This window comes from Actinopolyspora alba, from assembly GCF_900112765.1.
GTDB classification, from domain to species: Bacteria; Actinomycetota; Actinomycetes; order Mycobacteriales; family Pseudonocardiaceae; genus Actinopolyspora; species Actinopolyspora alba.
Genome location: NZ_FOMZ01000001.1, coordinates 346,029 through 403,522 on the forward strand (window position 1 = coordinate 346,029; position 57,494 = coordinate 403,522).

51 protein-coding genes, 2 tRNA genes and 1 riboswitch (2 of these 54 cut by a window edge) are annotated in these 57,494 nt (G+C 68.2%); of the genes, 20 read left to right on the plus strand and 33 right to left on the minus strand.

Going from position 1 to position 57,494, the window contains the following annotated elements:
• A protein-coding gene (locus BM150_RS01455) for an NADPH-dependent FMN reductase (RefSeq protein WP_092922557.1) crosses the window boundary here: on the plus strand, window positions 1-398 show its 3' portion. Its footprint begins 202 nt before the window's first position; 398 of the gene's 600 nt are visible here — the last part of the coding sequence; its start codon lies beyond the left edge, outside the window; the stop codon is at window positions 396-398.
• 124 nt (window positions 399-522) lie between these two features.
• Here the strand turns inward: BM150_RS01455 and BM150_RS01460 are convergent, their stop codons facing one another.
• The 4 genes from BM150_RS01460 to BM150_RS01475 all read right to left on the minus strand — a co-directional run bounded on the left by BM150_RS01460 (window position 523) and on the right by BM150_RS01475 (window position 5,193).
• Window positions 523-1,287: an ABC transporter ATP-binding protein gene (locus BM150_RS01460; RefSeq protein ID WP_092922560.1), complete on the minus strand. Its 765-nt coding sequence runs from the start codon at window positions 1,285-1,287 to the stop codon at window positions 523-525.
• A 320-nt stretch (window positions 1,288-1,607) separates the two neighbouring features.
• Window positions 1,608-2,645, minus strand: a complete 1,038-nt coding sequence (locus BM150_RS01465) for a FecCD family ABC transporter permease (protein WP_092922563.1) — start codon at window positions 2,643-2,645, stop codon at window positions 1,608-1,610.
• Entirely contained in the window at window positions 2,642-3,670 is a 1,029-nt protein-coding gene (locus BM150_RS01470) for an ABC transporter substrate-binding protein (protein ID WP_092922566.1), read from the minus strand. Before BM150_RS01470 ends, BM150_RS01465 begins: the two co-directional genes overlap by 4 nt.
• A 62-nt stretch (window positions 3,671-3,732) precedes the next feature.
• Window positions 3,733-3,926, minus strand: a riboswitch (cobalamin riboswitch).
• Between the two features lie 505 nt (window positions 3,927-4,431).
• Complete coding sequence (locus BM150_RS01475; protein ID WP_175496628.1) at window positions 4,432-5,193, minus strand: DUF3800 domain-containing protein; 762 nt, start codon at window positions 5,191-5,193, stop codon at window positions 4,432-4,434.
• A gap of 257 nt (window positions 5,194-5,450) precedes the next feature.
• On the opposite strand from BM150_RS01475, the gene BM150_RS01480 reads away from it, so the two are divergent.
• Window positions 5,451-6,125 carry an endonuclease V gene (locus BM150_RS01480; protein ID WP_245755187.1) on the plus strand — a complete coding sequence of 225 codons (675 nt, stop codon included), beginning with the start codon at window positions 5,451-5,453 and terminating at the stop codon, window positions 6,123-6,125.
• Window positions 6,126-6,338: 213 nt separating this feature from the next.
• Here the strand turns inward: BM150_RS01480 and BM150_RS01485 are convergent.
• The 3 genes from BM150_RS01485 to BM150_RS01495 form a co-directional block, all read right to left on the minus strand.
• A tRNA-Leu gene (locus tag BM150_RS01485) sits at window positions 6,339-6,412 on the minus strand.
• Between the two features lie 329 nt (window positions 6,413-6,741).
• Window positions 6,742-8,064, minus strand: a complete 1,323-nt coding sequence (locus BM150_RS01490) for an NAD(P)/FAD-dependent oxidoreductase (protein ID WP_092922576.1) — start codon at window positions 8,062-8,064, stop codon at window positions 6,742-6,744.
• A gap of 580 nt (window positions 8,065-8,644) precedes the next feature.
• Window positions 8,645-9,415 (minus strand): uracil-DNA glycosylase, encoded by a 771-nt coding sequence (locus BM150_RS01495; RefSeq protein ID WP_092923269.1) that lies wholly within the window; start codon window positions 9,413-9,415, stop codon window positions 8,645-8,647.
• A gap of 80 nt (window positions 9,416-9,495) precedes the next feature.
• On the opposite strand from BM150_RS01495, the gene BM150_RS01500 reads away from it, so the two are divergent.
• The gene (locus tag BM150_RS01500) at window positions 9,496-10,974 is read left to right on the plus strand and encodes a S10 family peptidase (protein ID WP_092922579.1); all 1,479 of its coding nucleotides are present in this window, start codon (window positions 9,496-9,498) and stop codon (window positions 10,972-10,974) included.
• A gap of 219 nt (window positions 10,975-11,193) precedes the next feature.
• On the opposite strand, the gene BM150_RS01505 is transcribed toward BM150_RS01500, so the two are convergent.
• The 6 genes from BM150_RS01505 to BM150_RS01530 form a co-directional block, all read right to left on the minus strand.
• The gene (locus BM150_RS01505) at window positions 11,194-12,228 is read right to left on the minus strand and encodes an ABC transporter ATP-binding protein (protein ID WP_092922582.1); all 1,035 of its coding nucleotides are present in this window, start codon (window positions 12,226-12,228) and stop codon (window positions 11,194-11,196) included.
• A complete protein-coding gene (locus tag BM150_RS01510; protein ID WP_092922585.1) occupies window positions 12,221-13,240 on the minus strand; it encodes an ABC transporter ATP-binding protein in 1,020 nt (339 codons plus the stop codon). The genes BM150_RS01505 and BM150_RS01510 overlap by 8 nt, the downstream gene beginning before the upstream one ends.
• A 14-nt stretch (window positions 13,241-13,254) precedes the next feature.
• Window positions 13,255-14,271 carry an ABC transporter permease gene (locus BM150_RS01515; RefSeq protein WP_092922588.1) on the minus strand — a complete coding sequence of 339 codons (1,017 nt, stop codon included), beginning with the start codon at window positions 14,269-14,271 and terminating at the stop codon, window positions 13,255-13,257.
• Window positions 14,264-15,190, minus strand: a complete 927-nt coding sequence (locus BM150_RS01520; protein WP_092923272.1) for an ABC transporter permease — start codon at window positions 15,188-15,190, stop codon at window positions 14,264-14,266. The genes BM150_RS01515 and BM150_RS01520 overlap by 8 nt, the downstream gene beginning before the upstream one ends.
• A 276-nt stretch (window positions 15,191-15,466) precedes the next feature.
• On the minus strand, window positions 15,467-17,131 hold the full coding sequence (locus BM150_RS01525) for a peptide ABC transporter substrate-binding protein (RefSeq protein ID WP_092922591.1): 1,665 nt from the start codon (window positions 17,129-17,131) through the stop codon (window positions 15,467-15,469).
• A gap of 207 nt (window positions 17,132-17,338) precedes the next feature.
• On the minus strand, window positions 17,339-18,292 hold the full coding sequence (locus tag BM150_RS01530; protein WP_092922594.1) for a Ppx/GppA phosphatase family protein: 954 nt from the start codon (window positions 18,290-18,292) through the stop codon (window positions 17,339-17,341).
• Window positions 18,293-18,951: 659 nt separating this feature from the next.
• Here BM150_RS01530 and BM150_RS01535 point away from each other — a divergent pair.
• Window positions 18,952-19,305, plus strand: a complete 354-nt coding sequence (locus tag BM150_RS01535) for a DUF4199 family protein (RefSeq protein WP_092922597.1) — start codon at window positions 18,952-18,954, stop codon at window positions 19,303-19,305.
• A gap of 47 nt (window positions 19,306-19,352) precedes the next feature.
• Here the strand turns inward: BM150_RS01535 and BM150_RS01540 are convergent, their stop codons facing one another.
• Complete coding sequence (locus BM150_RS01540) at window positions 19,353-20,444, minus strand: lytic murein transglycosylase (RefSeq protein ID WP_092922600.1); 1,092 nt, start codon at window positions 20,442-20,444, stop codon at window positions 19,353-19,355.
• Window positions 20,445-21,055: 611 nt separating this feature from the next.
• Here BM150_RS01540 and BM150_RS01545 point away from each other — a divergent pair.
• Window positions 21,056-22,717 carry an isovaleryl-CoA dehydrogenase gene (locus tag BM150_RS01545; RefSeq protein ID WP_245755188.1) on the plus strand — a complete coding sequence of 554 codons (1,662 nt, stop codon included), beginning with the start codon at window positions 21,056-21,058 and terminating at the stop codon, window positions 22,715-22,717.
• A 394-nt stretch (window positions 22,718-23,111) separates the two neighbouring features.
• Here the strand turns inward: BM150_RS01545 and BM150_RS01550 are convergent, their stop codons facing one another.
• From BM150_RS01550 to eno, 3 genes are read right to left on the minus strand one after another with little or no spacing between them, the layout of a single operon-like run.
• Window positions 23,112-23,639, minus strand: a complete 528-nt coding sequence (locus BM150_RS01550) for a DUF501 domain-containing protein (protein WP_175496629.1) — start codon at window positions 23,637-23,639, stop codon at window positions 23,112-23,114.
• 8 nt (window positions 23,640-23,647) lie between these two features.
• Window positions 23,648-24,175 carry an FtsB family cell division protein gene (locus BM150_RS01555; protein WP_092922610.1) on the minus strand — a complete coding sequence of 176 codons (528 nt, stop codon included), beginning with the start codon at window positions 24,173-24,175 and terminating at the stop codon, window positions 23,648-23,650.
• Between the two features lie 3 nt (window positions 24,176-24,178).
• Window positions 24,179-25,465, minus strand: a complete 1,287-nt coding sequence (gene eno, locus BM150_RS01560; protein WP_092922613.1) for a phosphopyruvate hydratase — start codon at window positions 25,463-25,465, stop codon at window positions 24,179-24,181.
• A 267-nt stretch (window positions 25,466-25,732) separates the two neighbouring features.
• Between eno and BM150_RS01565 the strand changes: the two genes are divergently transcribed.
• Window positions 25,733-26,116 carry a tetratricopeptide repeat protein gene (locus BM150_RS01565; protein ID WP_092922616.1) on the plus strand — a complete coding sequence of 128 codons (384 nt, stop codon included), beginning with the start codon at window positions 25,733-25,735 and terminating at the stop codon, window positions 26,114-26,116.
• A 390-nt stretch (window positions 26,117-26,506) separates the two neighbouring features.
• On the opposite strand, the gene BM150_RS01570 is transcribed toward BM150_RS01565, so the two are convergent.
• Window positions 26,507-27,346, minus strand: a complete 840-nt coding sequence (locus tag BM150_RS01570; protein WP_092922619.1) for a lytic transglycosylase domain-containing protein — start codon at window positions 27,344-27,346, stop codon at window positions 26,507-26,509.
• Window positions 27,347-27,515: 169 nt separating this feature from the next.
• On the opposite strand from BM150_RS01570, the gene BM150_RS01575 reads away from it, so the two are divergent.
• Both BM150_RS01575 and BM150_RS01580 read left to right on the plus strand, forming a co-directional pair.
• A complete protein-coding gene (locus tag BM150_RS01575) occupies window positions 27,516-28,193 on the plus strand; it encodes a hypothetical protein (RefSeq protein ID WP_092922622.1) in 678 nt (225 codons plus the stop codon).
• 300 nt (window positions 28,194-28,493) lie between these two features.
• Window positions 28,494-29,474, plus strand: coding sequence for a serine protein kinase RIO (locus tag BM150_RS01580; RefSeq protein ID WP_092922625.1), 981 nt, complete (start codon window positions 28,494-28,496; stop codon window positions 29,472-29,474).
• Window positions 29,475-29,544: 70 nt separating this feature from the next.
• Here BM150_RS01580 and BM150_RS01585 read toward each other — a convergent pair whose 3' ends face one another.
• The 6 genes from BM150_RS01585 to BM150_RS01610 form a co-directional block, all read right to left on the minus strand.
• Window positions 29,545-30,288 (minus strand): lysozyme family protein, encoded by a 744-nt coding sequence (locus BM150_RS01585; protein WP_139219433.1) that lies wholly within the window; start codon window positions 30,286-30,288, stop codon window positions 29,545-29,547.
• Between the two features lie 137 nt (window positions 30,289-30,425).
• Window positions 30,426-31,460 (minus strand): nucleoside triphosphate pyrophosphohydrolase, encoded by a 1,035-nt coding sequence (locus BM150_RS01590; RefSeq protein ID WP_092922628.1) that lies wholly within the window; start codon window positions 31,458-31,460, stop codon window positions 30,426-30,428.
• 169 nt (window positions 31,461-31,629) lie between these two features.
• Window positions 31,630-32,577: a SurA N-terminal domain-containing protein gene (locus BM150_RS01595; RefSeq protein ID WP_092922631.1), complete on the minus strand. Its 948-nt coding sequence runs from the start codon at window positions 32,575-32,577 to the stop codon at window positions 31,630-31,632.
• 87 nt (window positions 32,578-32,664) lie between these two features.
• Complete coding sequence (locus tag BM150_RS01600) at window positions 32,665-33,660, minus strand: ESX secretion-associated protein EspG (protein ID WP_175496630.1); 996 nt, start codon at window positions 33,658-33,660, stop codon at window positions 32,665-32,667.
• A 703-nt stretch (window positions 33,661-34,363) separates the two neighbouring features.
• On the minus strand, window positions 34,364-34,561 hold the full coding sequence (locus BM150_RS01605) for a DUF397 domain-containing protein (RefSeq protein ID WP_425427401.1): 198 nt from the start codon (window positions 34,559-34,561) through the stop codon (window positions 34,364-34,366).
• On the minus strand, window positions 34,558-35,436 hold the full coding sequence (locus tag BM150_RS01610; protein ID WP_342752515.1) for a helix-turn-helix domain-containing protein: 879 nt from the start codon (window positions 35,434-35,436) through the stop codon (window positions 34,558-34,560). The genes BM150_RS01605 and BM150_RS01610 overlap by 4 nt, the downstream gene beginning before the upstream one ends.
• A gap of 104 nt (window positions 35,437-35,540) precedes the next feature.
• Between BM150_RS01610 and BM150_RS01615 the strand changes: the two genes are divergently transcribed.
• From BM150_RS01615 to BM150_RS01625, 3 genes are read left to right on the plus strand one after another with little or no spacing between them, the layout of a single operon-like run.
• Window positions 35,541-35,765, plus strand: coding sequence for a hypothetical protein (locus BM150_RS01615; protein ID WP_092922637.1), 225 nt, complete (start codon window positions 35,541-35,543; stop codon window positions 35,763-35,765).
• Complete coding sequence (locus BM150_RS01620) at window positions 35,762-36,010, plus strand: hypothetical protein (protein ID WP_092922640.1); 249 nt, start codon at window positions 35,762-35,764, stop codon at window positions 36,008-36,010. The genes BM150_RS01615 and BM150_RS01620 overlap by 4 nt, the downstream gene beginning before the upstream one ends.
• Window positions 36,007-36,444: a hypothetical protein gene (locus tag BM150_RS01625; RefSeq protein ID WP_092922643.1), complete on the plus strand. Its 438-nt coding sequence runs from the start codon at window positions 36,007-36,009 to the stop codon at window positions 36,442-36,444. The genes BM150_RS01620 and BM150_RS01625 overlap by 4 nt, the downstream gene beginning before the upstream one ends.
• Window positions 36,445-36,934: 490 nt before the next feature.
• Here the strand turns inward: BM150_RS01625 and BM150_RS01630 are convergent, their stop codons facing one another.
• From BM150_RS01630 to BM150_RS01650, 5 genes are all read right to left on the minus strand, one after another.
• Window positions 36,935-37,123 carry a DUF397 domain-containing protein gene (locus BM150_RS01630; RefSeq protein ID WP_175496631.1) on the minus strand — a complete coding sequence of 63 codons (189 nt, stop codon included), beginning with the start codon at window positions 37,121-37,123 and terminating at the stop codon, window positions 36,935-36,937.
• A 78-nt stretch (window positions 37,124-37,201) separates the two neighbouring features.
• Window positions 37,202-37,486: a hypothetical protein gene (locus BM150_RS01635; protein ID WP_092922646.1), complete on the minus strand. Its 285-nt coding sequence runs from the start codon at window positions 37,484-37,486 to the stop codon at window positions 37,202-37,204.
• 120 nt (window positions 37,487-37,606) lie between these two features.
• Window positions 37,607-37,780 carry a hypothetical protein gene (locus BM150_RS23985; RefSeq protein ID WP_175496632.1) on the minus strand — a complete coding sequence of 58 codons (174 nt, stop codon included), beginning with the start codon at window positions 37,778-37,780 and terminating at the stop codon, window positions 37,607-37,609.
• A gap of 192 nt (window positions 37,781-37,972) precedes the next feature.
• Window positions 37,973-38,857: a diacylglycerol kinase gene (locus BM150_RS01645; protein ID WP_092922652.1), complete on the minus strand. Its 885-nt coding sequence runs from the start codon at window positions 38,855-38,857 to the stop codon at window positions 37,973-37,975.
• A gap of 242 nt (window positions 38,858-39,099) precedes the next feature.
• On the minus strand, window positions 39,100-40,713 hold the full coding sequence (locus BM150_RS01650; RefSeq protein ID WP_092922655.1) for an FAD-binding oxidoreductase: 1,614 nt from the start codon (window positions 40,711-40,713) through the stop codon (window positions 39,100-39,102).
• Window positions 40,714-40,730: 17 nt separating this feature from the next.
• Between BM150_RS01650 and BM150_RS01655 the strand changes: the two genes are divergently transcribed.
• Window positions 40,731-41,309 carry a TetR/AcrR family transcriptional regulator gene (locus BM150_RS01655; protein ID WP_092922658.1) on the plus strand — a complete coding sequence of 193 codons (579 nt, stop codon included), beginning with the start codon at window positions 40,731-40,733 and terminating at the stop codon, window positions 41,307-41,309.
• A 113-nt stretch (window positions 41,310-41,422) separates the two neighbouring features.
• On the plus strand, window positions 41,423-42,955 hold the full coding sequence (locus tag BM150_RS01660; protein WP_092922661.1) for a glycerol-3-phosphate dehydrogenase/oxidase: 1,533 nt from the start codon (window positions 41,423-41,425) through the stop codon (window positions 42,953-42,955).
• A 52-nt stretch (window positions 42,956-43,007) separates the two neighbouring features.
• Here BM150_RS01660 and BM150_RS01665 read toward each other — a convergent pair whose 3' ends face one another.
• Window positions 43,008-43,424: a MerR family transcriptional regulator gene (locus BM150_RS01665; RefSeq protein WP_092922664.1), complete on the minus strand. Its 417-nt coding sequence runs from the start codon at window positions 43,422-43,424 to the stop codon at window positions 43,008-43,010.
• A gap of 65 nt (window positions 43,425-43,489) precedes the next feature.
• Between BM150_RS01665 and BM150_RS01670 the strand changes: the two genes are divergently transcribed.
• Window positions 43,490-44,716 (plus strand): MFS transporter, encoded by a 1,227-nt coding sequence (locus BM150_RS01670; RefSeq protein ID WP_092922667.1) that lies wholly within the window; start codon window positions 43,490-43,492, stop codon window positions 44,714-44,716.
• Between the two features lie 115 nt (window positions 44,717-44,831).
• Here BM150_RS01670 and mfd read toward each other — a convergent pair whose 3' ends face one another.
• Entirely contained in the window at window positions 44,832-48,443 is a 3,612-nt protein-coding gene (gene mfd / locus BM150_RS01675; RefSeq protein WP_092923286.1) for a transcription-repair coupling factor, read from the minus strand.
• Window positions 48,444-48,733: 290 nt separating this feature from the next.
• Here mfd and BM150_RS01680 point away from each other — a divergent pair, with 290 nt between their 5' ends.
• Both BM150_RS01680 and BM150_RS01685 read left to right on the plus strand, forming a co-directional pair.
• Window positions 48,734-49,945, plus strand: a complete 1,212-nt coding sequence (locus BM150_RS01680; RefSeq protein WP_217641294.1) for a PQQ-dependent sugar dehydrogenase — start codon at window positions 48,734-48,736, stop codon at window positions 49,943-49,945.
• A gap of 176 nt (window positions 49,946-50,121) precedes the next feature.
• Complete coding sequence (locus BM150_RS01685; RefSeq protein ID WP_092922670.1) at window positions 50,122-50,661, plus strand: thioesterase family protein; 540 nt, start codon at window positions 50,122-50,124, stop codon at window positions 50,659-50,661.
• 212 nt (window positions 50,662-50,873) lie between these two features.
• Here BM150_RS01685 and BM150_RS01690 read toward each other — a convergent pair whose 3' ends face one another.
• Both BM150_RS01690 and BM150_RS01695 read right to left on the minus strand, forming a co-directional pair.
• Window positions 50,874-51,482 (minus strand): TetR family transcriptional regulator, encoded by a 609-nt coding sequence (locus BM150_RS01690; RefSeq protein ID WP_139219434.1) that lies wholly within the window; start codon window positions 51,480-51,482, stop codon window positions 50,874-50,876.
• 340 nt (window positions 51,483-51,822) lie between these two features.
• Entirely contained in the window at window positions 51,823-52,791 is a 969-nt protein-coding gene (locus BM150_RS01695) for an acyl-CoA desaturase (RefSeq protein WP_092922676.1), read from the minus strand.
• A 449-nt stretch (window positions 52,792-53,240) separates the two neighbouring features.
• Here BM150_RS01695 and BM150_RS01700 point away from each other — a divergent pair.
• The 4 genes from BM150_RS01700 to BM150_RS01715 form a co-directional block, all read left to right on the plus strand.
• A tRNA-Gln gene (locus BM150_RS01700) sits at window positions 53,241-53,311 on the plus strand.
• 62 nt (window positions 53,312-53,373) lie between these two features.
• On the plus strand, window positions 53,374-55,110 hold the full coding sequence (locus BM150_RS01705) for a GGDEF domain-containing protein (protein WP_092922679.1): 1,737 nt from the start codon (window positions 53,374-53,376) through the stop codon (window positions 55,108-55,110).
• A gap of 412 nt (window positions 55,111-55,522) precedes the next feature.
• Window positions 55,523-57,022, plus strand: a complete 1,500-nt coding sequence (glmU, locus tag BM150_RS01710; protein WP_092922682.1) for a bifunctional UDP-N-acetylglucosamine diphosphorylase/glucosamine-1-phosphate N-acetyltransferase GlmU — start codon at window positions 55,523-55,525, stop codon at window positions 57,020-57,022.
• 35 nt (window positions 57,023-57,057) lie between these two features.
• Window positions 57,058-57,494, plus strand: the 5' portion of a protein-coding gene (locus BM150_RS01715; RefSeq protein WP_092923291.1) for a ribose-phosphate diphosphokinase. It continues 550 nt past the right edge of the window; the window shows 437 of its 987 coding nt (coding positions 1-437); the start codon lies at window positions 57,058-57,060; its stop codon lies off the right edge, out of view.

Genomic DNA, 57,494 nt, shown 5'->3' on the forward strand with positions numbered 1-57,494 from the left:
GGAGCTCGAAGACGTCACTGCACGAACGGCTCGACGCGGCCGACGCCTTCGTGGTGGTCTCGGCCGAGTACAACCGCAGCTTCCCGGCATCGTTGAAGAACGCGATCGACCACCACAAGTCCGAGTGGTACGCGAAGCCGGTCGGACTGGTCTCCTACGGCGGGATCGCCGGCGGACTGCACGCCCTGGAGAACCTCAGGCAGGTGTTCGCCGAGGTCCGCGCCATGACCGTTCGGGACACGGTGAGCTTCCAGTGGGCCGGGCAGGCCTTCGACGAGGAGGGCTTTCCCAAGGACAGGGCGGGCAGCACGGCCGCGGCCAAGATGATGCTCGACGACCTGTCCTGGTGGGCCACCGCGCTCCGGGACGCGAAGGAGAAGCGTCCCTACCGGCGTTGACCGGGTGAGCGTGGCTCGGGCGGTTTCGCTCGGCCAGCCTCGGCCGGAAGGGCCACCGCTCGGTGGGGTACCCCCTTACCCCCCACCGGTGGAACCCCCGCGAGAGGTGAGGCGGAAGCGTCGCTCAGTCCGGGAAGAAGCGGATGGCGGGGCGCCCGCCGGGGCCCTCCGCGTCCACCCGGGCACGAACGTTGTACACCTCGGCGATCAGCTCCTCGGTCAACACCCGCTCCGGGGAGCCCGCCGCCACGGCACGCCCCTCCGCCAGCACCAGCAGGTGATCGCAGAACATGGCCGCCAGGTTGAGGTCGTGCAGGGCGATGACGCTGGTCACCGGGATCCGGACCACCAGCGCCAACAGCTCCAGCTGGTGCTGGATGTCCAGGTGGTTGGTGGGCTCGTCGAGCAGCAGCTCCTTCGGCTGCTGTGCGAGTGCCCGCGCGATCTGGACCCGCTGGCGTTCACCGCCCGAGAGGGTGTGCCAGGACCGGTCGACCTTGTCCTCCAACCGGGTGTACTCCACGGCCGAGCGCACCGCTGCCTCGTCGTCGGCCGTGGCACCCGCCCAGGCACGCCGGTGCGGAATTCGACCGAGGCGGACGACGTCGAGCACGCTCATGTCGACCTCGGTGCCCGCGTGCTGTTCGACCACGGCCAGTCTGCGGGCGACGTTCTTGCGCCCGACCCGTTCGATCGGGGAGCCGTCGAGCCGGACCACACCCTCCGACGCCGGGCGAACCCCGGACAGCAGCCGGAGCAGCGTCGACTTGCCCGAACCGTTGGGGCCGAGCAGCCCGACGGTGGATCCCTCCTCCGGAGCGATGCTGACGCCGTCGACTATCAGCCTCCCCCCGGCGCGCCAGGAAACCTCCTCGGCCAGCAGACTCATGAACGTCGCTCCCTGCGATTCGTAACGGAACTTGCCTTGTCAGGTGGGGTGCCTTGTCCGGTCGGGTGCCGCGTTCGCGGTCGGTTTCCCAGCCACGTTTTGCCATTCATCGAGTTTTGTCCGTCGCACCGGTACCCCCGAGGTGACAGCGCCGAACACCACGCCCGCCAACCGGCACCGTCGCGGGTTCTCCCGTGCGACTCTCGCGAGGACGGCCCCGACGTTGTGTAGTAACTACCCGATGTCGGGGCCCCCGCAGCGAGAGCCGTGCGAGAGGTTCCGCCAAGCGAGCTCCGCGAAAAGCGGGTTGAGCACCTTCATCAGTGCACCTTGCGGCTGCGGTAGAGGATCACCACGAACGCGGGCACCCCGACCAACGAGGTCATCACGCCGACCGGGATCTCCTGCGGATCGAGCAGCGTGCGCGCGATCGTGTCGATCCACACCAGGAAGATCGCCCCGGCCAGCGCGGTGGTCGGCAACAGCCTGCGGTGGCCGGGGCCGACGATGGCCCGCGCCGCGTGCGGCAGCACCAGCCCCACGAAACCGATGGCTCCGGAGGCGCTGACCAGCGTGGCCGTGAGCAACGCGGTCACGACGAGCAGCAGCGACCGGGTGCGCGCCACCGGAACGCCGAGCGAGGCGGCCGCGTCCTGGCCGAAGGTGAACGCGTCCAGCGAACTCGACTTGGCGGTGCACACGACCAGCACCGCGAGCAGCGCGCCCAGGCACAACCACACCTCGAACCAGCCGGTACCGCTCAACGAACCGAGCAGCCAGAACAGCACGCTGCGCGTCTGCCGGGAGTCGGCGACCGACATCACGATGAACGAGGTCAGCGCCGAGAACAGCTGCATGGCCGCGACACCGGAGAGGATCACGCGGTCGGCGGTGCCGCCGACGATGTGACTCAGCACCATCACCAGCGTGAACGAGACCAGTGATCCGAGGAACGCGCCGAGCGACAGCGAGAGCACCCCGCTGCCGATTCCCAGCACCACGACCAGCACGGCCCCGGTGGAGGCCCCGGAGGAGATCCCCAGCACGTAGGGGTCGGCCAGCGGGTTGCGCAGCAGGGACTGCATGACCACACCGCACAGTCCGAGCCCGGCGCCGCACACCGCCGCCAGCATGGTGCGGGGCAGCCGGAGGTCCCAGATGATCCCCTCGCGGATCAGCGAGAGTCCGGCGTCGCCGAGACCGAGGTGCTCGCCCACCACCGCCCACACGTTGGTCACCGCGATGTCGGCCGGACCGAACGTGATGGTGACGGCGATGGAGAGCGCGAGCAGCAGCAGACCGGCCAGCCAGAGAGCGGCGGCGGCACCCCCGCGGGACCGGGCCAGTAGGGCGCTCACTCGACGAGCCCGAACTCACGCAGCTTGGCCGCGACCCGTTCCACGCCGTTGACCGTACGGATCGAGGGGTTCATGGCGGCTCCGCTGAGCCGGATGTAGCGGTCGTTCCGCACGGCTTCCATGTGCTTGGTGACCGGGTTGTTCTCCAGGAACTCGATCTTCTGCGCGGCTTCCTCGGCGGTCTGGCTCTCGCGGGTCAGATCACCGATGACCAGCACGTCGGGATCGCGCTGGGCCACGGTCTCCCAGTTGATCTGCGGCCATTCCTTCTTCGTGTCGTCGAAGACGTTCTTCGCGCCGATCTCCTCGGTGATGATGCCGGGGGCGCCGCAGCAGCCCGCCATGTAGGGCGACTCCTTGTTGGCGAACCAGTAGAGCATGCTCACACCGGAGGCGTCGATGTCGGAGGAGGCCTCGTCCAACCTGCCGCGCAGCTCCTCGACGAGCTCGTCACCGCGCTTTTCGACGTCGAAGACCCGCGCGAGCTCCTCGATCTCCCGGTAGATGGTGCTCATCTCCAGCGGCTCGCTGCGGGCGCCGTCGCCGTCGCCCTCGTTGTTCTTGACGCAGTCGGCCGGGGAGAGATAAGTGGGCACGCCCATCTTCGCGAAGTCGTCCCGGGATGAGACCTCCTGGAAGGTGCTCTCGAAGGAGGCGGAGACGAAGTCCGGTTCCTCGGCCAGCACCCGCTCGTAGGAGGGGGCGTTGTCGGCGAGCCTGGGGACCTTCGAGTTGGCTTCCCGCAGGCCCTTCAGAATCGGGTCGGTCCAGGTGGCGGTGCCGACCATGCGGTCGGCGAGACCGAGCGAGAGCAGGATCTCGGTCGAGCCCTGGTTCAGCGAGACCGTGCGTTCCGGCGGGGCCTCGACGGTGATCTCCCTGCCGCAGTTCTCGATTGTCCTGGGGTAGCCGGCGGCGCTGTCCTGGCCGGATGTTTCCGAACCGCTGCCGCCGCAGGCGGTCAGCACGCCGAGGCCGAGCGGAAGCAGGCAGGTCAGGGATAAGACACGGGACGATCTCTTCATGAGTCCTTCTCCGTCGGGGGCTTTGGTACGCGAAGCCCTGCGGGCGGTTTCCGTGCGTCGCGGGGGCGACGCCACAGCCAGCAGGTTTTCGGGCTCGAGATCCTCCGCCCGGAGCGCCTTCCCGAGAGCTCGTCTCAGTGGCCGATACTCCGCGCGTCCCTCTCACCGCTGCGCGTCAGCTCCGGATTCACACCGGATTCCCTGCGCCGCCCGGCGACACTGCCCGGACGGGTTGACTGGCGAGGAAGAACCTAACAATTCCGGTGAGCGTGACTGCGCTCGGTGTGGGCGGCGCAGCGTCGTCGAACGAACACAGCGACGATCGGAGACGCTGCTCACAGCCGGTTCGACGCCCGGAGATCCGAGGCGGGGCTCTACTGGTGACAGCCGGGCGCGTGTCGGCGGGCGTCGAGGATCGTATGCCCGGTGCGCTCTGCTACCGATGTTCCCGGCCGCCCGGGCACAACCGGATTATCCGAATCAGACGCAGTGTGCCGCTGCGGATGAACGACGCTCGCTTCGAGCGGAGCCAACCGGATCTCCCCCTGTCAGGTGTAGTTCACCCACCGAAAGCGAAGAGTGTTGACTCTGACGCAGAGTGAGACATAATGGATGAGCCAACGTTGTTGGCGAGTGAGACAATGAAACGGAGCCCTTCAGGGGCTGCGAGGATGAGCCGGAACCGGGAAACCGGATCCCTCCGCCACGGGCGGTTGTGGCCCCTCGAGCCCACTGAGGGGCTCCGTTTCGTCCCTGACACGTCATGTGCTCGCGAGCAGGCTCGGCCACCAGGACCGATTGGTGACGAAGTCGTTCTCGCCGATGATTTTCACTCCGCAATTGAGCAGCTTGCCGTTTGCTCGGTGCAACTGGTGACCGCACTCGATCAGCAGCTGGGCGGATCGGACATCGTCGGGAGCTCCACGAAGTGCCACTGAGAGGATGCCCGCGTGCAAATCGGCCAGCTGGAGGCCGTCATACTCACTCGTTCCGTGCCAGCTCGGTGGCCATCGAATGTGTTCCCAGGGCGTATGCACCGGAGAGGGAATGTTCTGAACCAGATTCAGATAACTAACCGTTCCGTCGTGATCCATATGCCTGACTGACCCCAACCGCAGGATCGCCAGTCGCGCTCCGCCGTGCCACCCATGAGCTGCTAGCGCGATACGTTCCAGCAACAAGCGTGTCGTGTAGTTGTAGAACTTCTCATTGTCGCTCCGCAGAGCTTCATTGAACTGGACCGTAGCCTTGTGAGTAATGACGTGAATTGTTTTCACATTTGGGATGCTGGCGAGCATACGCGTAGCGAGCCGGCGACGGTCCGCCCGCTTGGGCTTAAAGTGCTCGACCCAGTGCAGAGGGCGTGAAGTTCCGATCTCATATCGCAGCCCGGCAGCTACTGCCCTCGCGTAGGAGACGCTCTCCGCCGGAATCATCAGAGCGGTCATCGCGAAGAACGAGGAAGAATTTTTACCGAATCCACGGTCCCCGGTTTCGTCGACATACACCTCGACCTTGGGCAACTTGCCCGCCCAGCTGGGCGTACGAGGCATAGGTGCTCTCGAACCAGGAGACAACATCGACCTCCGCTCCAACTTCCGGCGATCCGCGGATCACCGAAGCGTGATCATCACTGACACGGCGCACGATGATATCGCTTCGAGCACGAGAGGATACGGACAGCGAGTTTTGTGCAAGATCGGTCGTAGCGGCCGCTGATGCGGTCGCCTTGGACGATGCGGCCTCTCGCGATGTTCCTGGGGCGTCGGACAATGAGGCGGTGACTCACGTCCGTGACCCGCACCCGTGGCCCACGACTGAGCAGGAAGCCGTCGCCGTGCAGCAGTGGCTGCGGCCCCTGGTTCGCTTCGACGGTGAACCCGGGGTCATCCGGACGGCGGCGGGGTTGGACGTGGCCTACCGCGAGGAAGCCGACGAGCTCGTGGCTGCGGTGACGGTTCTCGACGTGGCCTCGCTGTCCGTGATCGACAACGTGGTGGTGCGCGGCGAGCCGGAGTTTCCCTACGTGTCCGGGTTGTTCGCCTTCCGCGAGGCACCGCCGCTGCTGGAGGCGCTGACACGGCTGTCGGTCGAGCCGGATGTGCTCGTCTGCGACGGCCAGGGACTGGCCCATCCCCGCCGCTTCGGACTGGCCTGCCACCTCGGCGTGCTGACCGAGCTGCCCAGCATCGGCGTCGCCAAGACCGCGATGGGCCACTACGAGCCGCCGAACGAGCAGCGCGGCGACTGGTCACCGATCCGATACGATGAGGAGATCGTCGGTCGGGCGCTGCGGACGCAACGGGGCGTGAAGCCGGTGTTCGTCTCGCTCGGCCACCGCTTCACCCTCGACGCGGCGTGCGAGCTGGTGCTGCGGCTGGCGCCGCGCTACCGCCTGCCCGAGACGACTCGAAGCGCGGATCGGCTGGGGCGTTCGATGCCGAATGAGGAGTAGGTACTCACTCGCGCTGGTCGGATCGGAACTCGTGGCAACACGACAACCACCTCCGACGAGGAGGGACGTCGGATCCTCGACCGTCCACTCCGGAGAGGTACGCGGAAAATCGGGCGGGGCGCATCGAGTCCAAAAACATGGTTAAAACATGGGAACCCCGTCGCATCCCCCTGACCGCGATGAACCGCACATCCCGTGACCAGCGATTTTCGGTGCCCCCGGTCGGACTCGAACCGACACTACGACGATTTTAAGTCGTCCGCCTCTGCCGATTGGGCTACGGGGGCGCGTCCTCGGCTCGTCACCGACACGCCTTCGGTAACCGACCCACAGTGGGCCCCTTGTTAAGACGTGCCAATGCTGCCGTTGGTTCCAGAAGAAACGAAACCGCCATCTGGAGCAAACCCGATCACAGCGTGTAAAAAACATCAACACTGACGCGCCACGCGCACCATCATAGCCACCCATACAGGTGACACTTTTCGGGTAATGCTTGTTAACAGGTCACAGAAAGTCAAGAGAGCGGGGGATCACACACAACGGGCCGTGCGCCGGTTCCCCGACGCACGGCCCGTTGCCGATCGTGTGATCACCGACCGAGGAGCCCGGAACGGGCTCAGCTGGAAGCCGCACGCTTGAAATCGGAACGGGGGTTCTGGATCTGGCCCATCGAGACGACCTCGCGACGGAACAGGAACGCCAGCGTCCAGTCGATGACGATCCGCGCCTTGCGGTTGAAGGTCGGCATCTTGCTCACGTGGTAGGTGCGGTGCATGAACCAGGCCACGAAGCCCTTGGCCTTGAAACCGTAGACGTCGGCCACGCCCTTGTAGAGCCCCAGCCCCGCGACGGACCCCGCGTTGCGGTGGAAGTACGCCGCGGTCTTGCGACCACGCAGCGAGGAGATGAGGTTCTTCGCCAGCTGGTTGGCCTGCCGAACGGCGTGCTGTGCCGAGGGGGCGCAGGTGGCGTTGGGGTCCTCCTCCGCCTTGGACAGGTCCGGCACGGCCGAGCAGTCGCCCGCGACCCAGACGTCGGGGTGCCCCTCGACGCGCAGGTGCGAGGTGGCCTTGACCCTGCCGCGCTCGTCCAGCGGGAGGTCGGTGTTCTTCAGCACCGGGTTGGCCTTCACCCCGGCGTTCCATACCAGGGTGTCGGTGTCGAACTCGGTACCGTCCGAGAGCACGGCGTGGCCGTTCTCCACCGACTTGAGGAAGGTGTTCAGGTAGACCTTGATGTCGCGTTCCTCGAGGGCCTTGACGGTGTAGACGCCCATCTTCTCGCTGACCTCGGGCATGATCCGCCCGGCGGCCTCGATCAGCGACCAGCTCATGTCGTCGCGGGAGATGGACTCGTAGTAGCGGGTGGCGTACCTGGCCATGTCCTCCAACTCGGCCAGCGCCTCGGTACCCGCGTAACCCCCACCGACGAAGGTGAAGTTCAGCAGGCGCTTGCGCAGCTCCGGATCGGTGGTGTTGGCGGCGGCGTCCATCTTCGCGAGCACGTGGTTGCGCAGATAGATCGCTTCGCCCACGGTCTTGAGACCGATACCTTGTTCGGGCAGCCCCGGGATCGGCAGCAGGCGCGAGACGGACCCGAGTGCGACAACGAGCACGTCGTAGCCCAGGTCACTGGCGATGCCCTCGGCATCTTCCACCGTGACCGATCGCTTCTCGTGGTTGACCTCCGTGACACGCGCGGTGAGAACGTGACACCGCTTCAACACTCGTCGCAACGGCGCTACCACGTGACGGGGCTCAACGTTGCCCGCCGCCGCTTCCGGGAGGAAGGGCTGGTAGGTCATATGCGGCTGAGGGTCGACGACCGTCACCGAAGCCTCACGGCGGCCGAGCTTGGACTGCAGGCGCAACGCGGTGTACATACCGACGTAGCCGCCGCCGAGGATGAGAATCCGGGTGGGATCGGATTTACCAGCCATGCCTCTATGGTCACACCAATACGCGATGGGCCGCCCCGGCGGCCCCCTCAAATGTGACACCGCTCGCGGGTGTTCCTGATCACAAAAACAGCCCGTGTGCGGGTGTGAACGTTGCGTTCACCGAAATCACGGTACGCAATCGTTGTGTGCTCCGCTCGCGCACGATGCGCGCCCTCTGGAGAAAACCGGGATCACCGGGAGGGAACGAGCACGAGCGGCGTGCTCGACGCTCGCCTACGACACCGCGAGCACCGCGTGAAAACGATCTCGAATCATCCCCGACCACCATACCGGAGATTCGGATCCACGAGCGCGGAACCACGGAATCGAGGTTCCCGTCACACACTCCCAGCGCTTCAGTCGCTGCGCCGCGATCGCGGCGCAGCGATCGCGGCGCAGCGATCGCGGCGCGCCCACCCACTGAAACCAGGTGCGAAATCGACGCCCCCGCGGCACCGGAGCCCCCGAGCGCGTCACTTCACCGGGTCGCCCGGTCGTACACGGACCCGGCGATTTCGCGAGAAATCGACGCCCCTCCGAGATCCCCGCCTCGCAGGCACCGCGCCCCGGCCGGAAAACCTCACTCCCCCAGGCCCGCGGAGTCCTTGGCCTCGGTGAGCACCGCACGCAGCATCTCCGGGGTGAGCCTTCCGGTGAAGGTGTTCTGCTGGCTCACGTGGTAGCAGCCCAGTAGCAGTAGCTCCCCGCCCGCCGCGTCGCGCAGCGTGGCCCGAGCGCCGTGACCGAACTTCGGCTTCGGCCGGGGAACCCGCCAACCGCTCGCCGCGAGCACCGCCAACAGGGCCTGCCAGCCGTAACCACCCAACACCACGACGACTCGCAAAGTCGGACGGAGCAGCTCGAACTCGCGAGCCAACCAGGGTGAGCAGGTGTCGCGTTCCCCTGGAGTCGGCTTGTTGGCGGGAGGGGCGCACCGCACCGGCGCGGTGATCCGCGTGCCGTACAGCCGCAGCCCGTCGTCGGCCGACTCGGAGTGCGGCGCCGAGGCCAGGCCCACGTCGAACAGCGCCCGGTAGAGCACCTCACCGGAGCGGTCCCCGGTGAACATGCGTCCCGTCCGGTTGGCCCCGTGCGCCGCGGGCGCCAGTCCCACCAGTGCCAGCGAGGCGTCGGAGGGCCCGAACCCGGGTACGGGTCTGCCCCAGTACTCCTGGCCGCGGAAGGCGGCACGCTTCTCCTCGGCCACCCGTTCCCGCCAGCTCACCAGTCTGGGGCAGGCGCGACAGCCGGTGACCGCCTCGTCCAGCTCGGCCAACGTGCTCGCCTCGCCCGCCGAGGTGCCCGGCTCGACCGGCCCCGGTTCGGGTGCTCGGGAGTGTGTCTCGTTCACCACGGTCACGGTGGCACACCGTTCGGACCCCCCTGCGCGGGCCGCCGAGTCCTCCGGTCGAGGCGATTAGGCTACGGCCCATGACAGCCAGCGAGGAAACCGAGAACACCGGCGAGTCGAACCGGCAGTCGAGCACGCCTTCGGCCGAACCGACCGACGACCTGGTCAGCACACATCACACGATCACGGCCAACGGCAAGCAACTCTCCTACACGGCCACGGCGGGCCGGTACGTGCTGCGGGAGGAGAGCTACACCGACGGCAAGTTCGACGGGCACGTCGCCGGCGCCGAGGTGTTCGTGACCTCGTACGTGGCCGATTCGCCGGAGTCGTCCGACCGTCCGGTCACGTTCGCCTTCAACGGCGGCCCAGGCGCGGCCAGCGCGTTCCTGCACATGGGGCTGCTGGGGCCGCGCAAGGTGGTCTCCGGCGACGCGGGCCAGCTCGCGGCCCCGCCGTACGGGCTCACCGACAATCCGGAAACGCTGCTGGCGCACAGCGATCTGGTGTTCATCGACCCGGTCTCCACCGGCTTCTCCCGGGCGGTCCGCGGGGGCAAGGCGGGCGACTTCCACGGCTACCGGCGCGACATCGAGTCGGTGGCGGAGCTGATCCGGCTCTGGACCACGCGCAACGGCCGCTGGCTGTCACCCAAGTACCTGGCGGGCGAGTCCTACGGCACGTTGCGGGCCGCGTCACTGGCCGAACACCTGCAGAGCAAGCACGGGCTCTACCCGAACGGGTTGCTGCTGATCTCGACGGTGCTGGACATGGGCACCATCCGCTTCACCGAGGGCAACGACCTGCCCTACAGTCTCTTCCTACCGACCTACGCGGCCATCGCGCACCACCACGGCAAGCACGGGGACCGCCCGCTGCGCGAGGTGCTGGACGAGGCCGAGGAGTTCGCGGCGCGGGACCACCCGTGGGCGCTGCGGCAGGGTGCCCGGCTGTCGGACGAGGACCGCGCCGAGGTGGTGCGGCGCACCGCCGAGTTGACCGGACTGAGCCCGGACTACGTGGACCGGGTGAATCTGCGGATCGAGCACCTGCGGTTCTTCACCGAGCTGTTGCGCGAGAAGCGGCTGACCGTCGGTCGCATGGACGGACGCTTCACCGGTTGGGAACCCGACGCGGGCGGCGAGCACCTCTCGGACGACCCGAGCGTCTCGGGGGTGATCGGGGCCTACTCGGCCGGGGTCAACCACTACCTGCGGCAGGAGCTGGAGTACTCCAACGACCTGCCCTACGAGGTGCTGTCCCCGCGGGTCCATCCGTGGTCCTACGAGGAATTCGAGGGGATGGCGGTGACCGCCACGGACAAGCTGGCCAAGGCGATGCGCACCAACCCGCACCTGCGGGTGCACGTGGGCTGCGGGCACACCGACGGTGCGACGCCGTACTTCGCGGCCGAGCACACCCTGGCGCAGCTGGAGATCCCGCGGGAACTGCGCGACAACATCGAGGTCCGCTACTACCCGGCCGGGCACATGATGTACGTGCACGAGCCCTCGCGGATCAAGCAGTCCGCCGACCTCGCCGAGTTCGTCTCCCGGTGAACCGTGGCCGCTCGGTTTTCGCAGCTGGTTGCGTGGCGGAACCTCTGGCACGGCTCTCGCTGCGGGGAGGCCCGACATCGGGTAGCGATCTACACAACGTCGGGCCTTCCTCACGAGAGTCGCACCGGGGCGTCAATTTCTCGCGAAATTGACGCCCCCACCACCGCGAAGAGGTGCCCTTCGAGGAGGCAGCGTTCCCCTTCGAAAGGCAACTTCCCCTCACGAAACGACGTGGTCGTGCCGCTCCGCGAAGTGGCAGGCGCTGGGGTGGCCCTCGGCCAGTTCGAGGTCGATGCGGCCGCCGTCGCGCCGCACGGCCAGCTCGGGCTCCTGCTCGGCGCAGATGTCCTGCGCCTTCCAGCACCTGGTGCGGAACCGGCAGCCGGACGGCGGGTTCGCCGGGCTCGGCACGTCGCCGGTGAGCCGGATGGCCTCCCTGCGGTCGCGCACCGAGGGATCGGGCACGGGCACCGAGGACAGCAGCGCCTGGGTGTAGGGGTGCTGCGGGTGCTCGTAGATCTGGTCCTCGGTGCCGTTCTCGACCATCTTGCCCAGGTACATCACGCCCACCCGGTCGGAGAGGTGCCGCACCACGCCGAGGTCGTGGGCGATGAAGATGTAGGACAGGCCGAACTCGGACTGCAGGTCACCCAGCAGGTTCATCACCTGCGCCTGGATCGAGACGTCCAGTGCGGACACCGGCTCGTCGCAGACGATCACCTTGGGCTTGAGCGCCAGCGCACGGGCGATGCCGATCCGCTGCCGCTGTCCACCGGAGAACTGGTGCGGATAGCGCCGCACGTGCTCCGGGTTGAGCCCGACGATGTCGAGCAGCTCCTGCACCCGCCGCTGCCGGTCGCCCTTCGGCGCCACCTCGGGATGGATCTCGAACGGCTCCCCGACGATGTCACCCACGGTCTTGCGCGGGTTCAGCGAGGTGTAGGGGTCCTGCAGCACGATCTGCATGTCCCTGCGCAGCTGCCGAAGCTGGGACGCGCTCTTCTTGCCGAACATGTCCACGCCCTCGAACAGCGCGCTGCCGCTGGTGGGCTGTTCCAGCCGCATCAGCACCTGGGCCAGCGTGGACTTGCCGCAGCCGGACTCGCCCACGATGCCCAGCGTCTCGCCCCGGTTGAGGTCGAAGGAGACGCCGTCCACCGCCCGCACGTGACCGATGGTCTTCTTGAACACGATCCCCTGCTGCACCGGGAAGTGCTTGACCAGGTCGCGAACTTGCAGAATCGGCTCACTCACTGCTGATCAACTCCTCGGCGAAGTGGCAGGCGCTGTAGCGCCCGGGGCGGAGTTCGAGCAACTCCGGAACCTTCCGGCGGCACTCGTCCGTGGCGCGGTGGCAGCGCGGGTGGAACGGGCAGCCCTCGGGGATGTTCGCGAGGTTCGGCGGCAGCCCCTTGATGCTGGCCAGGTGCTCCCCCTTCTGATCCAGCCGGGGAATGGACTCCATCAGCCCCTCGGTGTAGGGATGCGCGGGGCGCTTGTACAGCGACTCCGCGTCGGACTCCTCCACCACCCGGCCTGCGTACATCACCGCGATGCGGTCGGCGACCTCGGCGACCACGCCGAGGTCGTGGGTGATCAGGATCAGCCCCATCCCGCGTTCGCGGCGCAGCTCGTCCAGCAGATCCATGATCTGGGCCTGCACGGTCACGTCCAGCGCCGTGGTCGGCTCGTCGGCGATGAGCAGGTCCGGGTCCAGCGCCAGCGACATCGCGATCATGGCGCGCTGCCGCATACCGCCGGAGAACTGGTGCGGGAACTCCTTCACGCGCTGCTTGGCGTTGGGGATCTTGACCATGTCCAGCATCTCGCCGGCCTTGGCCATCGCGTCCTTGCGCGACATCCCGCGCCGGAAGCGGAACTGCTCGGCGATCTGGAATCCCACGGTGTAAACCGGGTTGAGCGCGGAGAGGGCGTCCTGGAAAATCATCGCCATGTTCTCGCCCCGCAGCCCACGGCGACGATCCTCCGTCGCGGAGAGGAGTTCCTCCCCGCGATAGCGGATGGCTCCCTTGGTCACGAAGCCCGGTGGAGTGTCCAGAATACCCATCACGGTCTGCGCCGTGACGCTCTTGCCGGAGCCGGATTCGCCGAGCACGGCGAGGGTCTCCCCCGCGTCGACGTGATACCCCACCCCGTTGAGCACGTTCGCCGTGGCCTCGCGGGTGCGGAACTCGACGTGCAGGTCTTCCACTTCGAGCAGGCGCGACTCCGGCGAGCCGCCCGTGCTGTCGTCGGTAGCCGACAAAGCGGCCCTCCTTACTACCGTTGTTTCGGGTCCAGCGCGTCGCGCACCGCGTCACCGATCATCACGAACGCCAGAACCGTGATCACCAGGAAGCCCGCCGGGAACAGCAGCATGTGCGGCGTGCTGATGATGAACTGCTGCGAGTCGGAGATCATCATTCCCCAGGAGACGACCGGGTACTGCAGGCCGAGCCCCAGGTAGGACAGGGTCGCCTCCAGCCCGACGAACTGGCCGAGCGCGATCGTGGCGTAGACCATCACCGGAGCCAGGCAGTTCGGCAGCACGTGCTTGAAGATGATCCGCGTGTGGCTGGCACCCAGCGCCTTGGCGGCGTTGACGTAGTCCTGCTGCTTGGCCGCGATCGCGGCCGAACGCATGATGCGCATCGAGATCGGCCAGGCCAGCACCCCGATGGTGAGGATAACCTGCAGCATGATGCGTATCGTGCCGGGCGCTCCCTGGATACCGGCGTTGAACACCGACAGGATGACGATGGCGCCGAGCACGAACGGCAGCCCGAGGAAGATCTCGGCGAACCGCGCCAGGAAGCTGTCGGTCTTGCCGCCGAAGTAGCCCGCGAACAGCCCCACCAGCGAACCGATGGCCACTGTGAGCATCGTGGCGAGCACACCGACCACGATGGAGGCGCGCGCGCCGTGGATCACCCTGGTGTAGATGTCGCGGCCGATCGAGTCGTAGCCGAACGGGGCGTCGGCGGACGGCCCCTGGCGGGCCAGCGTGAGGTTCTGCGCGTTGGGATCGCCCGGTGCGAAGAACCCCGGAAAGATCGAGATCGCGACCAGCAGCAGGATGATGACGCTGCCGATGATGAACAGCGGCTTGCGCCGCAGCTCGAGCCAGGCGTCGCCCCAGAGTCCCCGCTGCTTCTCCTGCTTGGGAGCCTGCTGCCGCGGTTCGGGGGCGCCGGGCGGCTCGTCGCCGCTCTCCCCCTGCTGTCTCGCTTCGATCTCACCTTCGGCGTAGGCCCCGGCAGCGAGAATGCGCTGCTGGCCTTCCCCTGCGTTAGTCATATCGGATCCTCGGGTCCAGAGCCGCGTAGAGAATGTCCACCAGCAGGTTCATCAGCAGGTAGACAACCACCAACAGGGTGACCACGCCGGTGACGGTGACGCCCTCCTGGGTCTTGATGGCATCGAAGACGAGTCCGCCGATGCCGTGGATGTTGAACACACCCTCGGTCACGATGGCACCGCCCATCAGCGCACCGAAGTCGGTACCGATGAAGGTGATCACCGGGATCAACGAGTTGCGCAGCATGTGCACCGAGACCACCCGGCGCGGCTTGAGGCCCTTGGCCGTGGCGGTGCGGATGTAGTCCGCGCGCTTGTTCTCGAACATCGCGGTACGCGTCAACCGGGCGATGTAGGCCATCGACAGGCTGCCGAGCACGAGGCCGGGAGCGATGAGTTGTCCGATGGTGGGATCACTGCCGACCGAAGGCTGGATCCATTCGAGCTGCACGCCGAACACGACCTGGATGATGAACCCGCTGACGAAGACCGGCACCGCGATCAGGAAGAGCGTGGCGGCGAGCACGAGGTTGTCCACGAAGCCCTTGCCGCGCAGCGCGGTCAGAATGCCGGCGGCGATGCCGATCACTGCCTCGAAGACCAGCGCGATGGTGGCGAGTTTGAGGGTGACCGGGTAAGCGTTCTGGATCAGCGTACTGACCTCGATGCCGTTGAAGGTCTGCCCGAAGTTGCCGCTGAACAGCTGCCCCAGGTAGAGGACGTACTGCACCGGCAACGGTTTGTCCAGGTTGTATTCCTGGGTCATCTGCTCGATGAACGCGGGCGGGCAGCCACGCGGCCCGCACATGCCCGCGAACGGGTTGCCGGGGATGGCCCAGACCAACGAGTAGATGATGAACGTCGTTCCGATGAACACCGGAATCAACTGCAGCAGCCGCCGCAGTATGTATCGGCCCACCGAACCCTCCTTCGACGAGGACACACCCGGTCCACCGCCGCTTTTGGCGACGGTGGACCGGGCAGAAACAGTCCGTAACCCGAGAAGACCTCGCGGAATGGCGATCACGGGTGACCGGTTCTCCGGCAGGGCCGTCGACTCCGCCGCGTCGCGGGGCACATCGAGTGGTCACTCACCCTACGTGCCCCGCTCTCCCACGGCGCAGCCAGCTCACGTGCCGGAGCACCACCTGCCGTGCAGGAGGATCACCCTAGCCGTTCCGGAACGCCTTCTGACTCACTCTCCCGCCTGAGCCACCTTGAAGGTGCTGATCGCGGGAACCGTGCGGGAGTTGAGCGTGCCCTCGGCCAACCGGTTCGAGGTCGCACCCTTCACCGCGTTGGTGAACAGCGGGATGGACGGCACGTCCTTGCCCAGCTGCGATGCCGCCTCGTTGTAGAGCTGGTTGGCCTTGTCCACGGTGGCGGCCTTGTCGGCCTTGGCGATCAGGTTGTCGAACTTCTCGCTCGAGTAGCCGGTGTTGTTCGCCGAACCGCTGGAGGTGTAGAGCGGCTTCAGGAAGGTCCGCGGCGTCGGGTAGTCGGCGACCCAGCCGTAGCGGAACGGACCGGTCATCTCGTCGTTGTCCATCTGGTCCTGGTAGGTGCCGAAGGTGGGAACGGCGTTGAGACCGACCTTGATGCCCAGGGTGTCCCGGATGCTGCCCGCCACGGCGGTGATCCACTGCTTGTGAGCACCGTCGGCGTTGTAGCTCAGCGTCAGCTGACCGTCGAAGCCACCCGCCTTCTGCAGGTACTCCTTGGCCTTGGCCTTGTCGTAGTTGCACCACTCGCCGCAGGAGCCCTTGTCCGGGCCACCGGGGAAGTCGGGGGCGATCCAGCCGGTGGCGGCGGTCGCCTCACCGTTGAAGACCTGCTTGACGATCTTGTCGCGGTCGATCGCCAGCGACAGCGCCTTGCGCAGGTCCGGGTTCTTGAACTTCTCCTTGTACATCGGGAGGTTCAGCACGGTGATGCCCATGCGCGGCTTGGAGATGGCCCGGTCGCCGAGCTCGTCCTTCCACCGGTTGTCGGCCAGCGCGGAGGTCGGGATGACGTTGATCACGTCCAGGTTGTCGGACTTGAGGTCCTGGTAGGCGGTCTGCGCCTTGTTGTAGACCACCAGCTTGACCGCGTCGACGCTGCCCGCGTCCTCACCCTTGTAGTCCTTGTAGCGGGTGAGCGTCAGGCTCTGCTGCGGCGTACGGCTCTCGAACTTGTAGGGCCCGTTGCCGACCGGGTTCTTGACGAACTCCTCCTTCTTCTCGAAGAAGGTTTCCGGCATCGGCGAGAACGCCTGGTAGCCGAGCTTGGTCGTGAAGACGCTGAACGGCTTCTTCAGCGTGATCGTGAAGGTGTGGTCGTCGACCACCTTCAGGCCCGACATCTTCTCGGCGGAGGGTTCCGGAGGCTTCTTCGGGCCGCTCTCGCCGTCGGGGTCGGCGGGGTGGACCGCGTCGAAGCCCTGGATCGCCTTGAACATGTCGGCGTTCTGCTGCGCGTTGCCCGCGTAGGCGCCGTAGTTCCAGGCCCGGACGAAGTTGTCCGCGGTGACTTCCTCACCGTTGTGGAACTTCCAGCCCTGCTTCAGCTTGACCGTGTAGGTCTTCTTGTCGTCCGAGAGCTCGATGGACTCGGCCATCGCGTTCTTCGGCTCGAAGGACTTGGGGTCGTACTCCACCAGCCCGGTGAACATCGGGTTGAGGACTTGGCTCCCGTTGGTGTCGTTGCTGTTGGTGGGAACCAACTCGCTCTGCGGCTCGGCCCACTGGACCGTGATCGGGTCCTCGAGGGTGCCGGTTGCCTCGGTGACGGCGCTGCCGCCACCGCCGCCGCAGCCTGCTGCCAGCAGGGCCGCCGACAGCGATGCCGCGACCGGCGCGACCATGCGTCGCTTGCGCATCAAATTCCTCCCGCTGTCTACGTGACTCCTCGCCGATCAGGGCGAGGGTCGCCACGCCGACGACCTCGGGTCGTCGGATGAGTGCGAGCGTAAACATAAGCGAGACACAGTTCACGACAATGAGCTGTCACAAAGCCGTCACTTTCTTTCTCGATTCAGCAAGATAATCACCCAATTGGCGGAATAAATCGTCTCACATATCGGGATTCAACCGATCGAAAGGGCGATACCGTCGAGGATGTCGTGCTCACTGACAGTAATATCCGTGATCCCCGCGCGCTCCGCCAGCTCGGCCGCGAGGACGCTGACGACCATCGCGCCGCCCCCGATGACGTCCACCCGTCCCGGGTGCATCGGCCCCAGCGCGGCGCGCTGGTCGTGATCCATCGCCAGCAGCTCCCGCGCGGTCTCGTCGACACTGGCCCGGGACACGCGGGACAGGTGGATCGCCGCGGGGTCGTACTCGGGCAGACCGTGCGCGAGCGCCGAGAGCGTGGTGACGGTGCCCGCCACCCCCACCCAGCGGCGCGCGGCGGAGACGTCCACGGCGGCGAACGCCTCGTCCAGCACTTCCCGCGTGAGCTCACCCGCGATCTTCACCTCATCGGAGGTAGCCGGATCGGTATGCAAACAACGCTCCGTGAGACGAACGCATCCGATGTCCGCTGAGTGGGATCCGACGATCTCGGCCTCCTTGCCGTCCCAGTGGCCGAGCACCAGCTCGGTCGAACCGCCCCCCACATCGGCCACCAGGAATGGGCCGTCCGCTGGACCCAGATCGCCCACCGCGCCGACGAAGGAGAGCCTGGCCTCCTCCTCGCCGGTGATGACCTCGGCCTCCACTCCCAGCGTCTCGCGGACCATCCCGAAGAAGTCCTCGCGGTTGGCCGCGTCCCTGGTCGCCGAGGTGGCCACCATCCTGGTGCGCTCGACGGCCTCCTCGCGGATGCGCTCGTCGTAGTCGTGCAGCGCCTGCCTGGTGCGGTCGAGCGCCTCCTCGGACAACCTGCCGGTGGCGTCGACCCCCTGCCCCAGCCGCACGATCCGCATCTCGCGGTGCAGATCGCGCAGTTCGCGCGTGCCGTCGTCGTGGACTGTCACCTCGGCGATCAACAGCCGGATCGAGTTCGTCCCGCAGTCGATCGCAGCAACGCGCACCATGCTTCCTCCCGTTTCGAAGTCTCCCGGTTGATTGGACGGGGTGCTCGCTTGGCGGAACCTCTCTCACGGCTCTCGCTGCGGGTCCGGCGACATCGGGTAGCGACCTACACGACGTCGGGCCTTCCTCGCGAGAGCCGCACGGGAGAACCCGCGGCGGTGCGGACTGCGTAGGTGGGTGTTTCGGCGCCGGCGGCGCCGAATGCATCACGTCGGTCGGCAATACCGGCGGAAAAACGTCGGCGATCCAGTCGTGTCCGGGCGAAACCCGTTGAGCCGTTCCGAAGTCGAGATTCACCTCCGAGCACCTTGTCGGGTCCAGGCTATTGCAGCGCAGGGTGGGCGGCACGGGCGACCCGAACCGATTCGGTAAGCCGTAGGCGGAACGGCCGCCGACACCCGTCCCGGACAGCGGCTCGGTGAACGGCGCGAGCGGGATCGGGCAAGGGAGCTACCGGTGGGTTTCGGCGTGTCGGTGTAGGGGAAATCACGACTCGTACAACGAAACGGTGAACAGCCGGCCCAGATCGGGCAACTGGAGCCGCAACCGGACAATCGCGTTATAGGGTTCCCCGTTCGGTGCCGGGTTCGCAGCACGCGGAAACCGAAGTTTCGCGGGAATCGGAAACGCACCGGCCAACGACGTCACGGAAGGATCGAAAGTGTCCTATCAGGACTACCAACAGCAACCCGAACAGCAGCCGAGCAACGGCCTCGGAACCGCCGCGCTCGTGCTCGGCATCATCGGGGTGGTGCTGTCGCTGATCCCGGTGTTCGGGATCATCGCCTGGCCGGTCGTCATCGTCGGCATCATCCTCGGCATCATCGGCATCCGGAAGGTCTCGCAGGGCAGGGCCACCAACAAGAAGGCCGCGATCACGGGGACGGTCCTGTCCGGTGTCGGCCTGGTCATCTGCATCGTCTGGGCGATCCTCGCGGTCTCGGTCTTCCAGTCGCCCGAGTTCCAGAACGAGTTCCAGGAGCAGATGAGCCGGGAGATGGAGCAGCAGAACTGACGGCCTCCTCGCGGGGCGCGTTCCGCGACGCGTGCGGAACGCGCCGGTCAGTCGCCTGAACCGCCCGACGACTCGGCGTCGGGCTCGGTGCTCGACGAGGTGTTACCGCCCGGTTCGCTTCCGGTGGGGGCGGATTGCCCGGTAGGACGCTGCCGCGTCTCGGGCACGATCGGTTCGAAGGAAGGCGCGGTCTCCGAGGGACCGGTCCCCGAAGGCGAGTTTTCCGGGGGCGAGGCCGGGGACAACGGCGGGAACTCGTCAGGCGTCCGCCGATCACTCGGCTTCGGCCCCTCGCTGGGAGCCGGTGGGTGGACCACCTCGCCACTCCGTTCGGGTGCGGCCGGTCCGAGCTCGGGGATGTCCGGCGCGGGCGTGGGGTGCCCGCCGGTGCGGTAGGCGGTGGCCCAGCCGAGCACGTCACGCACGTAGCGTTCCGAGTGGTTGTACTCGAACACGGCGCGGGCCAGCCCCTCGTCGCGGCTCAGATCCCCGCCCGCCGCGCACAGGTACTTCCCGGCCGCCAGCGCCGCGTCGTGCGCGTTGTGCGGGCTGGCGACACCGTCGTCGTTGCCGTCCACGCCGTAGCGGTCCCAGGTGGCGGGCAGGAACTGCATCGCACCCACCGCGCGGTCCCAGACCGGGTCCCCGTCCAGATCCCCGGAATCCGTGTCCGGCACGGCGGCGAATTCCGCTCCCCCGTTGAGCCGTGGCCCGAGGATCGCGGTCACGGTCGTTCCGGAATCATCGACCCGACCGGAGTCGCCGTGGTCGGACTCGACACGTCCGATCGCCGCGAGCACCGACCAGTGCAGCCCGCAGGACGGCTCGGTCTCCGAGATCCGGTCCGCGGCGTCGCGGTAGGCCCGCAGCATCGGCTCCGGAATCCCGGCGGGCCCGTCCGGCACCCGAATGGCGGACCCCGCTCCGGTGTCCGGTTCGGAAGGTCCCCGCATCGAACGACTGTCCCGGAGCAGTCGCACGCCGGGTTCCCGCTGTTCGGGCAGCTCCCCGGTGACCCCCAGTTGTCTCGGCGGCGTTCCGGGGCGGTCACCGCCACCCGGATCGCCGAACATCGCGGCCGTGAGCGCGTTGGCACCACCGACCAGTACGAACGGCAACAGCAACGCCAACAGCGCCAACAGCGAACCGACCGGTGGTCTGCGCGGACCGCGACGGGCGGTCGGTTTCGGAAGTGTTTCGGATTCGGAATGCCGGGGCCACCACGAAGGTTGGTCACATCGCCGCCACGGCGACGTTCTGCTCCGACGCGGCACGATCGCCCTCCCCAGTTTTGGTCCTCGCGGCATCGCCGACTCCTCCCGGATTTCACACCATCGGCGTGAAGATCGCCCGATGAACAGCGGTTTCCCGGCGCGGGTTGCCGGGGTGGTGCTGTGGCGGAACCTCCCGCACGTCTCGTGAGCGGGTGCCCCGACATCGGGTAGCCACCTACGCCACGTCGGGACCGTCCTCGCGAGAACCGCACCGGAGGCCCCGCGGCGGTGCCGACTGCGAGGGTGGTCGGAGTGCGGCCCGCGGGAATGATGGGAGCTCGGCTTGAGTGCTCCGCAGGCGCGGCGATTTCGCGAGAAATTGACGGTGGGCGGGGGCCGCACCACCCCCACCGATCCAGCGATTTCGCGAGAAATTGACGACCACTCGGTCCGGGACTCCTCGCGCGCGGCTGCACCGCTCGATCGGGAGCGACGACTACTACTCTTCGGTAACCGATATGTCCTACGCTGCGGGCATGACGCAGCCCGGAGAGTCCGCAACCGACTTCGCCATCCCGGCGACCCACCAGGTCAGCAACCAGCCGCCCCCGCTGGACGACTTCGATCCGCTGGACTGCGACCCGGCGCTGCGGGAGGCGCTGGCCGAGCACGGCCAGTCGGAACGGATCGAGCAACTGCGTCCACTGGCGCGGCAGGCGGGCTCCGCCACGGCGCGTGAGCACGGCAGGCTCGCCAACGAGCACCCGCCGGTGCTGCACAGCCACGACCGCTACGGCCACCGCATCGACGAGGTGGAGTTCCACCCCTCCTGGCACTGGCTGATGGAACGCGCGGTCTCCGAGGGGCTGCACGCGGCACCGTGGGCACCGGACGCGTCGGAAGGGGCGCACCTGCACCGCGCCGCCGGGTTCTACCTCTGGTCGCAGGCCGAGGCGGGCCACGGCTGCCCGATCTCGATGACCTTCGCCTCGGTCCCCGCTCTGCGGCACACTCCCGAGCTCGCCGAGGTCTACGAACCGGGACTGCGCGCCACGAACTACGACTTCGGTCTCCGTCCCGCCGCGAACAAGCGCGGTCTGCTGGCAGGGATGTCGATGACCGAGAAGCAGGGCGGCTCGGACGTACGCGCCAACACCACCACGGCCGAGCCACTGACCGACGGCAGCTACCGGATCATCGGGCACAAGTGGTTCACCTCGGCACCGATGAACGACCTGTTCCTCACGCTGGCACAGACCCCTGCCGGGCTGAGCTGCCTGCTGGTTCCCCGGGTGCTACCGGACGGCACGCGCAACGCGGTACGGCTGCGGCGGCTCAAGGACAAGCTGGGCAACAAGTCCAACGCCTCGGCCGAACTGGAGTACGAGGGCGCGATCGGCTGGCTGATCGGCGAAGCGGGACGCGGGGTGCGCAGCATCATCGACATGGTGTCGATGACCAGGATGGACTGCGTGCTCGGTTCCGCGGCCAACATGCGCATCGCGCTCTCGGAGGCGGCGCACCACGCCGCGCACCGCGCCGCCTTCGGCAGCACGCTGAACCGGACCCCGCTGATGAGCGCGGTCCTCTCGGATCTGGCGGTGGAGTCGGAGGCGGCCGTCGGCCTGGCGATGCGACTGGCCAGCGCGATCGACCGGGGACAGCGCGGCGACCGGGCAGAACTGGACCTGCTGCGGTTGGCGCTGCCCGCCACGAAGTACTACGTCTGCAAGCGTGCCCCCACGGTGATCGGCGAGGCACTGGAATGCCTGGGAGGCAACGGCTACGTCGAGGAGTCCGGCATGCCCCGGCTATACCGGGAGGCTCCGCTGCTGTCCATCTGGGAGGGCTCGGGCAACGTGACCGCGCTGGATACCCTGCGAGCGCTGCACAAGCAGCCCGACACGGCCGAGACGCTGCTGGCCGAGCTGGACCGCGCGGCCGGACAGGACGAGCGCTACGACCGCTCGTTGCGAAAGCTGCGGGAGGAACTGGGCGAACCGCGCGAAGAGCGGGCTCGTGCCCTGGCGGAACGGCTCGTGCTGACGTTGCAGGCGAGCCTGCTGCTGCGCACCGCGCCGACGGAGGTCGCCGAAACCTTCCTGGCGGCCCGGCTGGACGGTGACGGCCACACCCTCGGCGCCACCGGCACCCGATCCGACGTCCTGCTGGACCGGGTCACTCCCCGCGAGGACTGAAGCCGCCGAACTACCACCACTCACGCGGTCGGCACCGCCTCGATACCGGAGCCGGCCGCGACGAGAGCCGCGCGGTAGGCCCCGCCACCCGACTTCGGGGCGGCGTCAATTTCTCGCGAAATTGACTCCCCAGTGCGGCGGTTTGGCTCCGTGCTCCGTCAATTTCTCGCGAAATCGCCGCGCCGCTACGACGCGGAGCCGAACCCCCCCACCACTCCCGCAGCTCGAACTCCGACCATGCTCGCAATCGGCACCGCCGCGGGTTCTCGCGTGCGGCTCTCGCGAGGACGCCGGAGACGTTGTGTAGGTCGCTACCCGAGGTCGCCGGACCCGCAGCGAGAGCCGTGCGAGAGGTTCCGCCAAGCGACCACACATGACAACCGAGCCGCACCCCTCACCCGAAGGAAGGAAAGAGCTCCGGTGCTTCGTTGGGCCACCGTTGGGCGATCACGTCGAGCGCCTCGTCCCCGAACGGGTTAACCCCGCGCCCCTTGGCAAGCGAGTGGGCCACGTGCACGTGCAGGCACTTCACCCTGCCGGGCATCCCGCCCGCGCTGACCTCGGTGCCGAGCGGTTCGAGCGCGTCGCGCTCGGCGAGGTACTCCTGGTGCGCGCGGCGATACCGCTCGGCCAGCTCGGTGTCGGTGGCCAACCGCTCGGTCATCTCGCGCATCAGCCCCTCGGACTCCAGCGTGGACACCAGGGTCACCAGCCGGGGCGCGGTGAGGTAGTACAGCGTGGGGAACGGAGTCCCGTCCGGCAGTCGGGGGCTGGTGCGCACCACGGTGGGTTCGCCCGAGGAGTCGCGGGTGACCACGTCACGCATTCCCCTCGGCGGACGACCCAGTTGGCGCCGCACGATCAGCCGGTCGTCCTCGGTCGCGGTGGGCTCACCGCTCGGGTCCACGCCCGACACTGTCACTTCCCCTCTCACGTGAACGTGTTCCACATCCGCTGGTACCACGGTTTCGACTCCGGAGCGGCCTTCTCCTCGGACTGCTGCTTCTCCTCGGAGGGCAGCTCGACGATGTAGGGCGTTTCGCCCGGCCGGACGTAGCCGAGGCGCTCCCGCGCCTCGGCCTCCAGCCGACTCGGGTCCGACAGTTCCGCCTTCCGCTCCGACAGCCGCCGCACCTCCTCGCTCAGCTGCTGCTCCCGCTGCTCCATGTCGGACAGCTCGTCGAGCTGCCCGAGATACGTGCGCAGCGGGACCGAGACGCTCAACGCCATGGCGCACACGAGGGTGGCCAGCACGGCGGCCCGTCTGGTGGAGGAGAGCTTGAACGCACCACCGGTGCCCGCCGGGGTCCGGGCCCCTCGGGGCCCGGACCTCCGACGCGGCGCGGTCCTGCCGTCCGAGTCACCGCGCGGGCGCCGCGCACGCGTCGACTGCCGGGTACGGCTCGTGCCGTCCGCCTCGTTCCGTCGATCGCGTTGTGCCGGTCGCCCGGTCGGCATGGATCACACCTCCGCGCTGAACCTGGGGAAGGCCAATTCACCCGCGTAACGGGCGGCGTCGCCGAGGTTCTCCTCGATGCGCAGCAACTGGTTGTACTTGGCCACCCGCTCGCTGCGGGCGGGAGCACCGGTCTTGATCTGGCCGCAGCCGGTGGCCACCGCGAGATCGGCGATGGTGGTGTCCTCGGTCTCGCCGGAACGGTGACTCATCATGCTGCGGTAGCCGCAGGAGTTCGCCAGGTTCACCGCGTCGAGGGTCTCGGACAACGTGCCGATCTGGTTGACCTTGACCAGCAGCGCGTTGGCCGCGCGCCGGTTGATGCCCTCCTCCAACCGCTCCGGGTTGGTCACGAACAGGTCGTCGCCGACGATCTGGACCTTCTCGCCGATCTCGGAGGTCATCCGGGTCCAGCCGTCCCAGTCGTCCTCCGAGAGCGGGTCCTCGATCGAGACCAGCGGGTAGGAGTCGAGCAGCTCGGTGTAGTAGCCGATCATCTGCTCGGCACTGCGCTTGGAGCCCTCGAACTGGTAGACGCCGTCCGAGTAGAACTCGGTCGCGGCGACGTCGAGCGCCAGCGCGACGTCCCTGCCCAGCTTGTAGCCCGCCTTGTCCACTGCGGTGGCGATCAGGTCGAGCGCCTCGCGGTTGTTGGGCAGGTCGGGTGCGAAGCCGCCCTCGTCACCGAGTCCGGTGGCCATTCCCTTGCTCTTGAGCACCGACTTCAGCGCCTGGTAGGTCTCGGCTCCCCAGCGCAGCGCCTCGGAGAACGAGTCGGCCCCGATGGGCGCGATCATGAACTCCTGCATGTCCACACCGGTGTCGGCGTGCGCGCCGCCGTTGAGGATGTTCATCATCGGCACCGGCAGCACGTGCGCGTTGGGGCCACCCACGTACCGGAAGAGTTCGAGCCCGGTCGACTCGGCTGCCGCCTTGGCGGTCGCCAGCGAGGCACCGAGCATCGCGTTGGCCCCCAGCCTGGACTTGGTCGGAGTGCCGTCCAGGTCGACGAGCTTCTGGTCGACCACGCGCTGTTCGATGGCCTCCACGCCGACCAGCTCCGGGCCCACCTCGTCCAGCACGCCGGCCACTGCCTTCTCCACGCCCTTGCCGCCGTAACGCTCGGCGGCACCGTCGCGCAGCTCGACGGCCTCGTGTTCGCCGGTCGATGCTCCGGAAGGAACGGCAGCGCGGGTCAGCGTGCCGTCATCCAGGGCCACCTCGACCTCGACGGTGGGGTTGCCCCGCGAGTCCAGGATCTCGCGAGCGCCGACCTGCTCGATGATCGCCACGTGTGCTCCTAACAAGCTTTGTGAATCCGAGACGCCACGGCCCGCCGCGATGCTTCCACCGGCGGTCCCGCCGGTGAGGGCCGGGCGCCCGACGACTGCCTCCGAGCCTAACCGGGCGCTCTGATCGTCCGCCGCAGGCTCGCGGTCAGGCTCCCGGCATGTGCGACGAAAGCGCCGATCCGAGGGATGACCACGGGAACAGAGTTGGCAACATCCGACCGAGCACTATGGCGGAACCGTCGATCGAGTCGTACCGTTGGTGTGGTAATGAGGGCTGAAGGTACCGTAGAAGCTTTCCGCAAAGCGGAAACCCTTGTGTCGCAGCGACGCCCGCTGGAGGCGTTACGCGCGCTCGGTCCGGTGCTCGAAGAGGATCCGGACAAGCCGAGCGTGCAGCTGCTGGCAGGACGCGCGTATCTGTTCTCGGCGCAGTTCCAGCGTGCCGAACTGGCGTTCCTGCGAGTCATCGAACTGGACCCGTCCGACCACTATGCCCGACTAGTACTGGGAAGAACCCTGCAACGGCAGGGCAGACTGAACGAGGCGCACACCCAGGTGCGGCTGGCCACGACCATGTACCCCGATCCCGCGTACCAGGAAGTACTTGGAGAGATCCGAGCGCACATCGCTCGGGTCAACGCGACCGAGTGACGTATCCCACCACCAACAACACGACAGTCCCGCGTCGAGTAGCGCTCCACCCCGCGTCGAGCAGTGCTCCGGGAATCCCGCTGTGCCCGTCGAACGTGGGGCCCTCTCGGACGCGTCCGAGCCGAACCCCAACCACTTACGCAATCGGCACCGCCGCGGGTTCTCTCGTGGTGCTCTCGCGAGGACGGCCCCGACGTCGTGTAGGTCGCTACCCGATGTCGGGGCACCCACAGCGAGAGCCCGCGAGAGGTTCCGCCACCTCACCTCGGGATGGCGTCAATTTCTCGCGAAATCGCCGCGCCGCTCCTCTGAACGGGACCACGCGGGTAAGCAGCGCACGTGACGGCTACCCGACCACTCACCGAAAGCGCTTCTGCAATTCTCGGTGGGTCATTCGTCGCGGCTACCCGCTTGGGCGTATCGCTCGGCCAGGCTGAACACCTTCCTGGCGTAGGAAACCGAGTTGTTGTAGGACATCACGCCGGACCACCAGCCGTCGCCGCTGCGCATGTCGCGTCCACCCGCGCACAGATAGCGCGCGGCGGCCATCGCCGCGTCGTCGAGGTTGTGCGGATCACCGACCCCGTCGCCACTGCCGTCGGTGCTCCACTTCGCCCAGGTGGAGGGAATGAACTGCATCGGCCCGACGGCACGGTCGTGGACGGTGTCGCCGTCGAGCACGCCGTCGTCGGTGTCGGTGATGGCACGCACGTCCTCGCCGCCGTCCAGCGGCACTCCGATGATGGGGCTGGAGGGAACCGCGTCGGCGCCGAGCCTGCGTCCGCTGTAGCGGCCGTGGTCCGACTCGACCCGCCCGATGCCCGCCAGGGTCGCCCAATCCACGCCACAATTCGGAGCTCGGCTGCGCATCGCCAGATCGGCGTTCACATAGGACACCAGCGCCCGGGACGGGACGTCGACGACGGCGGCCACCTCGTTGGCCCAGTCGCGCACCGGGTCCTCGCCCGATTCGTCGCCGGGTTCGGAGCCGGTCGCGGACCGGCCGGGGGCGCTCGACCCCGGTTCCACCGGGGCGGGTTCGACGCTCTGCCGTGCCAGCGGCGGCGCCTGCGGCGCGGCGGCCGGTTCCCCGAACACCGCCACCGCACCGACCGCGAGCACGGTGCTCGCCACCGTGCCCACCGCGAGGACGCCGCGTCCGGCGACGGCCAGCACCGCGCGCGACACCGAGCGGGAACGCGGGTGCTTCGACGAAGCGGATTCGGTCACTGCAACAGGTTAGGCGACATGTCCAGCCGTACCCGACCTCCGCTCGCGGCGGTCCGGATCCTTGTTCGCACCGCCCCGGAACACGATCTTGATGTGGGAGACTGACGCGTGCTCCACGCCCGGCACGCGGAGCGCGAAAACCGCCCGATCGCGAGCCCGAGGAGTCGAAGTGTCGGACGACCTGTCCGTCGCGAACGCGGCGGCACGGAACCGCGCCAACGGTGCGCTGTGGAGCGGCGCGGCGCTGCTGCTCGTGGGCTCGGTCGGGGTGCTCTCCGGCGCGTTCGCCGCCTTCGGGTTCTACCACCGCCTGCTGAATCCGTTCGCGCACGCGCTGACCCCGTGGGTGCTGCTGGCCGTGCTGGTCAGCGCTCGCCGCGCTCCTCGCACGGCGGTGCCGCGCACCATCGTCTGCCTGCTCGGCGCGGTGGTGGCCTTCTACGTCGGCAAGCCGCTGCTCTACAACACCGTCTACTATCCCGACGCGCCCGACATCGGGGTTCAGGTGAACAACCTGGTCATGTGGTGTGTGCTGGCGATGTTGACAGGGGCAGTGCTGGGAGCTGTCTTCTCCGCCATCGGCGGGGCATCCTGGTCGGGTTCGGCTGCAACCGCCACCGCGATCGCACTGCTGCTGGCCGCCACGATCGAGGAAACGGGATTCGGGTTGGCGGACAGCGATCTCCCGCTGCTGCTCTGCTGCGGCTGCGCCGTCCTGCTCACGCTCCATCTCGCCGACACTCGGGACGGCAGGCTGCGGCGAATCGGTGTGCTGACCCTGCCGTTGCTGGTGGCCGGTTTCGTCCTCGTCGCGGCTCCCGACCTGCTGCAGGGGATGACGCTCTGACCGACGACAGTAACGATCGTCCGAGCGCGCCCCGGAGAAACGAGCGGAACCGGATTCCGGCGGCCGGTCGAGCACGAATTCGGTTGTACCCGGTCGACCGATGAGGCAGGATTCGCTTCACCGCATCGGCCCGAAAGCCGACGGGGGCGACGACTGAAGGAGGTGTGCCATGACCGTTCTCATTCGTGTCACGCAGGCAACCATCCGTTTCCTCCTGCCCGCAGCTCTCCTGACCGGTAGCTGACACCCCGGACCACAGGGTGCTCGTGGCGGAGGATCTCCCTTGAGGAGCCGCCGGAGATGCACTCCAGCGATGAAGTCGATCCCGACGACTATCCGTTGCGCAACCGCAACCGCACGACGAACACCGGCCGAACGCGTGGCGGTCGGAGATCTTCCGAGCAGCCGGACCGAACTCGTGGCGGCAGGCTGACGGAGGAAGAGCGCGACCTGCTCACCGCACTGCGCGAGGAACCGCCCGCCTCCGGACTTCCCGAGGATGCCGACCGGTGGTCCACCTGGGACACCGGTGAACGCGGCCCGCTACCCCGCCCCTCCTGGTTGGTCACCGAGCTCGCGGCCGTGGACCAGGAGCTCGGCGTGCTCAAGACCGGCAAGGAAGCCGACGTCGAACTGATACGCCGCTCGGTCCCCGGAACGGCACGCGAGTGCCTGCTGGCGGCCAAGCGCTACCGCGCTCCGGATCACCGGCGGTTCCACCGCGATGCCGAGTATCTGGAGGGCCGCCGGATGCGCAAATCACGGGAGAACCGTGCGATGTCGGTCCGCAGTTCGTTCGGGCGCGGTCTACTCGCCGAGCAGTGGGCCGTGGCGGAGTTCCGCGTCCTGGGCGAGCTGCGCTCGGCCGGAATACCCGTACCTTATCCCGTCCAACGCGTGGGCACGGAGGTACTGCTGGAGTTCGTCGGCGATGCCGACGGCTCTCCCGCACCCCGGCTGGCCGAACTACGCCCCACACCGGACGTGCTCGAGGACTTGTGGATACAGACGCTCTCCGCGTTGTTCGGGCTGGCCGAGCAGGGTCTGACGCACGGTGATCTGTCCTGTTACAACGTGCTGGTCCACAACGGGGAGATCGTTCTCATCGACCTGCCCCAGGCCGTGGACGTGGTCGCGAATCCGTCGGGAGCGCGTTATCTGGAACGCGACGTTCGCAACATCACCGACTGGTTCCGATCACGCGGACTGCCCGAGGACCGCATCGACTTGCCGGAGGTCTCGCGGTCGCTGTCACAAGCGGCTCGACTGTTGCCCCGGTAACGGTTTCACCGGGACGGCTCAAGGCCGCACGGCGGGCGGCGGGTGACCGGTCACGATCCCGAACTACGCCCTACTCCTTCCGCGTCAGTTCGCGGCTGCGCTTGCCGTAGTCGTCGGCGTGGTCGAGCACCTGCTGCACGTACTCGCCGCTGGCGTTGTACCGCAGCACGGCGTCGCGGAACTGCTCGGCACGGCGCAGGTCGCTGCCCGAGTCGCAGAGGTAGTAGCCCGCGGCGAGCGCCGCGTCGTCGAGGTCGTCGGGGTCCGCCACCCCGTCGGCGTCGCCGTCGCGTCCCCAATCACGCCAGGTGCTCGGGATGAACTGCAGCGGGCCGACGGCGCGGTCGTAGACCGTGTCGCCGTCCAGCTTCCCCCCGTCGGTGTCGCGGATGAGCCGCACGCCCTCGCTGCCGTCCAGCGGGATTCCCCTGATGGGCGGCTCGGGGCGGGCGGTGCTGTCCAGGTCCGAACCGCCGTAGCGGCCGTGACCGGACTCGACGGCGCCGACCCCGGCGAGCACCGACCAGCTCAGCCCGCAGTCCGGCCTGGTGCGTTCCAGGGCCAGTTCGGCGTAGCCGTAGGCCTCCAGCGCGGCCATCGGGATGTTGAGCTCGTCGGAGAAGTTCTCGGCCCAGTCGGAGAGCTGCCGCTGCGGGCGGGAAGTCGCGGCGGGATCGGCGCCGCCGGGTAACGGGCGCACCTGGGGTGGCTGCGCCCCGGCACGCGGTGGTGCCGTGGCGCTGGGCAGCCGGGACCGATTCCGCTGCCCGCCGTTGTCCAGTAATCCGGCCAACAGCACGAGCACTGCGAGCATAGCCAGTCCGCTCAACAGCACGAGCGGCGAGTCGGATGCTTTCCGTCGTCGCGGCACGATCGCGGACCTCCCTAGGTCACTGAACTGTTACCCGACCCACCGGGTTCGGTGGAGTCGCCGGTCACGGTTGAAAGACCTCAGCCCGGTTCGTCGATTTCACCGGTTTCGTCGGCTTTTGGCCAGTACTCGCGCCAATCGGATTCGGACAGCCGCGCGGGATCGGCTCCGGCGGTGCGCGCGCGTGCCTCGGCGGCCCGGATGCGGCGGTCGAAGGCCAGCGAGGCCGCGCGCAGCGTGTCCTCCGGGTCACCGCCGTCGCGTCTCGCGCGTGCCACGGCGTCGAACAGCTCGGCTCCCGGATGGGAGTCCTCGCCGATCAGCTCGGCCGGTATCCCGGCCCGCTCGGCACGCTGCACGAGCTTGGCCGCCAGCGCGGCGGCCGGTTGCCCGTGCGCCACACCGTCCACAGCGGACTCGCGTTGCTTCTCGCGCTGCTTGAGCTCCTCCCACCTCGCGTGCTGCGACTCGGCGTCGTGCATCGAATCGTCGGTGGCGAACACGTGCGGGTGACGCGAGACGAGCTTGCTCACCAGCTCGGCCGCGACGGTGTCGACGTCGAACGGATCGGCCTCGTTCTCGGCCGCCACGCGGGCGTGGAACAGCACCTGCAGCAGCACGTCACCGAGTTCCTCCCGCATGGCACCGCGGTCGGAACTCTCCAGGGCCTCCAGCAGTTCGTAGGTCTCCTCGACCAGATAGGTGCGCAGCGACTCGTGCGTCTGCCGCGCGTCCCACGGACAGCCGCCGGGGGAACGCAGCCGGTCCATCACCGTCACCGCGTCCAGCAGCTCGACTCCCGGCGGGGGCGTCGCCCGCACCTCGCGGGCTCCCGCCGCCAGCAGTTCCCGCACCGCTGCCGAGTGATCGTCGGGGGCGACCAGCACCACAGGCTCGCGGGCCGCCCGGCGCAGCAGCTCGGCGTGCTCCGGCGGCGCGGCGGCTTCCAACGAGTCACGGGTGGATTCGGCCAGTCCGGGATCGGCGTAGACCTCCCCCGCACCACGCAGCCAGGGAACCGCCTCGGCGGGCACGACGTCCCCGAGGCGGTCGTCCACCAGCACCACCGCGCAGCCGTCGACGACGGAGGGGCGGGATTCACCGACGGCACTCATACCCCGATTGTTCCAGCCATTACTCGATCATGGTGTGCCCTCGGGCGTCCCGACGGAGCACACCGGGGTCCGGAAACCACGGAAGTCGCTCGATGTCTCCGCTCCGAAGCGACAGCCGGTGGGAGATTCCGCCGAGCGAGCGATCCGACAACCCGACCGGAAATCTCGATCAGGCCCGGCTCTCCCGCTCGGGAATGCGGAATCCGCTGGTCTGCCCCTCATCCGGTGCGGCGGTGAGTTCCAGCGAGTCCCACACGCCGTAGCGCGGGCTGAGCTCGACACCGACGCGCTGCGCGGTCAGACCGAGCAGCCGCGCACCGAAAGCCTGCGTGAGCTGCGCGCCCTGCCTGCCCAGCGATGGAGTGTTCGACTGGCCGTCACCGTTTCCGGTGGTTCGCTCGGTGATCCGCGCGACGAGCCACTGACCGGCGCTCTGCCTGCCGGGTCCGGGGAAGGCGAGCACCGTACCCTCGTCGGCCGCGAACAGCGGCGTCTGGGCGGCGAAGCTGGGGCTGCTCGCCGCGCTGAGCTCGCGCCCCGAGCCCGCGGGAACCCCTTCGGACTTGTCCTGCTGGATCAGTTCGGCGGCCTGCTCCTGGCCACGAGCCATGCGGTTCGCCTTGCGCTCGGCCTCGGCACGGCTGGTGGCGCTGGTGTAGTCGAAGACCACCGAGGTGCTCGCCAGGTGCTTGCTGCCGAGCTTGCGCATCAGCACCAGCGAACGCGCCACGGAGCGGACCTCATCGGCCGTGAAGATGGTTCCCTCGGTGGCGGCCCGCGCACCGCCCCGCTGCTGCACCCACTGGGTGATCTCCTGCTCGGAGACCCGCAGGTTCTGGCGTCGAGCGGCCACTTCGGCGAGCTTCTGCCGTACGGTGAACGCGGCTATCTGCCGCGCCAGCTCGTCCTTGCGTCCCTGCTCGTCGAGCTGCTCGCGCAGTTGCGGGCGCTCACCGACGACCGCCTCGAACCGCTGCTGCACCGTGCTCACCGGGATGGCCTGGTCACCGACGAGCGCTGCCGAGCCGATCCGGGACGGCTGGGAACCACAACCGGCCAGCAGGCAGGCCGCGAGCAGCGCGATAATCAACCGTGGGCGCGCGATGACTGATCTCACAAGGGCCACTTTCTCACGAGCACCCGGGTGCTGTCCGTAAGCCCGCTGTGATCATGCTTACTCACCCTCCGTGCAATCATCGGGAGTTCAGCGGAACCGGCCCAGCTCACGCAGCTCCCGCAGGAAGACCTCCGTGGTCGCCGGGTGGAGGTGCAGCAGCGGCTCGTCGTCCTCGTCGCGTTTGATGACCGTGAGCAGCGCCCCCTCGGGGCCCGCGTAGTAGTTCAGCGGGTACTCGCACTCCCGCTCGGTGCCGCGCGAGACGTACTGCGAGCGCACGGCGCGCAGCGCGAAGTCCAGCGGCGGCGCGGTCAGCCGTTCCAGCAGTCGATGTCCCGGCGGTGTCGATCGCGTCCGGGTTGGCCGCTCGTCGTCCGGTGCGTTCGATTCGTTCTGGTCGGACCGGGAACGGCGGTCGCGGTCCGGCACGGTGTGTCGGGCAGGCGGGGGCGGCATGGTGGTCGGTGCTTCGTCCACCGGTGGCGCGTCCGGTAGCAGTCCGGCCACTGTGGATGGCAGGGCGTCGGGTTCGACCGGTTCGAGCAGTACGCGGTCCTGCTCCACGGCGGCGAGCACGGCGAAGTCGTCGGCCTCGGCCACTTGGAAGCCACCCCGTGTCGCCCCGGCGTCGGTGCGGATGGAGTACCAGCCGTAGACGCGGCGCTGCGGTGTACGCAGCAGGCGGAGCGTGTCGCGCAGCGCGCCGATCGGAGCGTCACCCCTGATCAGGCCCGCCTGGCGCAGTTCGGCGTTGGCCGCCTCGACGATCGCCGCGCGTTCGCGGTGCGTGGCGCCGGGGGAAACGCCCTCCAGCCCGGCCGGTTTGGCGGTGCCCGCGCCGAACTCGTCGTGGTGCAGCACGTCGTAGGCGGCGTAGCTGAGCATGACCGGTTCGGTGATGACGCGGTCGAAGCGGGAGCTCTCGAAGTCCTGCTCGTCGGATCCGGCGCCGTCGAACCGGTGATCGTCGATACGGGGGTTGTCGTCCCTCGGGTTACCGACCCTCGGGTTACCGGCACCGGGGCCGCGACTGTCGTGCGGGAAACCACCGGCCGGGGGACCTTTGGAACGGGGACTGGACACACTCACCTCATCGCTGCCGACCTGTCGCCCCCACTCCCACGATTGTGCCATTCACGGCGGCTCGCAGAGCCGCAACGAGGACGGAGCGGTGCCATGGCGGCACTGCCTCCGCTCACCTGCCCCGGCGGCCCGGCAGCCCGGCAGCCCGGCAGCCCGGCAGCCCGGCAGCCCGGCAGCCCGGCAGCCCGGCAGCCCGGCGATTTCTTGGGAAATTTACGCCCGGCCTCCCGGCCCACCTCGCGGCGATTTCGCGAGAAATTTACGCCCCGCCCACCCCGGGCCACTCCCACAGCTGACCCCTGTCGGCGCCGAGTTTCGGCGGAGGTACGGGCAGTAGAGGAGATCGCACGAGACCCGACCGGGCGGATATGTCCAATGGGATGTGACGGAGTGATGTTCACAGCGCCTTCGCCGCGCTAGAATCCCAGCGCAGTGAGTAGGCCCCGCGCACGCGGGGATGGACCCGTCTGTGGCTCTTGCTCGCCGGTCGGCTCGCCGTAGGCCCCGCGCACGCGGGGATGGACCCTCCATGAGCGTCGCGAGCTTGTCGCGTGAGTCGTAGGCCCCGCGCACGCGGGGATGGACCGAGGTCGCTGCCGTCGGCAGCCGTGGCCCGCTCGTAGGCCCCGCGCACGCGGGATTGGAGACAGTAAAAGCGCCTCCGGAGTGCTGTTCCGGAGGCGCTGTGTTCGTTCGCTGGGATTCAGTCGAACCGGTCGATCTTTACCGCGTTAATGAAGGTGGCCCACTGCTGGACAGTGGTGGTGAAGTACCCGGCGGCACGATCCTTGGTGTCGCGGACCGCCGCGCCACCATCGAGACGACCGACTTCAACGCAGTTGGTCTCCTGACTGCTGTAGCTGCTCTTACGCCACGTGCTCACCGCGTGCGACAGAGTCACGTCGCCTCCAATCGTTCGATTGTCTCGGTGATGAGCTCCCTCGATTCCTCTGCACTCATCGCCAACCGATCGATATCATCCCGCGCATCAACGAATGCCGAAACGTCCCCCTCGTCACGCAGAAAAGCACTTGACCTGTGGTGTTCCAAGTGCACCACAGGCGAGGCACGCTCGAACTCCAGCAGCATGAATGGTCCGGCGTGTGCTGGAGTCCAACCGAGATGCCTCGGTATAACGCGCACTTCGACGTTGCCTCGCTGACTCATCTCGGTCAGGTGCAACAACTGTTCCGCCATAACCTCCTCATCACCAACAGCTTGGTGCAGCACCGAGTCCAATATGAAAGCTGTGTATGCAGCTGGCGCTTTCCGACGAGTGATGACATCGCTGCGTCCCAGTCGAAGCGCTACACGCTCGTCTACATTCGGAACTCCGGTGCCCATGATGGCCCGTGCATAGTCTCCGGTTTGCAAGAGTCCGGGCATGAGCAGTGGAGATACGTCAGTGATCGCAGTAGAGGTACGCTCGAATTCAAGCAGAGCGGTGAGTTGATCACCTTCTCCTGTGGCTCCCACCGAAACCGAGTTGACCGGTTCGGAAGCCGCTTCACGAGTCAACTCAAGTAGCCGGTCTCGCTGGTGACTCGGCAGGTCCAACACCGCGCACATCGCCGAGACCGACTCGGTGGATGGGACTCGCCCACCACGCTCCCAACGGACTACGACCGAATGCGAAACATCGAGCTGCGTAGCCAGTTTGCGAACGGTCATTCCGGCTCCTACCCGTGCTTCGCGAAGTTCAGAGCCAAGGATGTAGGCACGTGGTGCGAGGTTCGTGGTCCCGGTCATGCACCACACCGTAAATGAGAACAACATCTGTGGAGATCACCTGAAAGAGCTATTGTCCCAATGGTCTCGATACCTACAAACTGGTCTCACACCAAATACAAGTAGTTAATATTGACTACAGGAGGTCATCGATGCCAACCAGGTACGAGGTGCATCATCCGGGTGTTCGGGTGTGGTGTGGCAACGAGTCGGAGGGCTCGTCGTCGTTGCTGGTGTGGATCTCGCGGTGGACGCCGGAGGTGATTCGGATCGAGACGCCGACGGTGTTCCACCGGACGGTGTGGACGGTCGGCCAGGCTGCCCAGCTGCGGGATGTGCTCACCTCGGCTGTTCAGACTGGGGGTGAGTCGTGGTGACCAGTTATGCGGGCAGGTTGGGCATGTGGCTTGCCCACGAGCAGTGGGAACTCGAACAGGCTTCCTACGACATCCCGGCCCGGCAGGCCACCCCGAGGCAGTGCGCCGAACTCGCCGGAATATTGCAGCGGCTCTCCGATGAGCTGCGTGACTACGCCGCCGCGCTGGCCTTCGGCGGGGGAACCCCTCCGGAGTCGGGTTCGATCGACCCGGACGAGTTCCGCAGGCGGGGTGAGGCGGAATGAGTACGCATCCGGCGATGCTGCTGACCACCGCCGTCGTGCTGGCCGGGGCTGCGATCGTGCTGGGTGGCTGGGGCAACCGGGCGAGTTATCGGCCCCGCCACGCGGGCGGCAGCGGCCCGGCCGCCCGACGGCTGGCCGCGCTGCGGCTGGAGTCGTATTTCCGGGACGAACGCCCTACCACGGAGTTGATCGGCTGGCCACTGTGCGACCCCGACGAGTATCCGCACCTGTTCGGTGTCAGCCCACCGGCCCCGGTAGCGCCGTCACTGACGCCGACACCGGAGTCACCACCGGCAGCGCCGCATCCCACCAGCCCAACCGCTGTTGACACCGTTCCCGCCGTTTCCGCTGCCTCCCCTGATCCCGCGTCGGTGGCAGAGCCTCCCGAGCTGGCACTCATGCGCCGCGTCCTCGACGGGCTTCACCGCCTCTAGACACTGACCCGCCCCGGCGTCCGTCCCCCACGATCCCTTTTCCCACCAAGATCGGGCCCGGAACCGTGTACTCGGCCACCCCCCGACAACCGCCGAGACACCCCGGGCCGCCGGTGGCGGGGCGACAATTTCCCACGAAATCGCCGCGCACGCCCCCACGCAGCGACGTCAATTTCTCGCGAAATGTACGCACCGCCACCGAAAACCCCGCCCGGCCGGGCCTCCCTCCCCGCTCCCACCCGGCCGGGCGGGGACTCCAACGCAGCAGACCACAATGGTGGGAACCGCTACCGGAGTCATCGACGATCCAGCCTCCGGAGCGGTCCGCCCGAAGCTGTGGTGTCCGAAGAGGAGTGACCACGTGGTTCTCACAACGCCTTCGCGCCGCTAGAATCCCAGCGCAGTGAGTGTAGGCCCCGCGCACGCGGGGATGGAGGCAGAAACAGCCCCTCCGAAGCGCTCCGGAGGGGCTGCATTTATTCAGTGGGATTCAGTCGAACCGGTTGGCCTTGACCGCGTCGATGAACACTGCCCACTGCTGAGCCGTGGTGGTGAAGTATCCGGCGGCGCGGTTCTTGGTATCGCGCACCGCCGCGCCGGAGTGGACACGACCGACCTCGACGCAGCTGGTTTCCTGTGAGGAGTAGCTCGACTTACGCCATCCGCTTATGTCGGGCATAATTTTCCGCTCACTTTCGTGAAGATTCCGCATGGACGTCAACAGCATTTCCCATCACGAAAACGCCGAGAATTCCCGTCACTTCCGCGTGAAGCTCCCGTCGTCGTGCTGCACGTAGAAGCCGGAGCGATCGCCGGTCTCCGCCATGCGCCGCAACATCGCGCGTTCCGCTTCGGTAGGGGGATTGGCAGCGCTCGTGGCCGTGGTCCACCACTCCGTGAGCTCTTCCTCGGTAAACCCGTACTCGCGTTCGAGGTCGAAACGTGCGAGCTCGTCCGGCTCGCCGTAGCGGCGCAGGGCCTCGCGAACATCGTCGAGGTCACGGTAAACGACGACGACAGCCCCGTCCTGCTCGAAACGCATGCCGCGAGCATGCCAGCGCGGAACAGACCTCCGCAGCCGCGACCGGTGAAGTTCACCCGACCAATACAACACCGACCAGCGACACGCACGGATCGACTAGGACGGCGACCGACACCGGAATTACTTTTCCTTTTCCCGGTCCTTCACTTCTTTCCGGATCAAAAATGCGACCCCAACGAGGCAAACCAGTTGAAGCAGGCGAAGCGAGAAACCCGACGGCAAATAATTCGACACGACAAAGTGATCGGCGAGCGCAAGCAGCACGAAGCCCGCCATCCCCAGCAGAGCGATCACCAGATACAGGATATTTCTTTTGTCCACTTTCCCAAGCTAACCCGCCCCGAAGAAGCCGATCAAGGCAGCGCTGACGTCGAGCACCGTGAAACGCAGCACGAGCGCCGCCGGATCTATGGCGGCGTACGTGTTGTTCAATCGAGGCTAAGCGCACGGCCCCACCCGAGGCGCCACGTACCGCGCGATCCGCGCTCAACCCGGCTCGGCGGGCACCAGCACGTTCACCGCGCCGGGAACGCACTCGGCGGTCAGCGGCAGCCGCGCCAGTGGCTCGCCGTCGCCGTAGGCGGTGACGCCGGGTGTGGACACCGACACCCGCCGGGCCCGAACCGTGGTCACCTGCGAATACTCCACGTGCCTGGCGTCGTAGACGGTGGGCAGCAGCCGTATCAACCGCCGTGCCGCCACCGGCCCGATCACGGTGACGTCGAACCAACCGTCCACGCAGGACGCACCGGGGCAGATCCGCATCCCGCCGCCGTAACTGGGCCCGTTGCCGATCGCCACCAGCACCGCGCTGGTCTCCCACGACTCGCCGTCGAGTTCGAGGCGGTAGTCCAACGGCCGCAGCTTGGCGAGCTCCGCGACCACCGCCAGGTTGTAGCGCCACTTGCCGCGCGGCCAGGACATGCGGTTGGTGCGCTCGTTGACCTTGGCGTCGAACCCGCACGCCAGCACGGTGCCGAACCACTGCTCACCACATCGACCGGCGTCGATGGCACTGGTGACGCCCGCGAGCACCACCCGCGCGGCGTCCTCGGGATCGCTGCCGTGCAGCCCCAACATCCGCGCGTAGTCGTTCCCGGTGCCCGCAGGGATCAGCCCGATCGGCGTGGCGGTGCCGACCGCTGCCCGCAGCGCGATGTTCATGATGCCGTCACCGCCGCAGGCGACCAGCGCGTCCGTGCCGGAGGCGACGGCGTGCTCGGCCAGCCGCGCGGCGTGCGCGGCGTCGGTGCCCACCAGTTCGGTGACGGACGCACCGTCGCGTCGCAGCCGTTCGGCGGCGCGACGGGCCGCCTCGCGTGCCCGCCCCTTACCGGAAGTCGGATTGACGAGTAAGGAGATGTCGCGCACCGGCCGCTCCCTCGTTCACTGTTACAACGGTTGCCCGGCCGACCTGCCCGACCGAGTGTTCCCTCGGGGTTTCCGGGGACACGGTCGACGGAACCTCCACCGGGCCGTTTCATCCCTCGCCGCACCGAGCGGTGCTCAACCGAGCGTCGATTTCCCGAGAAATCGCCGCGCCGGTGAGGCGGCACGGCCCGGTGCGGTGCGACGTCAATTTCCCGAGAAATCGCCGCGCTCTGGTGGGGTAATCACTTCGGCGGGAGCAGTTTCCCGGGGTTGAGCACCCCTTCGGGGTCCACGGTCTCCTTGACGGCGCGCAGTACGTCGAGGCCGAGTTCGCCGACCTCCTCGACCATCCAGTCGCGGTGGTCGGAGCCGACCGCGTGGTGGTGCGTGATGGTCGCGCCGACCGAGGCGATCGCGTCGCCCGCCGCCCGCTTGGCGTGCTGCCACTGCGCCACCGGATCCGCCGCACGCGCGCAGGCCACGGTGAAGTACAGCGAGGCGCCGGTCGGGTAGATGTGCGAGACGTGGCACATCACCAGCGGCGGAGTCCCCTGCTCTCCCAATGCTTCGGTGAGCGCCCCGTGCACGGCTTGATACGTCCGGTCCAGATTGGACCACGTGGTGGCGGTCTCCAGGGTCTCGGCGAGGGTGTTCACGTCCAGCAGCGCGTCGCGCAGGTACGGCGCGTGGAACCGGCCGCGGTCCCAGGAGTCCGCCGGTTCCGCACCGAGCGAGCTGCCGCCCGCCGCGCGCAGCAGTTCGGCGATCTCGGCGTGGCGGGCTTCGACGTGCTCGGCCGTGCCCTCGTAGGTGGTCACGGCCAGACAGCCACCGGAGGGCGCGCTCTCCCCAACCTCGGAAGAGGCTAGGTTCAGCCCGGTCTCGGTCTCGTCGGACAGCCGTGCCACGGTCGGCAGCGAACCGGTCCGCGCGAGCTGCCGCAGCGCCGCCGCCCCGGTCGCGAAGTCCGGGAAGGACCACGCCTCGTGGCGCGTCTCGACCGGTGCCGGACGCACCCGCACGGTCACCTCGGTGACCACGCCGAACGCGCCCTCGGAGCCCAGGAAGAGCTGCCGCAGGTCCGGCCCCGCCGCCGAGGCGGGCGCGCGCCCGGGGTGGATCGTGCCGCGCGGGGTCGCCACCCGCAGGTCCAGCACCATGTCGTCGAACCGGCCGTAGCCAGCCGACGCCTGCCCGGAGGACCTGGTGGCGGCGAAACCGCCGATGCTGGCGTACTCGAAGCTCTGCGGGAAGTGCCCCAACGTGAAGCCCCGCTCCCGCAGCAACCGCTCGGCCTCCGGGCCGCGCAGCCCCGCCTGCAGCGTGGCGGTGCCGGACTCGGTGTCCAGTTCGAGCAGTCGATCCAGCCTGGCGAGGTCCAGGGCCACCACGACCGGCAGCGCCGAGCGGTCCGGGCTCACCCCGCCGACCACGCTGGTGCCGCCGCCGAACGCGATCACCGCGACCCGGTGCCGGGCGCAGGCGCGCAGCACCAGTTCGACCTCCTCGTGGCCGCCGGGCCGCACCACCGCGTCGGGGGCCTCGTCCGCGTCACCGGAACGGCGGCGCAGCAGGTCCGGGGTGCTCTTGCCGCCGGTGTGCAGCAGTCGCGTGTGCTCGTCGGTGTGCAGGTGTTCGGCACCGACGGCGTCCTGGATCGACGCGCGGGCCACGTCCGGCAGCGCCGACTCGCGGATCCGCACCTGATCGCGAGGAACCGAGGGGGTGTCGCGGCGGGGCACGCCGAGCGCGTCGGTCAGCAGCGCGCGCAGGTGTTCGGGCAGCGGATCGGCCTCGGAAGCGGTACCCCACGCGTTCCACATCGGCTCCGGGGTGCGGTGCTGCGGTGCGGTCATGCGCTACAGTTTTACACATGACGTCAAGTCGTAATGAAGACGGCATCCTGGACGCCGCGCGCGAGTGCGTCCTCGCCGTCGGGATGCGCCGTACGACGCTGACCGAGGTGGCACGCCGCGCCGGGGTGAGCCGACCGACCGTCTACCGCCACTGGCAGGACATGCGCTCGCTGGCCGCCGACCTGCTGACCAGGGAGCTCCGCGCGCTGCTGCCCGACGACGAAGAGACCGGCGGCGACGCCCGCGAGCGCGGGTTGGACCGGATCGTCAGCACCGTGGCGGCCGTGCGCGAGCACCCGCTGCTGCGCAAGATCCTGGAGACCGATCCGGAACTGCTGATCACCTACACCTTCGACCGGCTCGGAACCAGCCAGCGCGAGATACTGGAGGTTTTCGCCGCCGCGATCCGAGAGGGCCAGCGGGACGGCTCGATCACCGACGGCGATCCCGAGGAGCTCGCGGCGATGCTGCTGCTGGTCACCCAGTCCGCCGCGCTCTCCTCCCGCCTCGTGGCGGACCAGCTGCCCGCCGAACGCCTGGACGAGCAGCTGCGCACGATGCTGGAGAACTACCTGCGCCCCGAATCCCCGAAGTAGGGGTTCGTCAACTCGACTCCCGTGAGTGCTCGGGTGGCGGAACCTCTCGCGGGCTCTCGCTCCGTGCGGCCCGACATCGAGCAGCGGTATCGAACCTCGACAAGGAGTGCCCCATGCGCGACACCTCGCTGAACGCCGCCCGCAGGAATCGCGAACTGTCCGAACTGGCCGAGACCGAGCGGGTGGATCTGCTGGTGATCGGCGGCGGTGTCACCGGCACCGGAGTCGCGCTCGACGCGGCCTCCCGGGGGCTGTCGGTGGTGCTGGCCGAGCGGCACGACCTGGCGTTCGGCACCAGCCGGTGGAGTTCCAAACTCGTGCACGGCGGGTTGCGCTACCTGGCCTCCGGCGACGTCGGCATCGCGTACGAGAGCGCGGTGGAACGCGGAATCCTGCTGCGCCACACCGCCCCGCACCTGACGGCGCCGTTACCGCAGCTGGTGCCGCTGCTGCCGGAGACGAATACACGGCAGGCCGCGTTGGTGCGGACGGGCTTCCTGGCCGGGGACGCGCTCCGACTGGCAGCGCGGACCGGTTCGAGCTCGCTGCCCCGCTCCAGAGGGATCGGCACCGCCGAGACGCTGCGCATGGCTCCCCCGGTCCGGCACGAGGGATTGCGCGGCGGGCTGCTGGCCTGGGACGGGCGGTTGACCGACGATGCCAGGCTGGTAACCGCGATCGCCCGCACCGCCGCCGGACACGGCGCCAGGGTGCTCACCAGGTGCGCCGCCGAGGACGTCACCGGCGAAGGGGCCGTGCTGCGCGATCGGCTCGGCGGCGGGACGGTGCCGGTGCGGGCGCGGGCCGTGGTCAACGCGGCGGGTGTGTGGGCCGGTGAGATCGCCGGGGACCTGAAGCTGCGGCCCAGCCGCGGAACGCACCTGGTGGTCTCGGCCGAGTCACTGCCCGGCCTGCACGCGGGACTGACGGTGCCGATCCCGGGAACCACCAACCGGTTCGTGTTCGCGCTGCCCGCCGACAACGGAAGGGTCCACATCGGACTCACCGATGAGGATGCCCCCGGAGACGTGCCGGACGTCCCGGAGGCGGCGCGGCACGAGGTGGACTTCCTGCTGGAGACGATCAACACCGTGCTCACCGAACCGCTGCGCGCCGCCGACGTGCTCGACACGTACTCGGGGCTGCGTCCGCTGCTGGACGGCGGCACCGGCGGCGAATCGGGCGGCAGCGCGGACCTGTCCCGGAGCCACACGGTGCTGACCGGCGAGAACGGCGTGATCAGCGTGGTGGGCGGCAAGCTGACCACCTACCGGCGCATGGCCGAGGACGCGGTGGACGCGGCGGTTCGGCACGCCGGGCTGAGCGCGGGACCGTGCCGCACCAGGCGACTGCCGCTGGTGGGAGCGGCCGACCGGGCGCGGTTGTCCCGGGTGCGCGCACCGCGTGAGCTCGTCACGCGCTACGGCACGGAGGCTCCGGCCGTGCTCGAACAGGCCGAGGGGGACGGTGCCGCGCTGGAACCGATCACCGGGAACGTGTCTACCACCCCCGCCGAGCTGCGGTTCGCCGTGCGGCACGAGGGCGCGCTGGACACAGCGGACCTGCTCGACCGCAGAACCCGCGTCGGCGTGGTGGCACGCGACCGCGAGGCCGCGCTGCCCGCCGCGCGGCACGCGCTGGAATGAGGCGAGCGCACCGGAAGGAGCGCCCACTCGGAAAAGGACCACCGGCGAGCACTCAGGCCCGGGCCGGAACACCGACGACGGCCTCGTGCCCGTCGTCGGCCTCGCGGCCCTCGTCGGTCCGCACGGCAGCCAGGTACTCCGCTATGGCGTCCCTGTTACGGGTGAGACACCTGATACGTTGCGTCATCCGGTCGAGTTCGAACTCCAGAGTCGCGAGCATCTCCGGTGTCGCGTCGGAGAAGTGGATCACACGGGGCTGGTTCAGACAAGGAAGGATCTGCTTGATGATCCGGGTGGGCAGCCCGGAATCGAGCAGTCCTCTGATCTGCGCCACGCGATCCACATTGGCCTCGTCGTAGTCGCGGTACCCGTTGGCCGATCGCGTCGGCGCTATGAGCCCCTGTTCCTCGTAGTAGCGGAGCAGCCGACGCGAGGTACCCGTCCGCTCCGACAACTCACCGATTCGCATATGTCGTGAATCACCCACCATCCCCATTGACCCTCACACAAGTGTGAAGGTCTCAGTCTAGCCGCATGTCCAGTACACAGCTACACGCCGAATCCGAACAACGCGGAAAGCTCCCGCTGAGAGCACTGCTGGCGCTGGCGACAGCCGCCTTCATCACGGTCCTCACGGAGACGTTGCCCGCCGGTGTGCTGCCCGCGATGAGCTCCGACCTCGACGTCAGCGAGTCCGCCATCGGCCAGCTGGTCACGCTGTACGCCCTCGGGACAGCGGCCACGGCCATCCCGCTGTCCGCCGTCACAGCGGGGTGGCGGCGCAAGAGACTGCTGCTGACCGGTGTCGTCGGCTTCGCGGTGGCCAACACGGTCACCGCACTGTCGACGTACTATCCGCTGACCATGGCTGCCCGTTTCGTGGGCGGCGTGGCCGCTGGCATCGTCTGGGCGCTGCTGGCCACCTACGCCCGCCGCATGACACCGGAACCCATGCAGGGCAGGGCCATAGCGATCGTGATGGCGGGTATCCCGCTGGCGCTGTCGCTGGGAGTGCCCGCGGGAACCTTCCTCGGTGAACTGCTCGGCTGGCAAGTCACCTTCTCGGTGATGTCGGTGATAGCCCTCGCACTGATCCTGTGGATCGCGGCGACGGTTCCCGACTACCCGGGCCACGAACGTGGTGGACGAATTCCGCTCACGCGAACCCTGGCCATCCCCGGTGTCGGAGCCGTCCTGTTCGTGACCCTGGCGTTCGTGCTGGCGCACAACATCCTCTACACCTACATAGCCACATTCCTCGGGCACGTCGGCCTCGGTGGCTCGGTGAGCCTGGCCCTGCTGATCTTCGGTATCGCCTCCATCGTCAGCATCTGGATCGTGGGGGCGCAGATCGACCGTCGACTGCGGACGCTGACCATCGCGGGCACGCTTCTCGTGGCCGCGGGTGCCACCCTGCTGGCCGTACTCGCGACGAGTCCCACGCTGGTCTACCTCGCCGTCGCGCTCTGGGGCCTGGGATGGGGAGGCGTTCCCACGCTCCTGCAGACCGCCGTGGGCGACGCTGGTGGCAAGGCCGGTGACACGGCACTGGCGATACTGGTCACCCTGTGGAACGTGGGGATGGCCGCCGGTGGCGTCGTCGGCGGGGTCATCCTCGACCTCTTCGGCCCCACCGCCTTCCCGTGGAGCGTGCTGGTCCTGCTGCTCCCGGTGCTGATCGCGGTCCTCGCGGCGAGCCGTCACGGTTTCCCCCGAAAGAAATCGGCACCGCTGGAAGCGATCCCGGAGCCGGCGAAATGACCGGTCCGGATCGAATCGTGGGCTCGGGCCCGAACGAGCAGCACTCGACCTGAGTCCGGAACCGTCGAGCACGGTGGTGATGCCGCGCGAGCACCACCACCGTCCTCGGATCGGCTCACCCGGCCGCCACGGGCGCGGCGGCCAGCGACTCCACCAGCTTGCCGCACCAGTCCAGCAACTCCTCGTCCCGCAGCTGCGGCGCTCCGATGTTGCCGCCCGCGGCGCCCTCGGTCGGCCGGGCCACCGAAACGGTGCGCACGGCCGACTTGTAGACCGCCTTCGGGTAGAGCCGCTTCATGCGCATCTGGGCCGAATCGGACAGTTCCAGCGGCGCGAACCTGATCGAGGTTCCCTGCAACGTCACCTCGGTCACGCCGTACTCGCGGCACAGCTGGCGGAACGCGGTGACCCTGAGCAGTCGTTCCACCGACCTCGGCGGCGTGCCGTAGCGATCGGCGAGCTCGTTGCGCACGGCGTCCAAATCGGACTGTCCGGAGGAGGCGGCGATCTTGCGGTAGGCCTCCAGCCGCAACCGCTCCCCCGGCACGTAGTCGTGCGGGATGTGCGCGTCGACCGGCAGGTCCACCCGCACGTCGGTGAGTTCCTCCTGCTCCTCCGGCTCGGCCCCGGCGTCCTCGCGATAGGCCTGCACCGCCTCGCCGACCAGCCGCATGTACAGGTCGAAGCCCACCCCGGCGATGTGCCCGGACTGCTCGGAACCGAGGATGTTGCCCGCGCCCCGGATCTCCAGGTCCTTCATGGCCACGGCCATCCCCGCCCCCAGCTCCGAGTTCTGCGCGATGGTGGCCAGTCGGTCGTGCGCGGTGTCGGTCAGCGGCTTCTCCGGCGGGTAGAGGAAGTACGCGTAGCCGCGCTCCCTGGCCCGGCCGACCCTGCCGCGCAGCTGGTGCAGCTGCGCCAGCCCCAGCGCGTCCGAGCGGTCCACGATCAGCGTGTTGGCGTTCGAGATGTCCAGACCGGTCTCCACGATCGTGGTACACACCAGTACGTCGTACTCGCGTTCCCAGAATCCCTGGATGATCTTTTCCAGCCGGTCCTCGTTCATCTGCCCGTGCGCGGTGACCACCCGCGCCTCCGGAACGAGTTCACGCAGGTGCCGGGCGGTCTTCTCGATATCGTGCACCCGGTTGTGCACGAAGAACACCTGACCGTCCCGCAGCAGTTCCCGTCGCACCGCCGCGGCGACCTGCTTCTCGTCGTAGACGCCGACGTAGGTCAGCACCGGGTGGCGCTCCTCGGGCGGGGTGAGGATGTTGGACATCTCGCGGATGCCCGCCATGCTCATCTCCAGGGTGCGCGGGATGGGGGTGGCCGACATGGTCAGCACGTCCACGTGGGTGCGCAGCTGCTTGATGTGCTCCTTGTGCTCCACACCGAAGCGCTGCTCCTCGTCGACGATGACCATCCCGAGGTCCTTGTAGCGCACCCCCGTCTGCAGCAACCGGTGGGTGCCGATGACGATGTCCACCTCGCCGGTGAGCAGCCCGTTGACGGTCTGCTCGGACTCGTGCGGATCGGTGAACCGGGAGAGCCCCTTGATGTTGACCGGGAAGGAGTGCATCCGGTCGGTGAAGGTGTTCAGGTGCTGCTGCGCCAGCAGGGTGGTCGGCACCAGCACCGCCACCTGCTTGCCGTCCTGCACCGCCTTGAACGCCGCGCGCACCGCGATCTCGGTCTTGCCGTAGCCGACGTCACCGCAGATGACCCGGTCCATCGGGACCGAGTTCCGCATGTCGGTCTTGACCTCCTCGATCGCGGCGAGCTGATCACCGGTCTCGGTGTAGGGAAAGGCGTCCTCCAGCTCGCGCTGCCACGGAGAGTCCTCGCCGAAGGCGTGACCGGGCGCGGACTGCCTGGCCGCGTAGAGCTGGACCAGCTCCGAGGCGATCTCCTTGACCGCCTTGCGGGCCTTGGCCTTGGTGTTCTTCCAGTCGGAACCGCCGAGCTTGTTCAGCGTGGGGACCTCGCCACCGACGTAGCGCGAGACCTCGTCGAGCTGGTCGGTCGGCACGAACAACCGGTCGCCCGACTGACCCCGCTTGCTGGAGGCGTACTCCAGCACCAGGTACTCGCGGGTGGCACCGCCGATGGTGCGCTGCACCATCTCGACGTACTTGCCGATGCCGTGCTGCTCGTGCACCACGTGATCGCCCGGTTTGAGCGCGAGCGGATCCACCCCGTTGCGCCGCCGCGAGGGCATCCGGCGCATGTCCTTGGTCGAGGTACCGCCGCGACCGCCGGTCAGATCGGCCTCGGTGAGCACCACCAGCCCCACGTCGGGGGCCGCGAAGCCGTCCTCCATGTCGGCGCGCACCACCGTGACCACACCGGCCTCCGGGGCCTCCGCGAGCCCGTTCTCGGCGTGCCGGGCGGGCAGATCCACCTCGCCCAGCTGCTGGACGGCGCGCTGCGCGGTACCGGTGCCGGGCACCACCAGCAGGGTGGCACCACCACCGGCGGTGTGGGCGCGCAGGTCGTCGAAGGCCCGCGACACGTCACCGCGGTACTGCTCGACCTGCTTGAGCCCGAGCCGCAGGGCCTCGTCGTCACCCTCCTCGACGCTGCTGAACTGGCTCAGGGTCCACCACGGCAGCCCGAGTTCGCGGGTGTACTCGGCCACCTCGGCCAGGTCACGGTAGGCGGAGGCGCCGAGATCGATCGGGGCCTTGCCGCCGTCGGCCGCGACCATCCAGGAGGCTTCGAGGAACTCCTCGCCGGTCCGCACCAGATCCGCGGCCCGTGCCCGGACCTTCTCCGGATCGGCGAGCACCACGTGAGTGCCGTCGGGCAGCAGATCGGTCAACAACTCCATCCTGCCCGCGCACAGCGCCGGTATCAGCGCCTCCATGCCTTCGGTGGCGATCCCCTCGGCGATGCCGTTGAGCATCTCGCCGAGCTGCGCGTCACCCGAGTGGTGTTCGGACAGTTCGCGGGCCTTGGCGCGCACGTCCTCGGTGAGCAGCAACTCGCGGCACGGCGGTGCGTGCAGCCGGGGCGGGTCCTGCTCGTCGGCGCCGTCGGACAGCGAGCGCTGGTCGGAGACCGAGAAGGGGCGGATGGCGGTGACCTCGTCGCCGAAGAACTCCAACCGCAGCGGGTGTTCCTCGGTCGGCGGAAAGACGTCGACGATGCCGCCGCGCACCGCGAACTCACCGCGCTTCTCGACCATGTCCACGCGGTTGTAGGCGAGTTCGGTCAGGCGGGTGGCGAGCTGTTCGAACTCGTGTTCCTCGCCCACCCCGAGCAGCACCGGGGGCAGCTCCCCCAGGCCGGGCGCGACCGGCTGAATCAGGCTGCGCACGGTGGTGATCAGCACCCGCAGGGCCCCGTGCGGGTGTTCCTCGGGATGCGCGAGCCTGCGCAGCACCGCGAGTCGCCGCCCGACGGTGTCCGCGCGCGGGGACAGGCGCTCGTGCGGCAGGGTCTCCCAGGAGGGCATCACCTCGACCCCCTGGGGGCCGAGCAGCGAGGAGACGGCCGCCGCGATCTCGTCGGCCTCCCGGCCGGTCGCGGTGACCAGCAGTACCGGTCGGTCGCTGCCGCCGAGTCGGCTGCCCGCCGCCAGCGCGGTGGCGACCAGCGGTCGCGCCGCGGCGGGCCCCTCCATCGACAGCCGCGGCGAATCGGCCACGGCCGCGACCCGCCCCAGCGCCGGGTCACGCGAAAGAGTTTGGAACAGTCCGGCCAGCGGCCCAGCCTGGGTCATGGAACAACCTCGCACCGCGACGAAGGGAACGTCGGCACACGATCCCGCGAACAGTGGGAACACCGTGGAAGCGGCCTCGCCCGCCGCAGGGCACTGCCTCCGGCCCGCGGGCACCCGAACCAGCGTACGACTCGCGGGCGGTGACTCCCGGGCGGCCCGCCCCATCCCGTGCGGGACGCCACCTCGTTCGGGCAGGGGCGCTTCGCACTCCGGTAACGACACCGCACCGCTCCGGGCAGGGCACTGTCGTCCCGGTTCGCCGGGTCCGGAAACGATGCCAGGATGTGGGTATGGTCACACCCGATCGTTCCCAGCTTCCGAATCGACCGGTGATCTCCCGCCGCGCGGTGCTCTCCGGCATGGCGGGCACGTTGCTGCTGGGAGGCTGCGGCGGTGGGGGCACCGACGGGGAACGCACCACTACACCGGATCCCGCGCCACCGCTGCGGGTGGAGGTGCTGTCCGACCGGCTGGAGCACGGTTGGGACGTGGGATTCCTGCCGAACGGTTCGGCACTCGTGACGCAGCGCCCCGGCCGACTGGCCGTGGTCGGCGATTCGGGAACCGGCACGGTCCGGGCGAACTTCGACGACCTGCTCGCTCGCGGGGAGGGCGGCCTCATGGGGCTGCTGGTGGACCCCGACTTCGACGAGAACCGGCGGTTCCTGACGTGCCAGACGCACCAGCGCGACGGCGAGACGATCGACATCCGGCTGGTCGAGTGGCGGTTGTCCGCCGACGGACGGCGGGCCGAACGAACCGGCACGCTGCTGACCGGGCTGCCGCTCAACCCCAGCGGCAGGCACTCGGGGTGCAGACCCGCCCTCGACAACGACGGGAACCTGCTGGTCACCACCGGGGACACCGCGCGCTCCGGGGTAGCGCAGGACCGGGGATCACTGGGTGGCAAGGTGCTGCGGCTACGGCCGGACACCGGTGATCCGGCACCGGACAACCCGATGATCGACGCGTCGGATCCCGCCACCCGGTTGATCTACACTTTCGGACACCGCAACCCGCAGGGTGTGGCAGTGCGCGAGGACGGCGAGGTGTTCGTGGCCGAGCACGGCCCCGATGTGGACGACGAGCTGAACCGGCTGGTTCCGGGCGGCAACTACGGCTGGGCCCCCTCACGGGGCGGACGGAGCGGATACTACGACGAGTCGGTGCCGATGACCGATCGGGAGCGGTTCCCCGACGCGGTGCCCGCCGTGTGGACCTCGGGCGACGAGACCGTGGCGGTCTGCGACGCGACCTTCCTGCGCGGTTCGCGCTGGGGATCGTTGGAAGGGGTTCTCGCCGTCACGACGTTGAAGGGCAGCAAGCTGCTGCTGTTCCGACTGTCCGACGACGGTCGCTCGGTGCGGCGGATGTGGGTACCGAAGGAGCTGGACGGCACCCACGGCAGGTTGCGAGCCGCCACGCTCGGCCCGGACGACGCGCTGTACCTGACCACGTCGAACGGTTCCGGCGATCAACTGCTGCGGGTCGCCCCTGCCTGATCTACGGCGGTACCGCGCCGGTTCCGCCGCTCGGGGCGGCGGTGAGCGAAGCACGGTGTGTCGGTGTTCACGGGCGGTTGTGGCAGCGGTACCGCCGAACCTAACGTTGTCTACTCGACAGTAACTTTTGCCGCTGATACACCGCGTTCTCGGCGCGGCACGGAAGGAACACACCGATGAACATGCTGCTGCGCCTGGTCGTGCTCGCGGTCAAGACCGTGTTCGGCCGCAGGGTGCACCCGCTCGGCCCCTGCTACACGAACTTCCGGGTGGCGCCCACCGATCTGGACCTGCTGGGGCACATGAACAACGGTGTCTACTTCTCGATCTTCGATCTCGGGCGTATCGACCTGATGCTGCGCTCCGGAATACTGCGCAGGATACGGCCGAAGGGCTGGTACGCCGTGGTCACCAACGAGACCGGATCGTTCCGCCGCCCGCTGCGGCCGTTCCGCGCGTTCACGCTGCGCACCAGGATCATCGGCTGGGACGAACGACACCTGTTCATGGAGCACCGGGCGGTCAGCGGCGGAAAGCTCACCACCACGGCGGTGATCCAGCTCAGGTTCCTCTCCAAAACCGGTGAGCGGGTCACCCCGGAGCAGGTGGCGAACCTGCTGCCCGGCTCCGTGGAGCGTCCGGAACTGCCCGAATGGGTGGCCCAGTGGAGCAAGGCCGGATACGAACACACCCGCGAACTCGAACAGGAAAAGTGAGTGCTCGTCGGCTCGAGTTGCTCGGATGGTGCTGTGGCGGAACCTCCCGCACGGCTCTCGCCGCGGGTCCGGAGACATCGGGTAGGTAGTTCGGCCCGCGTCGATGGCGCGGCGATTTCGCGAGAAATCGACGCACACGGGGCCGCACCACACCACCGGGGGCGACAATTTCGCGAGAAATCGACGCCGCCGGGATCGAAGCGGGGAGCTACTCACTCGGGGTCGTGGTCGCGGCTGCGCAGCCGCGGATCGTGTTCCAGGTGCGAGAGACCGTTCCAGGCGAGGTTGACCAGGTGGGCGGCGACCTCGTCCCTGCCGGGCCGGTGCACCTCCAGCCACCACTGCGCGGTCAGCGCCACCATCCCCACCAGCGCCTGGCTGTAGAGCGGGGCCAGTTCGGGATCGTAACCGCGGGCACTGAACTGGAGGCCGAAGATGTGCTCGACCTGGCTGGCTATGTCGTTGAGCAGCCCGGAGAACGTTCCGGTGGTGCTGGCCACCGGAGAATCACGGACCAGAATCCGAAAGCCGTCCGTGGAATTGTCGATGTAGTCCAGCAGCGCGCAGGCCGCCTGTTCCAGCAGCTCGCGCGGATGCCCCGCCGACAGGGCGGAGACGACCCTGTCGAGCAGCGTCTGCATCTCGCGGTCCACGACCACGGCGTAGATGCCTTCCTTACCACCGAAGTGCTCGTAGACCACCGGCTTGGAGACCTCGGCACGATGGGCGATCTCCTCGATGGAGGCGCCGTCGAAGCCCTTCTCCGCGAACAGCGCCCTGGCGACGTCCAACAGCTGCTGCCGACGTTCCTTGCCGGTCATCCGCACCCGGCCGGCCCCGCGGGAGCCGTTGCCACCGGAAGCACTGTCGGACCGGCCCCGTCCACGTCGCCGTACCGCCATGACAGATCACCCTACGTACCGGTGAGGCTTCCCGTGAACACGCCTCCGTCGTGGTGTCGGGCCGGGGTGTGCCGCGGCCCGCGCACCGAAGCGGCCCCCTCACGCCCACGGGGCCTCGCGAGCTCCCACCACAGGTGAGGCCGACGCGGGGCGGGAACACCGCGCCATGTCGGTCCTCGCCGCGCGAGAGCCCGCGAGCGATTCCGCGACGGTTCACCCCGGCGAACCGGAGTGAGCAGCTCCTGTCGGATCGGTGGCCTCAGCCGTGCTCCTCGGTAACCGAGATGCGGGCGAGCCGCTGCTCGTTGGGCCAGCGGACCTTCCAGGCCCAGCCGAGCTTCTCCAGCATCCAGATCAACCGTGCCGAGATGTCGAGCTGCCCCTTGAGCACCCCGTGCCGCGCGCAGGTCGGATCGGCGTGGTGCGAGTTGTGCCAGGACTCGCCGAACGAGATCAGCGCCAGCGGCCAGAAGTTGGCGGCCTTGTCACGGCTCTTGAACGGACGCTCGCCGATCATGTGGCAGATGGAGTTCACCGACCAGGTGATGTGGTGCAGCACCGACACCCGGACCAGACCGGCCCAGAAGAACGCGGTGAGCGCTCCCCACCAGGACCAGGTGATCAGCCCGCCGAGCACGGCGGGGAGCACGAAGCTGGCCACGGTCCACAACGGGAAGAGCCTGTTGATCCGCTCGAGGACGCGGTCCTTGAGCAGGTCGGGAGCGAACCGATCCACGTTGGTCACGTCACGTTCGAACAGCCAACCCATGTGGGCGTGCCAGAACCCCTTGGCCAGCGCCGTGGCGGAGCTGCCGAAGCGCCAGGGCGAATGCGGGTCGCCCTCCCGGTCGGAGTAGGCGTGGTGCCTGCGGTGGTCGGCGACCCAGTTGATCACCGGCCCCTGCACCGCGCCCATGCCCGAGATGGCCAGCAGCACCTGTACGGCTCGGTTGGTCTTGAACGACCTGTGCGTGAACAGTCGGTGGAAACCGACGGTGACGCCGAGGCCGCTGAGTACGTAGAAGACGATGGCCAACGAGATGTCCACCACACCGAGTCCCCACCCCCAGGCGAAGGGAACGGCCGCCACCAGGGCGAGCAGTGGAACTATCACGAACACGTAAACCAGGGCCTGTGCGACTCGCGGGCGATTTCCCGCGGTAAGTGGTTTCGGAGCAGCGCGCCGGGGCGGCTGCTCCGCGGCCGCGCTCTCGGTTGGTGCGGTCATATCGCTACCTCAACTGGGGTCGGGAACAGAGGTTGTACCGGTTGTTCGGAGCGGCCCGCTACCGCGTGCACACCCCACGGCCGCGCGGATGACGCCCCGGCGCGACCGGAATGCGCCATTCAGCCTACGACACCGTAACCTACGCCGGCGTAAGTTCCCGGGTTCCACCGCGCTCCCAAGCCTCACGCCGGCAGTACCCCACGTCCAGCCGGGCCGAACCAGGAGCACTTCCCGAGTGGCGTGGCGGGCCATACACAGGATGGGGGCGAACGAGACGACCCCACAACATCCATCCGGCTACGAACACCGAAACCGGACATGACATCATGTGCTCGGGCACGACAGCGGACAGTCCGACATCGTCAGCGCGGCGTGTAGTCGGTAGGCTGCGGTGTGGACATCGGTGGCGCGACACCGCGTCATCGGGAAAGTGATGTCGTGTCGTGCGGTCCGCCGTAGTGTAAAGGCAGCACCTCGGATTTTGGTTCCGATAGTCCAGGTTCGAATCCTGGCGGCGGAGCGACCGGCACCCCGGTTGACAACACGCACCGGCCTGGCCCGGCCGGATTTGGCAGGGGGTGTGTGCCGCTGCGCGACGACGTGGTTGACGCGCGGGAGGGAGCGGCAACCTCGCTCGGTGAACTGTCCGACGCGTGGTTGGTCGGACGTGCGCGCGAACTGCAGGTCATCGGTCAGCACAGTGATCCACAAGCACGAGACGCCACTCGTCGGGAAGCGGACAACCTCCTCACCGAGGCCCGCAGACGGGGGCATCCGAGAATGCTCGGGCAACTGCTGTGCTGCTGCGCGACACTGCGTCTGTGCACGCCGGGCATGGCCGAACAAGCCGTCCCGCTGCTGGACGAGCTGCTGACGCACGCACGAAGACACCGCCTCGACGTACTTCGTGCCGACGCGCACGCCCTGCGCGGCAGGCTGGCCCTGCTGGACGGCAACGAGGACAACGCCCTGAACCAGGCGGCGGAAGCATTGGTGATCCTGGACGACGACCTGGTGCCGGACGCCGCGCTGGGCAGGCGCTCCTGGGAACGGCTGCTGGCCACCTCGCTGATCGACATCGGTCTCGTACTCACCCAACTGGGCGTGTTCGACATCGCCGACGAGGTGATGGCCCGAGCGCACCATCGGATCCGCGAGAGCGGCGGGCCGCACGAGATCGCCACCCACCTGATCAACCGGTGTCGGATGCTGCTCGGCTGGGGCCTGCGGCTGGAGCGGATCGGCAAGCAGGACGACGCCGACGGCAGGTTCAGCACCGCCGCGCAGATAGCGGTCGCGGTGGACGGGCCGTGGCAGGAGTCGTTGTTTCCCCGGGTTCCCGGTAGGAAGGCCGCGGAGCAGATGCCCGTGCTGGCGGCCGCTTGCGCGTTGGCGGAGCCGGACGGTTCGCACATCGACAAGTTGGAGGAGGTTTCCGATCCAGGGCTGGAACTGCCCGTGCAGGAAACGATCATCATAGCGATCGCGTTGGCACGTTGTTACGACAGCGCGGAACGTCCGGACGAGGCGACCAGGGTGCTTTCCGAGACGCGGCAACGGATCTACGAGGACATCTCCGAACCCAGCCTCCGGATCTCGTTGGTGCGCGAGTACGCCAGACGCGCCAGGCTCGATCCGGACAACACCGCCGCCGCCGTCGAGGAGTACGCCCAGGAGCTCGAATCGGAGCTGTGGACCATGCGCGCCTCGCGCAGCGCCACGCTTATGGCCCGCCTGGACCGGCAACGACTGAACCGGCAGCACCACGCGATCACCAGGCAGGCCATGCACGACCCGCTCACCGGGCTGCCCAACCGCAGAGCGCTGGACGCGAAGCTGGAGAGCATGCTGCGCGAACCCGACGCGCAGCCGCTGTCGGTGGCACTGGTCGATCTGGACGGTTTCAAGGAGGTCAACGACCAGCTCTCGCACGCCGAGGGCGACGAGGTCCTCCGGGTCATCGCGCGCACGCTCAGCGACACGCTCCGCGCCGACGACCTCGTCTCGCGCTACGGCGGTGACGAGTTCGTGGTCCTGCTGCCCGGGGTGGAGCTGGAGGCCGCCGAGAGCGCACTGACCCGCACGGTCAACGCCGTGTCCCGCCTGCCCGGTTCACTGTCCCGGGGAGTGACGCTGTCCATCGGGGTGGTGGCGATGCTGCCCCAGGAGAGCGGCAGCGAGGTGCTGGCCCGCTCCGACACCGCGATGTACCAGTCGAAACGACGGGGCGGTAACCAGGTCGCGGCGATGTCCGGGGACGCGCACCACGGTGACCCCGCCGAACCGCCGGCCTGGATTCCACCCGAATCGGAGCAGTAGTCGTCCCGGTTCGCCGAGCTTCCGGAAACCGGGATTCACGCTCCCCGCGGAGCGGTACGTGAGTCGCGACACCTCGGTGTCGCCGGGCACCCCGGCTGGTGCCCGTTCCGGCCCCCCGGGTCGCCCGGACCAACGCACGGACGAGCGGAAGGTGAACGCGCGAGAAACCACCCGAAAACCGCGCACGGAACGGACACGCGCGGTAACATTCCTCCCACCGGCACACCGTCACGTCATTACATACCGGGGCAGCGGTCCGATACAGCGTCCGGACAGTTACCCTTCACCCGATTGGACGTACAGGCACCGTCCTTACCGGGACTGCTACGGGTTCGGTCTCGCGGAGTCCGGCAGTAACCAAGGGTGGCGGTGAGTCGGCGTCGAAACCGCTGGACTCCGAGGGAGAGCATCGATGCTCGAGGGCGTTTCGGCCCAGCCGCCTTCGGACGGCATGTCTTCCGACCCCGTGAGTGTGCTCGTGCTGGCCGCGGGCGAAGGCACTCGAATGAAATCCGCGACTCCGAAGGTGCTGCACCGGATCGCGGGCAGACCGCTGCTCGAGCATTCCGTCCGCGCCGCGGCGGGCGCGGAACCGGACGAGTTGAGTGTGGTCATCGGGCACGGCAGGCAAGCCGTCGACGAACATCTCGCGGCGTTGCAGGACGGACTCGGTCGCCGCATCGAGACGGTGGTGCAGCAGGAACAGCTCGGCACCGGCCACGCGGTGCGCTGTGGCCGAGAACAACGGGAGTCCGCCGGGACCGTGCTGGTCACCTACGGTGATATTCCGCTGCTCGATTCCGCCACGATGCGGGCGCTGCTGCGTGAACACCGCCGATCCGGCAACGCGGTGACCCTGTTGACCGCCGTGGTGGAGCATCCGGCGGGTTACGGCCGGATCGTGCGCGACGCCGCGGGCGAGGTCACCTCCATTGTGGAGCAGAAGGACGCCACGCCCGAGCAGGCCACGATCGACGAGATCAATTCCGGGGTCTACGCCTTCGACGCGCGTTTCCTCGACACCGCGCTCCGGCGGCTCTCCACGGACAATTCACAGGGTGAGCTGTACCTCACCGACGTGGTGGCGATAGCCCGCGGCGAGGGGCTCGGCGTGGGCGCACTGGTGTGCTCGGACAACTGGCTGGTCGAGGGGGTCAACGACCGCGTCCAGCTCGCCTCGGTGGGGGCCGAGCTCAACCGCAGGATGCTGCTGCACTGGATGCGCGAGGGTGTCACGATCACGGATCCGAGCAGTGTGTGGTTGGACTGCGACGTGCGGCTCGGCCGGGACGTCGTGCTGGAACCGAACGTACGACTGCGTGCGGGCACGACCGTGGGGGAGGGCGCGAGCATCGGCCCGGAGACGACGCTCACCGCCTGCTCGATCGGCGCGGGCGCCGAGGTCGTGTCCACCCACGGCGAGCACGCCGAGGTCGCGGCCGGGGCCTCGGTGGGGCCGTTCGCCTATCTCCGCTCGGGCACCCGTCTCGGCGAGGACGGCAAGGTAGGTACTTTTGTCGAGGTGAAGAACGCCGACATCGGCGCGGGGACCAAGGTTCCCCATCTGAGCTACGTCGGGGACGCCACGGTTGGCACGAACAGTAATATCGGAGCCGCCACGGTTTTCGTCAACTACGACGGCGTGGCCAAACACCACACGGTAATCGGCTCCCACGCACGTACTGGTGCCGACAACATGTTCGTGGCTCCTGTTCGGGTCGACGACGGCGCCTACACCGCCGCGGGCTCGGTCATCACTGATGATGTTCCTCCTGGTGCGATGGCGGTCGCCCGGGGGAAACAACGCAACATCGAAGGCTGGGTCGCCAAACGACGTCCCGGCACAGCCGCCGACGAGGCCGCCCAGCGTGCGCTGGCCGACCGTGAGAACTCCACCGAGAACGACGAGTGACACTCGAGCTTTCCAGCCGTCAACGGGAGGGGACGATGACCGTGAGTGCAATGTCCGCGACTCCGAAGAAAAGCCTCAAACTCTTTTCCGGCCGCAGTCATCCCGAATTGGCCGAGGAGGTCGCCAAGCATCTGGACGTTACGGTCACACCGCAGGCGGCCTACGAGTTCGCCAACGGCGAGATATTCGTCCGCTACGACGAGTCGGTACGCGGTTGCGACGCGTTCGTGATCCAGTCGCACAGCAGCCCCATCAACGAGGCCGTGATGGAGCAGCTGGTCATGGTGGACGCGCTCAAACGCGGTAGCGCCAAGCGCATCACGGTGGTCCTGCCGTTCTACGGCTACGCCAGGCAGGACAAGAAGCACAAGGGCCGCGAGCCCATCTCGGCACGGTTGATGGCCGATCTATTCAAGACCGCCGGTGCCGACCGCATCCTGACCGTGGACCTGCACACCGACCAGATCCAGGG

Excerpts from the sequence above, each read along its gene's own strand:
- BM150_RS01460 (WP_092922560.1), bottom strand. The coding sequence starts at position 1,287 with ATGAGTCTGCTGGCCGAGGAGGTTTCCTGGCGCGCCGGGGGGAGGCTG.
- BM150_RS01470 (WP_092922566.1), bottom strand. The coding sequence starts at position 3,670 with ATGAAGAGATCGTCCCGTGTCTTATCCCTGACCTGCCTGCTTCCGCTC.
- BM150_RS01490 (WP_092922576.1), bottom strand. The coding sequence starts at position 8,064 with ATGGCTGGTAAATCCGATCCCACCCGGATTCTCATCCTCGGCGGCGGC.
- BM150_RS01500 (WP_092922579.1), top strand. The coding sequence starts at position 9,496 with ATGACAGCCAGCGAGGAAACCGAGAACACCGGCGAGTCGAACCGGCAG.
- BM150_RS01515 (WP_092922588.1), bottom strand. The coding sequence starts at position 14,271 with ATGACTAACGCAGGGGAAGGCCAGCAGCGCATTCTCGCTGCCGGGGCC.
- BM150_RS01525 (WP_092922591.1), bottom strand. The coding sequence starts at position 17,131 with ATGCGCAAGCGACGCATGGTCGCGCCGGTCGCGGCATCGCTGTCGGCG.
- BM150_RS01530 (WP_092922594.1), bottom strand. The coding sequence starts at position 18,292 with ATGGTGCGCGTTGCTGCGATCGACTGCGGGACGAACTCGATCCGGCTG.
- BM150_RS01545 (WP_245755188.1), top strand. The coding sequence starts at position 21,056 with ATGACGCAGCCCGGAGAGTCCGCAACCGACTTCGCCATCCCGGCGACC.
- BM150_RS01555 (WP_092922610.1), bottom strand. The coding sequence starts at position 24,175 with ATGCCGACCGGGCGACCGGCACAACGCGATCGACGGAACGAGGCGGAC.
- BM150_RS01565 (WP_092922616.1), top strand. The coding sequence starts at position 25,733 with ATGAGGGCTGAAGGTACCGTAGAAGCTTTCCGCAAAGCGGAAACCCTT.
- BM150_RS01580 (WP_092922625.1), top strand. The coding sequence starts at position 28,494 with ATGCACTCCAGCGATGAAGTCGATCCCGACGACTATCCGTTGCGCAAC.
- BM150_RS01585 (WP_139219433.1), bottom strand. The coding sequence starts at position 30,288 with ATGCTCGCAGTGCTCGTGCTGTTGGCCGGATTACTGGACAACGGCGGG.
- BM150_RS01590 (WP_092922628.1), bottom strand. The coding sequence starts at position 31,460 with ATGAGTGCCGTCGGTGAATCCCGCCCCTCCGTCGTCGACGGCTGCGCG.
- BM150_RS01610 (WP_342752515.1), bottom strand. The coding sequence starts at position 35,436 with ATGTTGTTCTCATTTACGGTGTGGTGCATGACCGGGACCACGAACCTC.
- BM150_RS01615 (WP_092922637.1), top strand. The coding sequence starts at position 35,541 with ATGCCAACCAGGTACGAGGTGCATCATCCGGGTGTTCGGGTGTGGTGT.
- BM150_RS01625 (WP_092922643.1), top strand. The coding sequence starts at position 36,007 with ATGAGTACGCATCCGGCGATGCTGCTGACCACCGCCGTCGTGCTGGCC.
- BM150_RS01630 (WP_175496631.1), bottom strand. The coding sequence starts at position 37,123 with ATGCCCGACATAAGCGGATGGCGTAAGTCGAGCTACTCCTCACAGGAA.
- BM150_RS01635 (WP_092922646.1), bottom strand. The coding sequence starts at position 37,486 with ATGCGTTTCGAGCAGGACGGGGCTGTCGTCGTCGTTTACCGTGACCTC.
- BM150_RS01650 (WP_092922655.1), bottom strand. The coding sequence starts at position 40,713 with ATGACCGCACCGCAGCACCGCACCCCGGAGCCGATGTGGAACGCGTGG.
- BM150_RS01655 (WP_092922658.1), top strand. The coding sequence starts at position 40,731 with ATGACGTCAAGTCGTAATGAAGACGGCATCCTGGACGCCGCGCGCGAG.
- BM150_RS01660 (WP_092922661.1), top strand. The coding sequence starts at position 41,423 with ATGCGCGACACCTCGCTGAACGCCGCCCGCAGGAATCGCGAACTGTCC.
- BM150_RS01665 (WP_092922664.1), bottom strand. The coding sequence starts at position 43,424 with ATGCGAATCGGTGAGTTGTCGGAGCGGACGGGTACCTCGCGTCGGCTG.
- BM150_RS01670 (WP_092922667.1), top strand. The coding sequence starts at position 43,490 with ATGTCCAGTACACAGCTACACGCCGAATCCGAACAACGCGGAAAGCTC.
- mfd (WP_092923286.1), bottom strand. The coding sequence starts at position 48,443 with ATGACCCAGGCTGGGCCGCTGGCCGGACTGTTCCAAACTCTTTCGCGT.
- BM150_RS01680 (WP_217641294.1), top strand. The coding sequence starts at position 48,734 with ATGGTCACACCCGATCGTTCCCAGCTTCCGAATCGACCGGTGATCTCC.
- BM150_RS01685 (WP_092922670.1), top strand. The coding sequence starts at position 50,122 with ATGAACATGCTGCTGCGCCTGGTCGTGCTCGCGGTCAAGACCGTGTTC.
- BM150_RS01690 (WP_139219434.1), bottom strand. The coding sequence starts at position 51,482 with ATGACCGGCAAGGAACGTCGGCAGCAGCTGTTGGACGTCGCCAGGGCG.
- BM150_RS01695 (WP_092922676.1), bottom strand. The coding sequence starts at position 52,791 with ATGACCGCACCAACCGAGAGCGCGGCCGCGGAGCAGCCGCCCCGGCGC.
- glmU (WP_092922682.1), top strand. The coding sequence starts at position 55,523 with ATGCTCGAGGGCGTTTCGGCCCAGCCGCCTTCGGACGGCATGTCTTCC.